At 42.1% G+C, this 57,671-nt stretch carries 46 protein-coding genes (1 of these 46 running past the window's edge); 15 read left to right on the plus strand and 31 right to left on the minus strand.

The annotated features are described in order from the left end of the window. Nucleotides 1-276: 276 nt before the first annotated feature. From P2G54_RS07210 to P2G54_RS07225, 4 genes are all read right to left on the minus strand, one after another. Nucleotides 277-1,788: a DUF4301 family protein gene (locus P2G54_RS07210; protein WP_275869680.1), complete on the minus strand. Its 1,512-nt coding sequence runs from the start codon at nucleotides 1,786-1,788 to the stop codon at nucleotides 277-279. A 91-nt stretch (nucleotides 1,789-1,879) separates the two neighbouring features. Then, nucleotides 1,880-2,749 carry a biotin-dependent carboxyltransferase family protein gene (locus P2G54_RS07215; protein ID WP_275869682.1) on the minus strand — a complete coding sequence of 290 codons (870 nt, stop codon included), beginning with the start codon at nucleotides 2,747-2,749 and terminating at the stop codon, nucleotides 1,880-1,882. Then, a complete protein-coding gene (locus P2G54_RS07220; protein ID WP_275869683.1) occupies nucleotides 2,746-3,435 on the minus strand; it encodes an allophanate hydrolase subunit 1 in 690 nt (229 codons plus the stop codon). Before P2G54_RS07220 ends, P2G54_RS07215 begins: the two co-directional genes overlap by 4 nt. Further along, nucleotides 3,432-4,160 carry a LamB/YcsF family protein gene (locus P2G54_RS07225; protein WP_275869685.1) on the minus strand — a complete coding sequence of 243 codons (729 nt, stop codon included), beginning with the start codon at nucleotides 4,158-4,160 and terminating at the stop codon, nucleotides 3,432-3,434. The genes P2G54_RS07220 and P2G54_RS07225 overlap by 4 nt, the downstream gene beginning before the upstream one ends. A gap of 139 nt (nucleotides 4,161-4,299) precedes the next feature. Here P2G54_RS07225 and P2G54_RS07230 point away from each other — a divergent pair, with 139 nt between their 5' ends. Further along, the gene (locus tag P2G54_RS07230; RefSeq protein ID WP_275869686.1) at nucleotides 4,300-4,425 is read left to right on the plus strand and encodes a 30S ribosomal protein THX; all 126 of its coding nucleotides are present in this window, start codon (nucleotides 4,300-4,302) and stop codon (nucleotides 4,423-4,425) included. Between the two features lie 40 nt (nucleotides 4,426-4,465). Here P2G54_RS07230 and P2G54_RS07235 read toward each other — a convergent pair whose 3' ends face one another. Beyond that, nucleotides 4,466-4,975 carry a YdeI/OmpD-associated family protein gene (locus P2G54_RS07235; RefSeq protein WP_275869688.1) on the minus strand — a complete coding sequence of 170 codons (510 nt, stop codon included), beginning with the start codon at nucleotides 4,973-4,975 and terminating at the stop codon, nucleotides 4,466-4,468. 139 nt (nucleotides 4,976-5,114) lie between these two features. Here P2G54_RS07235 and P2G54_RS07240 point away from each other — a divergent pair, with 139 nt between their 5' ends. Further along, a complete protein-coding gene (locus P2G54_RS07240) occupies nucleotides 5,115-6,269 on the plus strand; it encodes a methionine aminotransferase (protein WP_275869690.1) in 1,155 nt (384 codons plus the stop codon). A gap of 50 nt (nucleotides 6,270-6,319) precedes the next feature. Here P2G54_RS07240 and P2G54_RS07245 read toward each other — a convergent pair whose 3' ends face one another. Further along, a complete protein-coding gene (locus P2G54_RS07245; protein WP_275869692.1) occupies nucleotides 6,320-7,348 on the minus strand; it encodes a TIM barrel protein in 1,029 nt (342 codons plus the stop codon). A 188-nt stretch (nucleotides 7,349-7,536) separates the two neighbouring features. Here P2G54_RS07245 and arfB point away from each other — a divergent pair, with 188 nt between their 5' ends. Then, nucleotides 7,537-7,965 (plus strand): alternative ribosome rescue aminoacyl-tRNA hydrolase ArfB, encoded by a 429-nt coding sequence (gene arfB / locus P2G54_RS07250; RefSeq protein ID WP_275869693.1) that lies wholly within the window; start codon nucleotides 7,537-7,539, stop codon nucleotides 7,963-7,965. 19 nt (nucleotides 7,966-7,984) lie between these two features. Here arfB and P2G54_RS07255 read toward each other — a convergent pair whose 3' ends face one another. Beyond that, on the minus strand, nucleotides 7,985-8,644 hold the full coding sequence (locus tag P2G54_RS07255) for a metal-dependent transcriptional regulator (RefSeq protein ID WP_275869695.1): 660 nt from the start codon (nucleotides 8,642-8,644) through the stop codon (nucleotides 7,985-7,987). 108 nt (nucleotides 8,645-8,752) lie between these two features. On the opposite strand from P2G54_RS07255, the gene P2G54_RS07260 reads away from it, so the two are divergent. Beyond that, nucleotides 8,753-11,026, plus strand: coding sequence for a TonB-dependent receptor (locus P2G54_RS07260; protein ID WP_275869697.1), 2,274 nt, complete (start codon nucleotides 8,753-8,755; stop codon nucleotides 11,024-11,026). Here the strand turns inward: P2G54_RS07260 and P2G54_RS07265 are convergent. Genes P2G54_RS07265 through P2G54_RS07285 form a run of 5 tightly spaced genes read right to left on the minus strand, consistent with a single transcriptional unit; the run spans nucleotide 11,023 to nucleotide 19,200 of the window. Then, on the minus strand, nucleotides 11,023-11,718 hold the full coding sequence (locus P2G54_RS07265; RefSeq protein WP_275869699.1) for a PepSY domain-containing protein: 696 nt from the start codon (nucleotides 11,716-11,718) through the stop codon (nucleotides 11,023-11,025). The two genes, P2G54_RS07260 and P2G54_RS07265, sit on opposite strands and share 4 nt — an antisense overlap. A 40-nt stretch (nucleotides 11,719-11,758) precedes the next feature. Further along, nucleotides 11,759-12,334 carry a DUF3347 domain-containing protein gene (locus tag P2G54_RS07270; RefSeq protein WP_275869700.1) on the minus strand — a complete coding sequence of 192 codons (576 nt, stop codon included), beginning with the start codon at nucleotides 12,332-12,334 and terminating at the stop codon, nucleotides 11,759-11,761. 52 nt (nucleotides 12,335-12,386) lie between these two features. Continuing rightward, complete coding sequence (locus tag P2G54_RS07275) at nucleotides 12,387-14,144, minus strand: efflux RND transporter periplasmic adaptor subunit (protein ID WP_275869702.1); 1,758 nt, start codon at nucleotides 14,142-14,144, stop codon at nucleotides 12,387-12,389. Next, nucleotides 14,141-15,379 carry a TolC family protein gene (locus P2G54_RS07280; protein ID WP_275869704.1) on the minus strand — a complete coding sequence of 413 codons (1,239 nt, stop codon included), beginning with the start codon at nucleotides 15,377-15,379 and terminating at the stop codon, nucleotides 14,141-14,143. Before P2G54_RS07280 ends, P2G54_RS07275 begins: the two co-directional genes overlap by 4 nt. Further along, the gene (locus P2G54_RS07285) at nucleotides 15,376-19,200 is read right to left on the minus strand and encodes an efflux RND transporter permease subunit (protein ID WP_275869706.1); all 3,825 of its coding nucleotides are present in this window, start codon (nucleotides 19,198-19,200) and stop codon (nucleotides 15,376-15,378) included. The genes P2G54_RS07280 and P2G54_RS07285 overlap by 4 nt, the downstream gene beginning before the upstream one ends. 56 nt (nucleotides 19,201-19,256) lie before the next feature. Between P2G54_RS07285 and P2G54_RS07290 the strand changes: the two genes are divergently transcribed. Both P2G54_RS07290 and tnpA read left to right on the plus strand, forming a co-directional pair. Then, complete coding sequence (locus P2G54_RS07290; RefSeq protein WP_275869707.1) at nucleotides 19,257-19,652, plus strand: hypothetical protein; 396 nt, start codon at nucleotides 19,257-19,259, stop codon at nucleotides 19,650-19,652. A 148-nt stretch (nucleotides 19,653-19,800) separates the two neighbouring features. Further along, entirely contained in the window at nucleotides 19,801-20,262 is a 462-nt protein-coding gene (tnpA, locus tag P2G54_RS07295) for an IS200/IS605 family transposase (protein ID WP_275869709.1), read from the plus strand. 1,013 nt (nucleotides 20,263-21,275) lie between these two features. On the opposite strand, the gene P2G54_RS07300 is transcribed toward tnpA, so the two are convergent. Together P2G54_RS07300 and P2G54_RS07305 are read right to left on the minus strand one after the other, a co-directional pair. Continuing rightward, nucleotides 21,276-21,485 (minus strand): heavy-metal-associated domain-containing protein, encoded by a 210-nt coding sequence (locus tag P2G54_RS07300; RefSeq protein WP_275869711.1) that lies wholly within the window; start codon nucleotides 21,483-21,485, stop codon nucleotides 21,276-21,278. A gap of 32 nt (nucleotides 21,486-21,517) precedes the next feature. Beyond that, nucleotides 21,518-23,785, minus strand: coding sequence for a heavy metal translocating P-type ATPase (locus P2G54_RS07305; protein ID WP_275869712.1), 2,268 nt, complete (start codon nucleotides 23,783-23,785; stop codon nucleotides 21,518-21,520). An 877-nt stretch (nucleotides 23,786-24,662) separates the two neighbouring features. Between P2G54_RS07305 and P2G54_RS07310 the strand changes: the two genes are divergently transcribed. After that, on the plus strand, nucleotides 24,663-26,132 hold the full coding sequence (locus P2G54_RS07310) for a sulfatase (protein ID WP_275869714.1): 1,470 nt from the start codon (nucleotides 24,663-24,665) through the stop codon (nucleotides 26,130-26,132). 198 nt (nucleotides 26,133-26,330) lie between these two features. Here P2G54_RS07310 and P2G54_RS07315 read toward each other — a convergent pair whose 3' ends face one another. The 14 genes from P2G54_RS07315 to sdaAB all read right to left on the minus strand — a co-directional run bounded on the left by P2G54_RS07315 (nucleotide 26,331) and on the right by sdaAB (nucleotide 46,304). Beyond that, nucleotides 26,331-27,260 carry a carboxypeptidase-like regulatory domain-containing protein gene (locus P2G54_RS07315; protein WP_275869715.1) on the minus strand — a complete coding sequence of 310 codons (930 nt, stop codon included), beginning with the start codon at nucleotides 27,258-27,260 and terminating at the stop codon, nucleotides 26,331-26,333. 345 nt (nucleotides 27,261-27,605) lie between these two features. Further along, complete coding sequence (locus tag P2G54_RS07320) at nucleotides 27,606-28,811, minus strand: DNA cytosine methyltransferase (RefSeq protein WP_275869717.1); 1,206 nt, start codon at nucleotides 28,809-28,811, stop codon at nucleotides 27,606-27,608. Further along, on the minus strand, nucleotides 28,808-31,558 hold the full coding sequence (locus P2G54_RS07325; protein WP_275869718.1) for a BpuSI family type II restriction endonuclease: 2,751 nt from the start codon (nucleotides 31,556-31,558) through the stop codon (nucleotides 28,808-28,810). The genes P2G54_RS07320 and P2G54_RS07325 overlap by 4 nt, the downstream gene beginning before the upstream one ends. A 1-nt stretch (nucleotide 31,559) precedes the next feature. Then, on the minus strand, nucleotides 31,560-33,215 hold the full coding sequence (locus P2G54_RS07330) for an Eco57I restriction-modification methylase domain-containing protein (protein ID WP_275869720.1): 1,656 nt from the start codon (nucleotides 33,213-33,215) through the stop codon (nucleotides 31,560-31,562). After that, nucleotides 33,208-33,630, minus strand: coding sequence for a helix-turn-helix transcriptional regulator (locus tag P2G54_RS07335; RefSeq protein WP_275869722.1), 423 nt, complete (start codon nucleotides 33,628-33,630; stop codon nucleotides 33,208-33,210). Before P2G54_RS07335 ends, P2G54_RS07330 begins: the two co-directional genes overlap by 8 nt. A gap of 287 nt (nucleotides 33,631-33,917) precedes the next feature. Beyond that, the gene (locus tag P2G54_RS07340) at nucleotides 33,918-37,136 is read right to left on the minus strand and encodes a hypothetical protein (RefSeq protein WP_275869723.1); all 3,219 of its coding nucleotides are present in this window, start codon (nucleotides 37,134-37,136) and stop codon (nucleotides 33,918-33,920) included. Nucleotides 37,137-37,468: 332 nt separating this feature from the next. Beyond that, nucleotides 37,469-38,035, minus strand: a complete 567-nt coding sequence (locus tag P2G54_RS07345) for an AraC family transcriptional regulator (RefSeq protein WP_275869725.1) — start codon at nucleotides 38,033-38,035, stop codon at nucleotides 37,469-37,471. Between the two features lie 79 nt (nucleotides 38,036-38,114). Further along, nucleotides 38,115-39,035, minus strand: coding sequence for an EamA family transporter (locus P2G54_RS07350; protein ID WP_275869727.1), 921 nt, complete (start codon nucleotides 39,033-39,035; stop codon nucleotides 38,115-38,117). 1,159 nt (nucleotides 39,036-40,194) lie between these two features. Continuing rightward, entirely contained in the window at nucleotides 40,195-40,953 is a 759-nt protein-coding gene (gene madM / locus P2G54_RS07355) for a malonate transporter subunit MadM (protein WP_275869728.1), read from the minus strand. A 1-nt stretch (nucleotide 40,954) separates the two neighbouring features. After that, nucleotides 40,955-41,311: a malonate transporter subunit MadL gene (locus P2G54_RS07360; protein ID WP_275869730.1), complete on the minus strand. Its 357-nt coding sequence runs from the start codon at nucleotides 41,309-41,311 to the stop codon at nucleotides 40,955-40,957. 1 nt (nucleotide 41,312) lies between these two features. Continuing rightward, nucleotides 41,313-42,788, minus strand: a complete 1,476-nt coding sequence (locus tag P2G54_RS07365; RefSeq protein ID WP_275869732.1) for an acyl-CoA synthetase — start codon at nucleotides 42,786-42,788, stop codon at nucleotides 41,313-41,315. 176 nt (nucleotides 42,789-42,964) lie between these two features. Then, the gene (locus P2G54_RS07370; RefSeq protein WP_275869734.1) at nucleotides 42,965-44,272 is read right to left on the minus strand and encodes an efflux RND transporter periplasmic adaptor subunit; all 1,308 of its coding nucleotides are present in this window, start codon (nucleotides 44,270-44,272) and stop codon (nucleotides 42,965-42,967) included. A 3-nt stretch (nucleotides 44,273-44,275) separates the two neighbouring features. Then, nucleotides 44,276-45,619 carry a TolC family protein gene (locus P2G54_RS07375; protein WP_275869735.1) on the minus strand — a complete coding sequence of 448 codons (1,344 nt, stop codon included), beginning with the start codon at nucleotides 45,617-45,619 and terminating at the stop codon, nucleotides 44,276-44,278. Nucleotides 45,620-45,626: 7 nt separating this feature from the next. Next, complete coding sequence (sdaAB, locus tag P2G54_RS07380; RefSeq protein ID WP_275869737.1) at nucleotides 45,627-46,304, minus strand: L-serine ammonia-lyase, iron-sulfur-dependent subunit beta; 678 nt, start codon at nucleotides 46,302-46,304, stop codon at nucleotides 45,627-45,629. Nucleotides 46,305-46,468: 164 nt separating this feature from the next. On the opposite strand from sdaAB, the gene P2G54_RS07385 reads away from it, so the two are divergent. From P2G54_RS07385 to P2G54_RS07405, 5 genes are all read left to right on the plus strand, one after another. After that, nucleotides 46,469-47,281: an aminotransferase class IV gene (locus tag P2G54_RS07385; RefSeq protein WP_275869739.1), complete on the plus strand. Its 813-nt coding sequence runs from the start codon at nucleotides 46,469-46,471 to the stop codon at nucleotides 47,279-47,281. Between the two features lie 122 nt (nucleotides 47,282-47,403). Then, nucleotides 47,404-49,047 (plus strand): sodium/sugar symporter, encoded by a 1,644-nt coding sequence (locus P2G54_RS07390; RefSeq protein ID WP_275869741.1) that lies wholly within the window; start codon nucleotides 47,404-47,406, stop codon nucleotides 49,045-49,047. Nucleotides 49,048-49,053: 6 nt separating this feature from the next. Further along, on the plus strand, nucleotides 49,054-50,556 hold the full coding sequence (locus P2G54_RS07395; RefSeq protein WP_275869742.1) for an FGGY family carbohydrate kinase: 1,503 nt from the start codon (nucleotides 49,054-49,056) through the stop codon (nucleotides 50,554-50,556). Between the two features lie 41 nt (nucleotides 50,557-50,597). Next, on the plus strand, nucleotides 50,598-51,911 hold the full coding sequence (gene xylA, locus P2G54_RS07400) for a xylose isomerase (protein WP_275869744.1): 1,314 nt from the start codon (nucleotides 50,598-50,600) through the stop codon (nucleotides 51,909-51,911). A gap of 35 nt (nucleotides 51,912-51,946) precedes the next feature. Further along, complete coding sequence (locus tag P2G54_RS07405; RefSeq protein ID WP_275869746.1) at nucleotides 51,947-53,848, plus strand: sialate O-acetylesterase; 1,902 nt, start codon at nucleotides 51,947-51,949, stop codon at nucleotides 53,846-53,848. 27 nt (nucleotides 53,849-53,875) lie between these two features. Here the strand turns inward: P2G54_RS07405 and P2G54_RS07410 are convergent, their stop codons facing one another. Next, nucleotides 53,876-54,943 (minus strand): alpha/beta fold hydrolase, encoded by a 1,068-nt coding sequence (locus P2G54_RS07410; protein WP_275869748.1) that lies wholly within the window; start codon nucleotides 54,941-54,943, stop codon nucleotides 53,876-53,878. A gap of 5 nt (nucleotides 54,944-54,948) precedes the next feature. Then, the gene (locus P2G54_RS07415) at nucleotides 54,949-55,539 is read right to left on the minus strand and encodes a hypothetical protein (protein ID WP_275869750.1); all 591 of its coding nucleotides are present in this window, start codon (nucleotides 55,537-55,539) and stop codon (nucleotides 54,949-54,951) included. A 146-nt stretch (nucleotides 55,540-55,685) separates the two neighbouring features. Between P2G54_RS07415 and P2G54_RS07420 the strand changes: the two genes are divergently transcribed. After that, nucleotides 55,686-56,255 (plus strand): hypothetical protein, encoded by a 570-nt coding sequence (locus P2G54_RS07420; RefSeq protein WP_275869752.1) that lies wholly within the window; start codon nucleotides 55,686-55,688, stop codon nucleotides 56,253-56,255. Here the strand turns inward: P2G54_RS07420 and P2G54_RS07425 are convergent. Next, nucleotides 56,252-56,578, minus strand: coding sequence for an antibiotic biosynthesis monooxygenase (locus P2G54_RS07425; RefSeq protein ID WP_275869753.1), 327 nt, complete (start codon nucleotides 56,576-56,578; stop codon nucleotides 56,252-56,254). The genes P2G54_RS07420 and P2G54_RS07425 overlap by 4 nt on opposite strands. A 361-nt stretch (nucleotides 56,579-56,939) precedes the next feature. Between P2G54_RS07425 and P2G54_RS07430 the strand changes: the two genes are divergently transcribed. Together P2G54_RS07430 and P2G54_RS07435 are read left to right on the plus strand one after the other, a co-directional pair. Continuing rightward, nucleotides 56,940-57,380 carry a Rieske 2Fe-2S domain-containing protein gene (locus P2G54_RS07430; RefSeq protein WP_275869755.1) on the plus strand — a complete coding sequence of 147 codons (441 nt, stop codon included), beginning with the start codon at nucleotides 56,940-56,942 and terminating at the stop codon, nucleotides 57,378-57,380. Continuing rightward, nucleotides 57,380-57,671 carry the 5' end (the start) of a DUF5777 family beta-barrel protein gene (locus P2G54_RS07435; RefSeq protein ID WP_275869757.1) on the plus strand. Its footprint extends 671 nt past the window's final position, so the window shows 292 of its 963 coding nt (coding positions 1-292); it begins with the start codon at nucleotides 57,380-57,382; the stop codon falls past the right edge of the window. Before P2G54_RS07430 ends, P2G54_RS07435 begins: the two co-directional genes overlap by 1 nt.

The raw sequence follows: 57,671 nt of genomic DNA on the forward strand, positions 1-57,671 counted from the left end.
GAAATTGTCACTGAATCTGCGAACTCTACGCTCCGATTCACTCATCGTAAATTGTTCTCGTCTTGCCATTTTTTATCTAAGTTTTTTCAGACAAAAACGGTCAACTTATTTCAGGCACCGACAAGTAAGAAGTGATCAGTCGGTAGAAAATAGGAAATAGTTATTAGTCCATATCTTGGAACTAAAAGACAAGATTCTAAAGCTTAGAAACAGAAAAAAATAAAAGCTGAAACCGACATCATAGTCAATTTCAGCTTTTTTTTCAGTTTTTACCATTTACTGGTGTTCGTCTCTCAATAGATCATTGACGGTTTTGACCGGGTTGAAGGTGATCAGTGGAACTTCCACAAAGAGCGTGTTCCATCCGGACATGGATCCGTTCCAAAGTCCGGGGAGTTCCAAAGCCTTGAGCTCTCTTCCGCTTTTTGATTTTTCTGTGATAAAGCCCGTGTTCATGTCCCGAAACTGCATCAGGTCAAATTCCCTGCCCTTATAATCTCTGGTACCACAAACCAAATCCACTGGGTTGAAATGGGTGGCTGCCTGAAAATGCTTTTTGGACTCTGGATTGTCCAAATCGATTTGGGCAGTTTCCAAAATTTGAAGAGACTGAGAACCGTCATTTTCCTTGACCCAAAACGGACCTCCTCCAGGTTCTCCGGTGTTTTTGACCATTCCACAGACGCGAATGGGTCTGTTTAGTTTTCCTTTGAGAAAAGCAGCTTGGTCATTGATGGATTTGCTGTGAAAATCGGAGGGAAGTTTAGCTCCCAAATCCTTGGTGAAAACTTCTTCAGCTGCCTTGACAGTTTCAGCTTGTATATGAGTGTCTAGGGCATGAAGTGCCTGAAAGACTTTTTCCTGGATTTCAAGCAATAGACCTCCTATGGCCATTTTATAGTTTTTGGTTTCCTCTTTTAACCGATCGGGAACCACGTTATCGATGTTTTTGATGAAAATCAGATCCGCAGAGATATCGTTCAGGTTTTCCAGCAAAGCACCATGTCCGGCAGGTCGGAAAAGGAGAGTCCCATCCTCTTCTTTGAAAGGTTCATTGTCCATAGTCACTGCAATGGTGTCTGTGGATTTTTTCTGAGTGGAGTAGGAGCTTTGGAAGCTCAATCCATATTTTTTGCTCAGATCAGGCAGGATACTGTCAATTTCTTCTTTGAACTTTTGCTCGTGTTCGGGTGATACGGTAAAGTGGATTTTCACAGTATTTCCTTTTCCCACGGCATATTGAACTCCTTCTATTAAATGCTCATAGGCTGGGGTTCTACGCTCGTCAGGATATCGGTGAAACTTGAGTAGGCCTTTGGGTAAATTCCCATAGCCCAATCCATCGTCCAAAAGTAAGGCTGCCAATATGGATTTGTAGTCTTTTCTGTCAAGACAGTCATGAACACTACTTCCCTGTTTTTTCAGGGTTTCATTTAAATCCTCATAGAAGGCAAACTTTTCGATCTTGTCCATAAACTTCTGGACAAAAGGACTTTTGGAAATATCGCCGTCCCCATCTAAAAAAGAAAAAAGGTCCTTGAACATCCGTGATGCCGCACCACTTGCTGGCACAAACTTGACCACGTCAATCTCAGCGGCTTTTAGAGGATAAGTGTGGATGTAATTTCGCAATTCCCTATCGCTCATTACCTTGATCCCGTCACTTGGAGTGGCAGGTCCGGTTATATGTAAAAATGGAAATCCGGTTTTAAAATTCTGAATTTGTTGCTCAACGGTATTCGGATCCATGCCTTGGTCCAATATCTGTTGCTTCAAACTGCTATCCATAATAAAATTTGTTAGTGGTACAGAAACTAAGATAACAGCCAGAATGACTTAACTCAATAGAAGCTCTGAATTTTTTAACTAGTGCGAAGGTTTAGCACATCAGTTCAAATTTTACGATGGCTCCGGGTTTCTTTTGGGCCAAATTGCCCAAGGAATTTTCAGTCACTTGAAGTACTCTGGGATAGCCCCCGGTGACTTGTGCGTCTTGCATCAGGCACAAAAGTTTCCCTCCTGAGGTCAGTTGTACCGTGCCTGGATAAACAGGGGCAGTACTGATTTCTGGGAGTTGATTGGGAAGGAGTTCCTCGAGCTGGATTGCCATTGCATTTTTCATGCTTGAAACCGTAAGCGGCTTTCCAATCAATTGTTCCTTTTCCCATTCGGTAAGCAAATGCCATTCTGGCCCCGGATATACCTCTATACTTTCAGAAGCGTATCGATTAACATCCCATTTGACATTGGAAAAAGTGGTTTTTTTGTTTTCGATCATCAAGGGTTTGACAGGAATTTGGTCTCCTTTTTTGAAAAAGGAAAGGGGAGTAATTCCGGGATAAAAACTTCTGGATCCCAAAACGACTTCGGTTTGTATTCCACCATGAATTCCCAGATATAGAAGACTTCCTGCCGAGAAAGCTCCGATTTCTAGGATGTCATCTCTCTGGATTTGATGCAAACCGAAACTTGCCACTGTATGGTTATTAATATTGATTTTTGCCTTTGCACCTGCCAAAGCAATTTGAGTTGGCTGCTGAAACCTTAAACTTAAGCCTGGTTGAGAGATTTCTATCACAGCCGAGTTTGGGTCGTTTTTCAAAAGATGATTTACCCATTCAAAAGCCAGGGAATCTGCTGGGCCGGACATGGGGACTCCGTATAGGGCAAATCCCAGTCTGCCTTTGTCTCTGACGGTTGTGCCGGGGCCACATTTTAGAATTTCCACAAAAGCGCTCCCTGTTATCATAATCTTCTGGCAGCTTTGGGGTGACGGATCAGCAGGTCAAATTCTTTTTCCGAAATGGGAGTGAATTTTAGTCGTTCTCCTGGTTTTGCCCAGACGGGGGGATTGGATTGGACATTAAAAAACAACAAGGGACTTCTCCCAATCAAATGCCATCCTCCGGGACTTTCCATAGGGTAAATCCCCGTTTGGGAAGCTCCAATAGCCACAGATCCTGGAGGGATACTACGATCAGGGATTTTTTTCCTTGGTGTAATGAGCTTTTTGGGTAGACCGTTGAGGTACATAAACCCCGGTAAGAAGCCGTAGAAATGAATTCTATACAGGGGATTGGAGTGTAGGGCTATAAACTCATCCTCAGATATGTTTTTGGATGCAGCCAGTCCCTTTAGATCCCGTCCATGGGAATGGGAATAGGATACCGGAACTTCCCATAGAGTCTCGGGAAGGGAAAAATGACCTGGCTGAAATTCATTCGTTAATTTTTCTATTTCATCTTGCTCCATGGCTTTTTTCCAGAGAACGGAAAGGGTTTTAAAGCCCAAGCGGGTTTCTTGAATTTGAGCATTGAATTCCTGGGTCAACAAGGAATCAAAGGCCAATTGATCCATCAGGAGTTGGTCTGAAACTTCCTGATCCCAGTAAAACTCAGAGATAGTCGGTGTTATAAAAGTTAGGGTAGGGCTCATGTCCACCACTTTTTTCGGATTTCGGGAAGGAAGGTAAGGATTCCGGGATTGTCCCCATGAAAACAGATGGTATCAGCTTGGACAGGAAGTTTGTTTCCTTCAGTAGAAATCAGGACTGAAGATTCAAACAAAGGGCTGAGCTGGTTTTGGACTTCCTCCAAGGTGGTCAATAAAGAGCCGGGTTCAGATCTGGCCAAGAGCCGAAAATCATCAGTATAGGCTCGGTCTCCGAAAATCTCAAGCCTGGTTTTCAAGCCTTGGTTTTTGGCCGCTTTTTCCATTTCCGAATGCGGCGGAACCAATACCGGTACATTTGGATAATTAAGCCTTAGGAATTGACAAAGAGTTTCTGCCAAACCAGGATTGGCTGCGGCATCATTGTAAAGCGCGCCATGGAATTTGATATGATCAATAGCTAGTCCCAATTTTTCAGCCTCTTCCATAAAAAGCGCTATTTGTTCTTGAATGGAATTTAATAAAAGCGCTGTAGGAAGTTCGAGGGATTTTCTTCCAAAATTTTCCCGGTCCGGATAGGAAGGGTGGGCTCCGGCATTTATATGGTATTCATCACAAAGACTCAGGGTTTGGTGCACGCTATCCCGATCACCAAAATGTCCCCCACAGGCTACACTTGCAGCATCGATAAAAGGGAGAATATTTTCCTCATGGGCAATGCCTTCACCTAGGTCACAATTGATTTGGAGATTAGTTTCCGAATTAACCATGCCCGAATTTAAATAAAGTATTGGGAGAAACTTCTTTTTGCCTGGGAGTGCAAGTTAGGATTGTGGAAGTAAGGGAGGATTTGACTGAAAATTCCTCATTTTTTAAATTTGGGTATCGTTAACTTAAACCTAACTAATTATGGGAAAAGGAGATTTGAAATCCAGAAGAGGCAAAATCAATCGAGGAACTTTCGGAGCAAGCAGACCCAAAAAAGAGGCAAACAGAAAGACGAAAAGTGAAAAAATGGGATTGGTCAAAAAGTAAATCGATTGGATATAGCACAGGGGCTTCGGCCCCTTCCTTTTTATAGATTGTTGTAGAATTTGATCCATTCATTTAGTTGTTTGAAGTCCAATCTTCCCTTGGAGACTTTTAGATGATGGAGAATAGCCAGGGATTTTTTCATCCTGCTTTCCGGGTTTTTCACTTTGGAAACTAGGTAAATCAGGCTTCTTTGTTTTCCTGGAGTTAAAGTCCGGAAAAAGTCATTTCCCTCTTTGTCCTGATCCAATAATACCTCAAATTCCTCTGGGACTTCATGGCCAAATTCACTGTTGTCTTTTTCAAGTTTTACCTGAATTGATATTCCTTGTTCCAAATGGAGGCTTTTGATCAAATCCTGATTGATCAATAGGTACCAATAGTCTTTTGCTTTCATCAGGGCCATGTGAAAAGGCCCTCGGTCCTGGAGGTAAACCAAGACCCTTCTGTGGTTTCCATCCATCATTTCCGCTGCAATAGGATCGGGGACAGGGATGTGATTCTGCCAATGATTGAAATCAAAACGGCTCAGTTTGGCCTCAAAAGTCTTCATGGAATAAAAAAAGATTAACTGCTGATCTGTGAATTTAAAGAATTCATTCAGATCAGAGAGAAGGAATTTAAAGGATTATATATTTCTGGGAATTGATAAAAATTGGGTTACTTGAAGTTTCAACGGATTTGAACAGATCATGAGTATTCCATCAAAACTTCCACAGGTAGGAACCACCATTTTTACGGTCATGTCAAAAATGGCCCAGGATTTTGGGGCAATCAATTTATCGCAGGGGTTTCCCGGTTTTGGGTCTGATCCTGTACTACTCGAATTGGTGGCAAAATATACCCTGGAGGGTTTTAACCAATATGCCCCCATGAGCGGTATCCCTCATTTGAGGGAAATCATGGTAGAAAAGACGGAGCGATGTTATGGGGTAAAAGTTGATTCGGAAACAGAGGTTACGATTGTTTCCGGAGCAACCGAGGCTATTTTTTCGGCAGTTACTTCAATAATTAAGCCCGGTGATGAAGTGATTGTCCTGGAGCCAGCTTATGACAGTTATGAGCCGTCAATCTTGCTCAGTGGAGGGATTCCCATTCATATTCCCTTGAAACTTCCTGATTTTTCGGTGGATTGGGACAGGGTAAGGTCAGCTGTCAACTACAAGACCAAGCTGATCATGGTCAATTCCCCTCATAATCCTACTGGATACCTTTGGACTCAGGAAGACTTGAACCAACTGGCCGCGCTGATTTCCGACCGGGATATTTTTGTGGTCAGTGATGAAGTATATGAACACATTACATTTGATGGAAGGCCCCATCTTTCTTTGCTTACCCATCCGGTTCTTCGGGAAAAAACCTTCGTCTGTGGTTCCTATGGAAAGACCTTCCATGTCACGGGATGGAAAATCGGTTTTTGCATTGCTCCTGAGGCATTGACCAAGGAGTTCAGGAAAATACATCAGTTTGTCACCTTTAGTACAGTCACTCCACTTCAGCATGCCTTGGCTGATTACTTGAAAACACCGGAGCATTACGAACAAATCCCAGCGTTTTATCAAAAAAAGCGGGATCTTTTTGTGGATGGATTAAAGGAAAGTGGATTGAGTTTTACTCCCGCAGAAGGAAGTTTTTTTCAGATGGCATCCTATGCGCACCTTTCGGATATGTCTGATAGGGAATTGGCAGAGCGAATGACCAAAGAACTAAAAGTAGCCTGTATTCCTGTTTCGGCCTTTTATCATGATCACAAAGACGATAAACTGATTCGTTTTTGTTTTGCCAAGGAAGAGTCAGAACTTCAGGAAGCATTGGGAAGGCTTACCAACTTAGCCTCCCTGTTTTAAAAAACCAAAGCCCGAATAACTCGGGCTTTGGAGGGGGGGCGATGGGCAACTTATCCCAGTGCTTTCTGGCAAAATTCCAGACATTTTTGAACTTCCGTTATTGGGCTTGAGCCTTCAGGAACTTGATATTCCAATTCTATGGTAGCCGGGAAGGAGTATTTATTTTTCTGCATCATTTTGAGCACATCTCCTATTGGAGTGTCTCCTGATCCCCAAACTACATTTCCTTTTCCATTTTCAGGAGTTTGACGGTCTTTGGTGTGCATACTCATGATATGCTTGCTTTGCTTTTGAATCAAAGTCATCAAATCTTTGTGGCCTGCGGCAATATAGTGTCCCATGTCAAGATTCAGGGCATTTTTAGGACTTTGTGCCAAAGCGGTATCCCAAAAATCGAAGGTTTGCTGCTCATGTCCATGGTATGCCACGGTCATTCCGTTTTGTTCCCCCAACTTGCCTAGTTTCAAAGTGTGGGCATCGTCAGATGGATGCTCCAAAGTGACATGACTTGCTCCCAGGGCTTTGGCAGCTCTCATTCCATAAGTGATTTCCAGTTCGCTGTTATTTTTTCCAAAAGCACTTGGTTTGAACGCATAGATGCTGACTCCGGCATCCTTGTACATTTTGCGGATTTGCTCAAATTTCTTCATGTCGGCTTTTGCTCTCCAAGCGGCAACCTCTTTGCCATAGGAGTCAGCTTGGGCGCGCATATCAGCCATTTTTGCTTTTTCGTCCTCGGAGAGTTCCTCTCCACGTCTTTGTTTCCCCATCAGTTGAAACATAGCCATACGGTCGATTGGGTTGGCGGGCATGCCTGCAAAGCTTTCCGCTGGATCTCCCATCAGCTCGATGGCAGAAATACCGCATTCTTTCACATAACTGAGCGTGGCTTCCGCACTTTGGTCAGGTAAGGATCTAAAAGAATAAGTAATGCATCCGATTTGTACTCCGTTAATAAGGGAATTGGGCTTGTTCAGGGATTTGATGATGGCTGGAGCTCCCTGAAGCCAGGAAGGAGCTAAAGCCAGGCCAGTAGCACCAAGTGCGGATTTGATCAGAAACTCTCTTCTGTTTTTCATGGTCTTAGGGTTTATTGAATAGGTTGAGCTATTTTATGCGATTTAAAATACTCAATATGTTTTCATGGAAATCAAGAATTGATCCTGATTTTTAAAATTTAAGGTTGAGAGGCGAATAATGTGTTTAAATGAAACATTAATTGGCATTTGGGGCCTACTTCTAGAGTTTTGTTTGTTAATTTTCGCCAATGTCAACATCCATTCAAAATAGGATATTAAACGGAGTATTTCTTCCGGAACTGGAATTCAGGACTTCCAGAAGCAGTGGACCCGGTGGTCAGAATGTCAATAAGGTTGAAACCAGAGTTCAGCTTTTTTTCAATATTGATACTTCGCTTGTTTTGACCGAGGAAGAGAAAGCTACTCTTCACCAAAAAGCTAAATCCAAAATCTCGGAGGGAGGGATTCTACAGTTGCAAGCCCAGGAGAAAAGATCCCAGTTGCAGAACAGGGAATTGGTTTTGGAGAAGTTTTATGAGTTGCTCAGGAAGGCTTTTGAAAGAAGGAAGGCCCGAAAAGCTACAAAACCCGGGAAAGCCGCTGTAGAAAAGCGCTTAAAAGCCAAAAAATCCCAAGCTCAGAAAAAAGCCAACCGATCCTGGAAGAGGGAAGATTAAAGATTTGAATAGTATTTTCTCAGTCCAATATTCGAACCAGGAGTTTTTCGCAGACTTTTTCACTCAGTGTTTCGGCACTTTTTCCTTCATAGCTCACCACCATGCTTTGGTCAAAGGGTTCCTTGGACACCACCTTCAACTCCATTCCCAATGAAAGATTTCGGCTGTTGAGGAACTGTAAAAATTCCGTGGATGAATCTGCCAATGCAGCCAGCAACACTTCCTGACCTGCTTTTGCCTGGGAAAGGTTTTTGTAATGGATTTCCTGCATACGTCCCAACTTGTCGGGAATAGGGGAGCCATGTGGATCTACCGTTGGATAGCCCATCATTTCATCCATGCGCTCAAATAATTTTTGTGCATGGATATGCTCCACTTGCTCAGCTATTTCATGAACTTCTTCCCAACCAAAGCCCATTTTGGTCACCAGGAACATTTCTGTCAATCTATGCTTTCGGATGACCAAAGCAGCAGTCTTTTTTCCTTCGGGGGTAAGTAAGACCGGTTTGTATTTTTCATAAATCACCCATCCCTGTTTCTGAAGGTTTTTGACCATACTGTTTACAGTAGGCATGCTGACCTGCATTTGATGCGCCAATTCAGAAATATTCACCTCCCCTTGGGGATTGGCCAGATTGAACAGGGCTTTCAGGTAGTTTTCTTCCGTGGTTGATGCCATAGCTTCTAGTTTGGAATCTCAAATATGATTTATTTTTTCTAAAAAAGAATTTTGTTAGAATAATCTAACAATATAACTTTGATCATTCGATTAGGTTGAATTTGATTTATGAGAGGAATTATACTGGGATTGATAAGCTTGATTTTTTTGGTGGCTCAAGTAAATGGACAGGAGAATGAAATTCACGGAGAAGTGCTTTCAGGCTCGGAGCCGGTCGCATTCGCCACTATTTTTATCAAAGAATTGTCGGCTGGAACCTCTTCAGATGAGGAAGGAAAGTTCACTTTGAAATTAACCGGTAAGGGTCCCTTCACTGTTCAGGTGTCCAGCATTGGTTACAAGACTTTTCAGGGTTTTATCCAAGGTTCTGAGAGATCTTTGACTTTTCAACTGGAAGCAATTGATTCCGGACTGGAGGAAGTGGTAGTCAGTGGAACGCTTCAGGAGGTATCTAAACTCTCCAGTCCTGTTCCTGTTGAGGTTTACAAATCGGGATTTTTCAAAGCCAATCCGGCACCCTCTTTATTTGAATCCCTTCAAAATGTCAACGGTATTCGACCTCAGGTCAACTGTAATATCTGCAATACCGGAGATATTCATATTAATGGGCTTGAGGGACCTTATACCATGGTTTTGATAGATGGCATGCCTATAGTCAGTGGTTTGGCGACTGTTTATGGATTGACCGGAATCCCTCAGGCTTTGATAGAAAGGATAGAGGTGGTCAAAGGACCTGCTTCTACCTTGTATGGTTCCGAGGCTGTGGGAGGGCTGATTAATGTGATTACCAAAAGCCCCGAAAATGCCCCTTATTTTTCGGCTGATTATTTTGGGAGTAGCTGGGGAGAACAAACCTTGGATTTAGGTCTGAAAAGTAAATGGGGGAAAAATATTCAATCACTAACCGGAATCAATGCTTTTCATTATGCTCATCCAATTGACAAAAACGGGGATGGTTTTACCGATCTGACCTTATCGGAAAGGATTTCGGTTTTTCAAAAATTGCACATCTCACGTCCTGGGAATAAATCCCTGAATATGGCGGGTCGTTGGGTTTATGAAGATCGCTGGGGAGGAGAAATGAACTGGAACAGCAAATTCCGTGGAGGGGATGAAGTGTATGGTGAAAGTATTTATACCAACCGCTGGGAGGTATTTGGGAATTATGATCTTCCTGGGAAGGAAAATTTTACTTTTCAATATTCTGCAAATGGACATAAACAGAACTCTGTATATGGGGAAACCTTCTACAAAGCCAATCAGTCCATTGCCTTCGGCCAATTGACCTGGAGAAAAGAATTTTCCAAGAATCAGTTTTTGGCAGGCTTGGCTTATCGCTACACCTACTATGACGACAATACCCCAGCGACTTATAGTGGGGTGGAGGAAAGGAACAAAGCTTCCCAAATTCATTTGCCAGGAATATTTATTCAGGATGAGATTAGCCTCGGAGATAAACAAAGCCTCTTGATCGGGGGCAGACTTGACTATAATTCAATCCATGGTTCCATCTTTTCTCCCCGACTCAATTACAAATTCAATTCTATTGATAAAAGTCTGGTAATGAGGATTTCTGTGGGTAATGGTTTTCGGGTAGCCAATGTGTTTACGGAAGATCATGCAGCTTTGACTGGAGCCAGGGAAGTAGTCTTTGAGGAGGAACTCAAGCCTGAGAAAAGCTGGAACGTCAATGGAAACCTGGTGAAGAAGATTTATACCCTCGGTGGAAATTTTATCAGTTTGGATGCTACGTTGTTTTACACCCATTTCAGCAACCGCATTATTCCGGACTATGAGAGCAATCCCAATCAGATTATTTATGCCAACCTGGACGGAAAAGCGATTTCCAAGGGCATTTCCCTCAATTCTACCCTTGCTTTGGCAAATGGTTTGGAAGGGAGTCTGGGTGCCACTGTTATGGATGTAAGTCTGGAAGAAAATGGAGTTTCACGAAGGCAATTGCTCACGGAGCGCATCTCGGGAGTTTGGTCTTTGAGTTATAAGGTTTGGCAATGGGGACTAACGTTGGATTATACGGGAAATATCTATAGTCCCATGCGATTACCACTTTTGGGGCCTTTGGATGACAGAGCGGAGTTTTCTCCTTGGTGGAGCATTCAGAATATTCAGATTACGAAAAATATTGGGAAGAAGTGGGAAATTTATGGAGGTGTGAAAAACCTGTTGAATTTCACACCTCCGGCAAACAGTATTGCCCGGGCTTTTGACCCTTTTGACAGAGGAGTTGAATTTGCTGAGGATGGCTCGGTTTTGCCAACTCCAGAAAACCCCAATGCGCTGACCTTTGACCCCACCTATGTGTTTGCACCCAATCAGGGAATCCGGGGTTTTCTGGGATTTCGCTTTACGATTTCTGATTAATAAAGGCCTTTTCTCTTTCTTTTTCGGGACATAAAGAAAAGAGTGAATCCGGAGAAAACGGTAGCCAAACCAAATAAGGAAAAAGCTCTCAGCAATAGGTTGTTGAAATCATCCCTTCCTGCATAATCCATGGTATGGAACATCCAGAGAAAGTCAAACCATCGCCAGCTTCTGTGTCGTACCCGCTCAAAATTTCCGGATTTGGCATCGATATAAGCGACTAGATTTTCGGGATGGTCATAATGAATTGCCCAAGCAGGGAGAGGCCTCCCTCTGTATTCGTGGTGGGGTCCAGCCTGCGTGAGGTATTCAGCCTCTTTGATTCCAAAATTCCCTTTGATATAAATCTTGGCAATTTCCTTGGCTTCCTCTTCGGTGATTTCACCTTTCAGTTCTGCGGTTTGGGCATTGTAAAGATTCTTTCCGTTTACCCAGTAATGAGGCTGATGTAAGACAAAACGAAGCTCCAGGGAAGAAATTTCCAGGGTTGAATCCAAGGATCCCGGATCAACCAAATTGGAAGCAGTCATATGCATCATGTGCTCATTGTGAAAATGATCCCCATGGATTTCATCAATATCAGTCCAACTGAAGTATAATCCACTGATTGTCCAAAGAAGGAACTGTATTCCTATAAAAACTCCCAGAAAACGATGGATCTTCCGGACGTAATATTGGTTGTTTTTTCTCATTTATGATTTAGGTTGGGTATCGGAATACAAATGCTTGCACTTAATCTACAGTGGAAATAAGGCTGTCCTCTACGACACCACAAGTGAGCATGGAACTTCCAAATAGCGGGTTTTTAATTTCCTTTTCTGCACTGAGCCACATTCCACCTGTATTGTTTTTATACATTGGGCAATATTGATGATACAGCGTACGGTCAGTTCCTGCAATTTTCAGAAGATCCTTCATCAGCATGCTCAGCGCCTGGAAGCTTTCCCTTTGATCTGCTATTTGGGAACCTTGGATGTTTTTAGCCAAATCAATCGCATCCAACTGAAGTCTTTCCAATTCTTCGATTTCGTTTCCTGCCACTGTAGCGATATCAAATTGCTCTAAAGATGTAACCAAGGCCTGACTTTTTTCTGAAGCCAATGATTCATTGTCTTCCACCAAGGCATTTTTCACTTCCAAATAGGAGTTGATGATTTCAGAGGTCCCTTTTGATTCGGGCACAGAAACGGACTGCATTGCAGATTCCTCTTGTGCTTGATGATCTTCATGGGATTCGGTGCTTTTCTCTCCACTGCATGAATAAAAAGCAAGACTGATTGCAAAGGCAAGGATGGTTGACTTTTTCATATTGTTTAAAGGGTTGGTTGAAAACTCCATGTTTTTTGGGTTTATAATTTGATTAATTGAATGATTTGGTGACTTCTCCACAGGTCAGCATGGAAGCTCCGAAATAGGGGTTGATAATGGCCGAATCCAGGCTTAGCCAATCTGCTCCCTTGAAGGAATCCGCCATTGGGCAGTGTTGTACATAAATCTTCCCCTCATAGGCTTGGAATTGCTCAGTAAGACTGACCATTTCTATGGAAATCAGTTGAAAAGCTTTTCGTAAAACTTCAATCTTTTGGGATTTATCGGCTTGGGCCAATCCCAAATTGATTCCGGATTCATATTCCATCCAAGAGGTATGGGCCTCTCCGGTAAACAGTTTCATATCTACTTGATCAATAGCTTTCTTCATTTGATTTGCCGCATCTTTTGACTTTTGGAAATCATCCTGAGCCAAAGCGTTTTTAAAAGAAAGATAGGCTTCGAAAAGTGGTTTGAGAGCATTTTTAGCTTCTCCAGATATTTCTACTGGAGTAGAGGAGCTATCATTGGCCTGATCACTGTGATTGTGTCCAACTCCCATTTTTCCTCCTTCAGGATTCATCATACTTGGTTTTCCGGCAAGCTGGGCAGCTGCGTCAATACTGAAGGCTCCATTGATAACCACTTCTTCACCGGGTTCCAATCCATCTTCTACGAGATAGCTTTCTCCCAAAGCCGGGCCCAAAGTCACTTCCCGAAGACTAAAACTGCTTTGCTGATCAAATGGAGACTTGACATAGACCACAGACCTTTTTCCGGTCCACAAAACAGCTGATTTTGGAATTGTCAAGCCAGTAGTGTTGGTGTCCAAAATGCTGTTGAGGGTTCCCGAAACAAACATTTCAGGCTTGAGTTTTTGCTTGGGGTTCGCCATTTCCACCCTAGCCTTTGCTACTCTAGTGGCAGGATCAATGACGGGATCCAGGAAGGTGATCTTACCTTTGAAAGTCTCGCCCGGAAGAGAGGAGATCCGGTATTCGATTTCATCTCCTTTTTTGATCCAGGCTAAATCCGACTCATACACATCGAAAAGTACCCATACTCGGGAAAGGTCGGAAACCTTGTAGATGGGCTGACCTATACCGAGGTGATCACCCAGGTTTGCAAGTTTTTCGGTTACAAAACCGGATACATTTGCCTTGATTGGGAATTGCTGAATAGGTTTTCCAGTTGAGAGGATTTCTGAAATTTGATCTTCGGTTATTTTCCAGTTTTTCAGCTTTTTAACTGCTGCCTCATAAAGTTGAGGTTGTGTGGATTTGATCTTCGCTGCCTGCAATAGTTCCTCTTGTGCGACAGATAGTTCAGGGGAATAAACCAAGGCTATGGTTTGTCCTTTGTTGATGTATTCTCCCGTAAAATTGACCATGAGTTGCTCAATTCTTCCCGGGATGTGCGTGGCCTGTGTATATAACAATCGTTCATCAACCTGGATTTTTCCGTTGAGGTTGAGTTGCTTTTTAGCCTCTGAACTTCCGACTATCTGTGTCTGCACATTGGAAAGTTGCATCGCCGTAGGGGACATGGAGATTGCATTTGGATCCAGTGAGGAATTTGTGCTAGTCTCCAAAGGAATCAGGTCCATACCACAAATCGGGCATTTTCCGGGTTCATTTTGCTGGATTTGTGGATGCATGGAACAGGTCCATATTCCTTCTATTCCGGCATCATGACTGTGTAGTTCAGCTTCATCCGATCCTGAATTTCCGAAGATCAGATAGCCTCCCAATAAGCCCACTACCAACATGGAAAGGGCTATAATGAATGTCTTTTTTTGAGTCGTATTCATAGCTCAAATGATTTTGCAGTGATGTAATCCAGTTCAGCTTTGGTCACTTCAAGTTTTACCAGGGCTTCTACTTTCATTTTTTGATACTTCAGTAATTCCTGTTGCATGAGCAGCACTTCTTCAAAGTCATTTCCTGAATTGGAAAAGGAAGAGAAAAGCAGATCCAGGGATTGTTGGGATTGTAAGGTTTGGGTTTCATATAACTGGATCAGAGTGGCCTGTTTTTCCAGTTCGTATGCCTTCATTTCAAAGTTGCTCAGAAGTTGGTTTTCCAATTCCTGATATTGATAGGAATAGGCTTCCTGCATCAATTGGGCTTCTTTTTCGGCGGCTTTGTACTTGCCTGAGAAAATGGGCAAACTCATCGAAACCATAGGCATTAGCGCGTTTTTTCCATTGTCATCCACGCTCATATCCTCACGCTTTCCGATCAGGACGTAGTCCAGACCAACACCGATTTTTGGCAAGGCCTGATTGGCAGCTACCCGCTCATTGGATTCAGCTGCTTTGATTTTCATGGAAATTGCCTCCAATTGGGGATGTCCCAAAAGCAGAGAGTCGTAGCGATAAACCCCTGAATTTGGATCGAATGTCAGCGACTCTTCCAAATGGATGGGCTCATCTTCATTTCTGTTGAGGAGATTGTTGAAGGAAGTTTGAAGTGTTTTACGCTTCATTTTCAGGATGTCCAGATTGGAGATGGCATCTTTTAATCGAATGTCTACTCTAAGGACATTTACCATGCTTCCACTTCCATTCGCAAACTTGTCTGTCGCCAGGCTTTTATAAGTTTCCAAAATGTGGATATTCTCCTCTTCCAAATGAATCAGTTGTTCAAGCTCGACCATTGGATAGTAGGCCGCTTTAACCCTGTAAAACAATTCGTTTCGGGCATTTAGGAAGGTTTGGTAGTTTGCCTCTGCCAAAGCTTCAGCTCCATTTCCATAATATTTCAGCGTACCAAACCAAGGGAACATCTGGTTGATGGAAAATCGTGCGCGCTGTGGACCCACTCGGGTTTCGACAGGGGAGATAAAGTAGCCAAATGACAACGTTGGATCCGGCAGACTTCGAATCTGGGCAGCCTTTTGTAGGGATGCCTCAAACTCCTTGAATTTTGCCTGCACACCCGGGTTGTTCTCTGCGGCGATTTTCAGGTAATCTTCCAGACCCTGACCAATTGCATGAAATCCCACCAAAAAGCTTATGAGTAGTAAGAATAGCTGCTTTTTCATTTGTTGTTCTTTTTGAATTGGTACTCCTCACGGATGCAATAGAGCACAGGGACAATGAAATAGGTAATGGAAGCCACGAGCATTCCTCCAAATGCCGGAATTGCCATAGGGATCATGATATCCGAACCCCTTCCCGTGGAACTCAAAATGGGCAATAAGGCGATGATGGTAGTCGCAGAAGTCATGATGGCGGGCTTTATTCTTCGCATTCCCGCTTCAATCACTGCGGTTTTGATGCCTTGGAGATTATCGGTTTTGTTCTTTTTAAAACTTTGATCCAAGTAGGTTGCCATCAATACTCCATCATCGGTAGCGATTCCAAACAAGGCAATAAAGCCTACCCAAACGGCCACACTGAGATTGATGGTTTTCATGGAAAACAAGTCCCTGAGGTTGGTTCCAAAGAGGCTGAAGTCAGCAAACCAGCTTTGGCCGTAAAGCCATAGCATCAGGAATCCCCCTGCAAAGGCCATGGCAATTCCTGAAAAAACCATCAGGGAGGTGCTGACTGACCTGAATTGGAAATAGAGGATCAGAAAGACCAAAGCCAAAACAAGCGGAACGATGATGGAAAGCCGCTTTTCTGCCCGGATTTGATTTTCATAGGAACCGGAGAATTTAAAGTTGATGCCGGCCGGAACTGTGAGTTCGCCGGAATCGATTTTGGATTGGATAGTATTTCTTGCGTCCTCAACCACTCGTACTTCGGAGTAGCCCTCTCTTTTGTCAAAAAGCACATAGCCCACCAAAAAGGTGTCTTCGCTTTTGATTGCCTGAGGACCTCTCACATAGTCGAATTCCACCAGTTGGGAAAGGGGAATCTGTGTCCCAGATGCAGTGCTGACCAGAATTTCTCCCAGTGATTCCGGGTCATCCCTCAATTCTCTGGGATAGCGAACCCGCACAGGATAGCGTTCCCTTCCTTCCACAGTGGTCGTGATGTTCATTCCACCGATGGCAGTTTCAATGACCTGCTGTACATCCTCTATACTCAATCCATAACGGGCTATTTCCCTTCTGTTGATGTTTAGCTGCAGATAGGGTTTCCCTACAATTCGGTCCGCAAAGGCTGCTTCCGCTTTGACAGAGGGTACCTCTTTGAGGATTTCTTCCAGTTGAAGTCCAAATTCTTCAATGGTATTCAAATCCGGACCATAAACTTTGATCCCCATGGGAGCTCTCATGCCGGTTTGAAGCATCACCAATCGGGTTTCTATAGGCTGGAGTTTGGGTGCTGAGGTCACTCCTGGGATCTGGGTTACCTGAACGATTTCATCCCAGATATCATCTGGGGAATGGATGGTATTTCTCCAGTTCCGGAAATAACTCCCTCCATCATCCGGAAGGAGATCGGCTTTCGTAATTCCCTTTTGCAAAGCCTCTTCCTGACTGATGCTGGAACCTGACTTCAGTACTAAATTCCCTTCTTTATCTGTTTTGAACCGCATCCTGTGTCCTTTCTCATTCAGGATGTATTCGGACTTGTAGTTGATGACATTTTCAAACATGGAAATAGGAGCGGGGTCCAAGGCAGACTCGGCTCTTCCAAGTTTCCCAACCGTCAGTTCTACTTCCGGAATGCTGGTCAGGAGCATATCCAGTTTGGCCAGGGTTTCCCTGTTGAATTCCATTCCGGAATGCGGCATGGAAGTAGGCATTAGGAGAAAGCTTCCTTCATCCAATGGAGGCATAAACTCTTCACCCATTCCGGGAAAAGTATGGCTGAGACCGGACCAGACTTTGGTCGTCCGGATGTTCCAACCCAGCAGATCAAATCCTTTGGGGATAAAACCAAACACGGTGCTGAATCCAAACCAGATAAATGTGGCCACCAAAATGAGGAAGGTAGGAATACTCAAAAAGGTCTTTTTATGTTCCAGACACCAATGCAGGATCCATTTGTAGTATTTCTCTAGAAAGAGAAATGCCCCAAGAATGATCCCGATCATCAAGGCAACAAAAAGGAAATTGGAAATTAGACTTCTGGAAGGACCCAAAGGAAGCCAGTATTCTGCCAAAAGCCAGGTGGTTCCGGCCAGAATAAGGATTAATTCGGCATTGTCCAGTACCCATTTCTGAGGACCCTTGGGCTCAAAGCTTTTCTTCTGCAGATATATTTTCAAGACTGAAATCCCTGCCAATACTACAAGCATTGCCCCAGCCCATTGATATCCATTCAACAAACTCAACAGACCGAGGACAATCAATCCTAAATTCCCCAGGATTCTGGTTTTCTCATTTTTGATTTTGAAACCAAAAAACCAATGGGCCAGAGTAGGGAGAATAAACAGGCTGACGATCAGTGCCGCAACAAGGGCAAAGGTTTTGGTGAAGGCCAATGGACCAAACAATTTTCCTTCGGCAGCTTGAAGGGTGAATACCGGGATGAAACTCACAATGGTCGTGGAAACCGCTGTTAAAATGGCCGAGGAAACTTCCGATGAGGCTTTGTAAATAGTGTCCAGAAGCTTTTGACCCGGAGGAGCCTCGTCCAGGCTTTTGATGATGTTTTCGGAAAGTATAATTCCCAAATCCACCATGGTGCCTATGGCAATGGCAATTCCCGAAAGCGCTACAATATTGGCATCCACCCCAAAGTTCCGCATGGCAATAAATACCATCAAAACAGCGATTGGTAAAAGACTGGAAATCAGTATTGAAGCACGAATATTGTAAACCATCACAATAACCACCAAAATGGTGATCAGAATCTCCAGAGAAAGCGCTTCCTCCAAGGTTCCCAAGGTTTCCTGGATCAGGATTGAGCGGTCGTAGAAGGGCACCAAGGTAAGTTTGCTGACCCTACCATCCGCCAAAGTCTTGCTAGGAAGCCCAGGTGATATTTCATTGATTTTTTCCTTGACCTGATTGATGACCTGCATGGGGTTGGATCCATAGCGGGCTACGACTACGCCTCCGACTACTTCAGCGCCATCCTTATCCAAGGCACCTCTCCGGTTGGCAGGTCCAAGATTGACCCGGGCGATGTCCTTGATTCGAATCGGAACATTGTCTGTAACCGTAACCACAGCTTCTTCCAGATCCTGCAGGCTTTTGATGTACCCCAAACCACGAACCAGGTATTCAGCTTGATTGATCTCTACCGTTTTTGCACCTACGTCCCGGTTGGATTGCTGCACTGCCATCATGACCATCTTGAGAGGGATGTTGTAGGATTTGAGGGCATCTGGATCCACATCGATCTGATATTCCTGAACAAAGCCTCCAATGGATGCCACTTCCGAAACTCCTTCCACCGCATTTAGGGCATATTTGATGTAGAAATCCTGGACAGAGCGGATTTCATGCAAATCCCAGCCTCCGGTTGGATTGCCGTCTTGGTCCCTGCCTTCCACGGTATACCAAAATACCTGACCCAAGGCTGTGGCATCCGGACCCAGGGAAGGTTTTACTTCCTGGGGAAGGAGTCCCGAAGGAATGGAATTGATCTTTTCCAGAATTCTGGATCGGGACCAATAAAATTCAACATCCTCATCGAAGATGATGTAAATGCTGGAAAAGCCGAAAATAGAAGTGCTTCTAATGGATTTTACTCCGGGAATTCCAAGCAAATAGGTGGTCAGAGGATAGGAAATCTGATCCTCAATGTCCTGAGGCGAACGCCCAGGCCAGGGAGTGAATACAATCTGCTGGTTTTCCCCGATGTCAGGAATAGCATCCACGGGAACGGGGTCGGAGGGAAGTGCGGATATTTTCCATCCAAAGGGAGCAGTTATGACTCCCCATGAGACCAATCCCAGGAGAAGAATAACAGTGACCAGTTTGTTTTCTAAGAAATACTTAATGATTCGATTGAGCATAAATCAAAGGGTTAAGTGCAATGAGTTGTGCCAAAGGATTTTGGCAAAAGGAATGCATGCAGGTCAAACCTGCCACCCGGGATTTAGATCAAGAAAGATTGATACAGCACCTGAAGGTTCTGCTCAATAGGGGGAGGGGAATAAGTGGGGAATTGGGTTTTTTCGGAAAAAATAGGTTTGATTCCGAAAACAAATACCTGTACGAAGGCAACTGCGAAATCCAGAGAGAAGTTGATGTCTATCTTTTTCAGTTGGACTTCGTCATCCACCTGCAAATGGGTGGTGACGTTTTCGCAGCAGGATTTGGGGTCTTGTTGATTATCGTCTTGGTTTTCACTGTGGTCCATGGGCATTTCCATTCCACAGTCCACGTGTTTTTCCCCAAAACCGATTTCGGATTTCATTTCCATACCCATGCAAAAATGGGTCGTCTTCGCCATCCCGACGGATGAGAAGAAAACCAACAGGGCTAGTATTATAGAAACTGATGCCTTCATCGATTCGAAAATACGGAATTTAATTTGGGAAGTTCAAATTTTAATGTTTCAGGACTTGATTTACAGTTCGTTGTATTTAAATTTTGGAAATGATTTTTTGTTTATGGCTAATACTTTTACTCAAATTCATATTCAAGTTGTATTTGCAACTCAATTCCGAAAAGCTCAAATCAGTCCACTTTGGGAATCCCGCTTGTACGAGTATATCATTGGTATTTTTAATTTCTATGGACATAGAGTTTTGTCAATAAATGGAATGCCAGATCATATTCATATTCTATTCGGGTTTAATCCGGATCAATCGCTTAGTGACTTGATTCAAAAGGTGAAAGCATCAAGTTCAAAATGGATCAATGAAGAAAAGCTTTCTCCTAGCAAATTTTCCTGGCAAGCAGGATTTGGAGCATTTTCCTACACCAAATCGGATGTGCCCAAGGTGATTCAATACATTCAAAATCAAAAAGAACATCATCAGAAGAAGACTTTTTTGGAAGAGTACAAGAAGATTTTGAAGGACCTGGAGATTGAATTTGACCCTAGATACATTTTTAAGGATTTGATTTAGGTATCGTCCCTACGGGACTTCCTCAACATCATTATTTTTTTCTATCGTCTCTCTGGTACTACCAAGCTTACGTCCCTACGGGACTACTGCCAATTTTACGTTCCTCTTGGATTTTCAGAGGACCAAAGTGCCTTTAGGCACGATAGTTCTGTAGCTCGTTAGGCACGGTAGTTCAGTAGCCCTTTGGGCAAGGGGGTTGAAAATATGATTGAAGGTTTCCGGAAAATGCCGTAGGCATGATACCGTTTTATTTAATCTTCGCTATAAACCCAGGCCCTATGGATTTGCAAATCATTTGCCCTACGGATTCCTAATCTAACGTCCTTCTGGGACTACCAAGCTTACGTCCCTACGGGACTACTGCCAATTTTACGTTCCTCTTGGATTTTCAGAGGACCAAAGTGCCTTTAGGCACGATAGTTTTGTAGCCTTTTAGGCAAAAGGGTTGAAAATATGATTGAAGGTTTCCGGAAAATGCCGTAGGCATGATACCGTTTTATTTAATCTTCGCTATAAATCCAGGCCCTATGGATCTGCAAATCATTTGCCCTACGGATTCCTAACCTAACGTCCCTCTGGGACTACCAAACTGGTGTCCCTCTGGGACTACCAAGCTTACGTCCCTACGGGACTGCCAATTTTACGTTCCTCTTGGATTTTCAGGGGACCAAAGTGCCTTTAGGCACGTTAGTTCTGTAGCCTTTTAGGCAAAAGGGTTGAAAATATGATTGAAGGTTTCCGGAAAATGCCGTAGGCATGATACCGTTTTATTTAATCTTCGCTATAAACCCAGGCTCTATGGATCTGCAAATCATTTGCCCTACGGATTCCTAACCTAACGTCCCTCTGGGACTACCAAGCTTACGTCCCTACGGGACTGCCAATTTTACGTTCCTCTTGGATTTTCAGGGGGCCAAAGTGCCTTTAGGCACGTTAGTTCTGTAGCCTTTTAGGCAAAAGGGTTGAAAATATGATTGAAGGTTTCCGGAAAATGCCGTAGGCATGATACCGTTTTATTTCGGATTCGCGATAAATCCGGCCTTGAGCACCGCTTTTTTGATGTCTTCTGGTTCCAGGTTTTCGGTGTTTACAGTAAGGGTTCTGTCCGGATCCTGAAGATCCACCTCCCAGGATTCAATATCCGATTGCTCATTGAGCTTGGGAGTGACCTTGGCCAGGCAGTTGCCGCAGTTGATGTTGGTTTTGAATTTTAGCGTTTTCATTGTGTTAAATTAATATTTGGAAGGTTCTGTTTTTATAGTTTTCGTGATTTAAGTCTAAGGCTGTTCATGACCACAGAGACCGAACTGAATGCCATTGCCGCACCTGCAATCATGGGATCCAGGAGGAACCCATTGATTGGATAAAGTATCCCTGCTGCAATGGGAATCCCGATCAAATTGTAAATAAAGGCCCAAAACAGGTTTTGTTTGATCCCATTTACCGTCAGGTGGGACAAATGGAAAGCCTGGGGGATTTTCTCCAAATCGGAAGTGATCAGGGTGATTTTTGCCACATCCATGGCGATATCCGATCCATGCCCCATGGCAATGCTGACATCCGCCTGAGCCAAAGCTTCAGAATCGTTGATTCCGTCCCCAACCATGGCGACTACTTTGCCTTTTTCCTGAAGCTTTTTGACAAACTCGGACTTATCGGAAGGCATCACTTCTGCCTGAAATTCCTTGACTCCAACTTCCTTGGCTACGGCTGAGGCTGTTTGCTGATTGTCTCCCGTCAACATATACACTTCCACCCCGGATTTTTGGAGTTTGGAAATCGCAGACTTTGAACTGGGTTTAATCTGATCCTGAATGCCCAAGATAGCCAAGGCTTGGTTCTGATCGGCAAACCAAATCACCGTCTGTGCCTGTTCTGTCCAGGTTTTTGCAGTGTCTTTCAAATCAGCAGGAATGGAAATCCCGTTCTCCTGAAGCAATTTGAGATTCCCTGCAAAATAACTTTTACCCTCTTTTTCTCCTTTCACCCCTCGGGCCGTGATGCTTTCGAAATGATCCAGGCCAGCTGCTTCCACCTGTTCCTTTTTCAAATACTTCACAACCGCCTCAGCCAGTGGATGTTCGGATTTGCTTTCCAAAGCCAGTAATATTTTTTCGAAATCAGAAAGATTGCCACGCTCCTCCGTCGCTCGCAATGACGACTCAACATTGCCCACTGCCCACTGTATACTGCTCACAGTCGGCTTTCCTTCGGTAATCGTCCCCGTTTTATCCAGAATGATGGCATTGACCTTGTGTCCCAATTCCAGACTTTCTGCATCCCGGATCAGGATGTTGTTCTCAGCCCCTTTGCCCACGCCCACCATAATGGCTGTAGGCGTAGCCAAACCCAGGGCACAGGGGCAGGCGATGACCAAAACCGAAACGGCAGCCAATAAGGCATGAGAAAACGCATTTTCACCTCCATACATCATCCAAATGCCAAAAGTCACTATGGCTATACCCATCACGACCGGAACAAAAATCCCGGCAATTTTATCCACCAGCTTCTGCACGGGTGCCTTGCTTCCCTGAGCTTCCTGCACCCGTTGGATGATCTGGGAAAGTAGGGTAGAAGCTCCCACTTTTTCAGCTTGGATTTCCAGACTGCCTTTTTGATTGATGGTTCCTGCAAAAACCGCATCCCCGGATTTCTTTTCCACAGGGACAGGCTCTCCGCTGATCATGCTCTCGTCCAGATAGGAACTGCCTTCCAGGACTTTTCCGTCCACCGGAATTTTCTCTCCCGGTTTGATCCGGATTCTATCCCCAACCTGTACTTCTTCGATTTTGATCTCCCGGTCTTTGCCGTCTTCGATCCTGGTCAGGGTCTTGGGTTGCAAACCCATTAGTTTTTTCAGGGCAGTACCGGTTTGCGATTTGGCTTTTTCTTCCAGCATTTTTCCGAAGGAAATAAAGACAATAATCACTGTGGCTGCCTCAAAGTACACATGGGGGTGAATGCCCCGCTGATGCCAAAACTCCGGGAAAACCGTATTGAAAACCGAGAAAATAAAGGCAATTCCGGTGCTCAGTGCCACCAGCGTATCCATATTGGCTTTGCCGTGCCGGGCCTGCTTCCAGGCATGGATGTAGAAGTTCCTTCCAAAGAAGAACAAAACCGGAAGGGCGAGTCCCATGCTGATCCATTTTCCGGGTTCCCAGTCCATCAGGAACATGCCCAAAATGAAAACCGGCAAGGTCAACAAAGCTGCCCCAATGGTCTGTCTCTTTACGGCCTGGTATTTCTTTTCCTGTTCCTCCTGAACGCTTTCCTGGACATTTTTGGCACTGATCACCAATCCATAGCCTATATCCGTCAGGGCTTCGTTGAGCTTTTCGGGGCTGGTGGTCTCATCGTATTCCACCTGTACGGTATTGGTGGCAAAATTCACCGCAGCGGATTTCACCCCATCCGTGTACTGCAAAATAGTCTCCACGCTGGAGGCACAGGCGGCACAGGTCATTCCGGTTACCGGGAAGGTTTCTTTATGGGTTTTGAGAACTTGATCAGCTGTTTCCATGGGATAAAAGATTACGTTACAAAATTGGGAAGTAATCAGCTGGAAAGTCTTATAGAATTATGGGTAAGATTTATAAGATTTTGGATTCGGTAGACTCGGTCCAAGACTTCGTAAGGGATTTTTTTCAACGCAAAGGCGCAGAGTACGCAAAGCTTGCTCAAAGGGGAATTGCAAATCCTTCAAAAGTAAAGCCTAGCTACTCCCGACAATTGTTGGATACTGCGCTTAGTCACTCCAGTTTTATAAATCAAACATATACTACACTTATTAGGGGAAGAGGCAGGGATTCCAGTCAGTAAATGTGCAGTGGCTGCTGATTTTATATAAGTTTTCTATAGCCTTTATATAATAATAAAATAAGTAAAACCCTAATATACCCTAAATAAACCCTATAAAAACCCTAAGTAAGCATATGCTTTTGACTGTGAGGAAATTATCCAAGGGACATTTTAGGGGAGCTCCGGAATGTAGGGGAGAATTGGGGTAAGATTTTAAAGATTTTGTGGATCGACATGTTTCGACAAGCTCAGCACAAGGGCTCATTAAGCAGAATTTTTCTAACCGCAAAGGCGCAGAGAACGCAAAGCTTGCGCAAAGGGAGGAATTGCAAATTCCTTTAAAAAGAAAGACGTAGCTACTTCCGGAATTTGGCTAGGACTACGCTAAGTGGGAGAGGGGAATCGTAGTGTCAACCCCCATAGTGCAGGACGGAATATGGCGGAGTAAAACGAAAATTAAATGGCTCGGAATAGACCGTTTTTCCAAAATGATGGATTTGACTAGAGCTCCATTTTTTCGGTTAAGAACCACTGTCTCAACCGGCTTCTTATCACTAAATGAACCAGGTATCAATTCAAGTCCTACCATGTTAAAAAATATGTCTAAAGATTTTAAGCTTCCACTTCTGATAGGACTAGTACTCTCAATTTGGGGATTTAAATCTATAAAGTCAGAGAACCCGTCGAGCGAGTCGACACCTCCCAACCTTATTTTCGTACTTGCCGATCAATGGAGGTCGGATGCGGTGGGTTATATGGGAAACCAAGATGTCATCACTCCAAATTTGGACAGGTTGGCACAAGAGAGCCTGGTTTTTGAAAATGCCGTGACGGTCATGGCGGTGTGTGCACCCTGGAGGGCCAGCTTTTTAACAGGACAGTATCCCCTGACAAACGGGGTGTTTTACAATGACAAACCTCTTCCCAATGAAGCCCTGACGCTTGCTGAGATATATAAGGAAAAGGGTTACAAGACCGGATATATCGGGAAGTGGCATTTGAATGGACATGGAAGAGAAGAGCATCCATTCAGTGCAAGGGACAAGCCGGTTCCAAAAGATCGCAGACAGGGATTTGACTATTGGAAGGTAAGGGAAGTAACCCACGATTATAACAACTCCTTTTATTTTGACGAGAATGATCAGAAACAGGTTTGGACAGGGTATGACGCCTTTTCCCAGACAGACAGTGCCATCTCCTACATCAGAAAAAACAGGGAAAATCCATTTTTGATCATGTTGTCATGGGGACCGCCCCATAATCCTTACCATACCGCCCCTGAGGAATACAGGAAGCTCTATGACCCCGCAAAGATTACACTCAGGGAAAACGTACCGGAAGAATTCCAGGATAGTGCCAGGCAAATCATCGCCGATTATTATGCCCATATCACCGCATTGGACAAGGCTATGGGCGATCTTTTGGCAGCGGTAGAAAAGGAAGGCCTATCGGATCACACGATTATCGTTTTTACTTCAGAGCATGGGGATATGCTGTTTTCCAAGGGGGTCTTGAGAAAACAGCGTCCTTACGATGAGTCTATCAAAGTTCCGATGCTGATTCGATATCCGGAAAAACTGGCCAAGCCCCGAAAGATCAAGGGCCCCATCAACACACCGGATCTATTGCCAACTTTGCTTGGACTCAGTGGGATCAAAGTACCGAAAACCGTTGAAGGAACGGACTTTTCAAAGCCTTTGGTCGAAGGCAAGGACATTTCCAGTGAGGGAGCCCTGATCATGTTACCCGTTCCATTTCATGAATGGCAGTTTATGAATGGAGGGAGGGAATTCCGGGGTATCAGAACAGATAGATACACCTATGTCAAAGATTTGAAGGGGCCTTGGCTTTTATATGACAATCAGGAAGATCCTTTCCAACAACAGAATCTAGTGGGTAGAGCCCAGTTCAAAAATCTTCAGGACAGGATGGAAAAGGTGCTAAAAGCCAAGCTGAGGCAAACAAAGGATGAATTTCTGCCGGCCGATGATTATATGACACAGTGGAACTACCTCTATGATAATCGAGACAGCTTAAGGAATGAGAACTATCTCCTGATCAATAGGTGATTCTTGGAAAAATCTCTGGAAAGGAAGGAATTGCAGATTGCTCAGTACAGGAGCTCAGCAAGTGTGTTTTTTTCAACGCAAAGACGCAGAGGACGCAAAGCTTGCGCAAAGGGGAATTGCAAATTCCTTTAGCAAAGCGTAGCTACTCCCGACACTTGTTGAGGATTAGGCTTAGTCACATTTATGTTTCTGCTACGTTCAGCTGGGGGATTTAAGATTGTTCTGTTGCTGTCTAAATTGTTTTTGAGATTTATTCAAATACCCAAATGTCTTTCCTATTCCAATTGTAAGTTGGGAGAAGGAGTCTAGATCGTAGTAATTCACAAAGAGCTCAAAATACTTGGTGTAAAATGTAGCCTGTGTTATAACTTCTTTTCGAGTTCCATAGAGTGCTACTTTTCCACTTATTAATGTTCTCACAGGTTTGGTGTTTATCCAAGTTCCAACACCCACAACTGGAGCTGAGAAATTTTGAGTTGCATCAGATACCAGGTTACTAAAGTTAAGATTGCTGTATCCAGCTGTCAATCTAAAATTCCCATAGTTGAAACTGGTTTCGAATGAATTGGTGACCGAATTGAAATCGTTAAAATTCACTCTTCTGTGATACCAATTCAGGTCAAGATCAAAATCACAATTAAAAATGAAATGCTTGTATTCAAGCTTCCCATTAAGGAAGTGGTTGCCCTTAAGGTTAGATTGAAAAGCAATACCAGGTATCAATGTTCCTTTGCTGAAGTTAGGGAAAGCAAAATCAATCTGCCCTCCAATTGGATTGTAGTTGATTCCAACTAATGAGTAAATACTGATGCTCTGTGAATCAAAGAAATCAATGTTACAATCTGGTTTTAAAGTAACTGAAATTGAGTTTTGACCTTTTAATTCAATTTTTTTTGTGATGAAGCCAATAAAGGAGATTTCAAGTGTAGCATTTGGATTACTTACTGTTAAATGGAAGTTTCCTTCCAAGTCGGAAAGTGTTTCATTTTTGGTTCCCAGTTCAAGAATTTTTGCACTGGGTATTCCTAAACCATCTTCATTGGATATTATCGTTCCCTTGACTTCAACTTGAGCAATACAAATTGATGCTGATAGTAGAAAAAACAGGAGGCTTATTGTTCTTTTCAAGGGGAAGCGGAAATGCATATTTCAAAAATAGAAAGGGGAAGAGGTTCCCGAAAATTGTCGAGGACTACGCTTAGTCACATTTATGTTTCTACTACGCTCAGCTGGGGGATTAACGTTTCCGATTATCAGCGTTTCTGTTTTTGGGTTTATTTGGTGGACTAAAAATCTATGCTGAACTGTAATCATATCGTTTCTTTAAAGGGATTACGGTGGCGTGTATGAGCAGTAGCGGATTTTAACCCACTAAACTATCAGATAGTACCGACCTTTGATTTATAGTTTTATGTTTCAAAGTAGCACTTAACCCGCTATTGCTTATACACAATGTTGTGCCTTCGTTGTTTTTCATTCAGTATCGTTTTCTGCGTTGGAAAAGACATACTCTTTGACAAGTTTTGGCTTGTGCGGTTGGCTTTCTAGCGACTTGGCAATGTGTATGGCTTTAGGTGAAGGGATATCTTCTAAATACGTTAATAAATGTTCAGCCCAAGCTTTTGATAGTAATGGAGGAACTGCATTTCCAACTTGTACATAATAATTTCTTTGTGTTTTTGAAACCAGTTGAAAATCATCAGGGAATGATTGAAATCTTAATCCCTCTCGAATAGTAATCATTCTATCTTCTTCGTAATGGATGTTACAACCAATATTTGGACGATTGAAGTGAGTGTTAATAGTGTAATTTGGCATTTCAGGATCAAGTCTTCCATAAGTTGTAGTTCTTCCTCCTGTGCTCTTGAAATACATAATTCTTTTTGTTGAAACACTATCAGGAATATCCATATAATTACCACCTGGTTTAACGTGGCTAATAATTTCTTTGTCTGTTGGGCTAGAATAAGGTACTATATGTAAAGTTGTTTTGTCAGCATTTTTTCGCATCAACTTTTGATATTCATTTTTTGGGTAGTGTTTATATTTTGTTTCTCCATTTTCTGACGGAGAATCCAAATCAGATATTGCTTCAAAAGAAGAAATCCATTTTCTTTTTCCTTCTTTCTTCTCAAAATGGGTTTGCGGTGGAGCTGAAATATCAACTCCTATTTTGTTACCAATAATAAATACTCTTTTTCTTCTTTGTGGAACACCGTAATCAGCAGCATTTAGTGTGTAAATATTTATGTGATACCCAATGTCCTCAAATGCTTTTTTCAAGTTGTCAATTACCTTTGAGCCATCAACTGCTTTAGAGGATTTAATTCCTGTAACATTCTCGAAAAGAAATATTTTTGGTTGAACTTTATTAACAACATCTAAGTAAGAATACACTAAGGCTGATCTATTATCATTAGGGTCTCGTTTGCCAATTCCTGAAAAGCCTTGACAAGGTGGGCCACCAATTATAATGTCAGCATTTGGGATTGTATCTAAATTAATTTTTGTAATATCTTCATTTATTATATGGTCTCCAATGTTCAATCTGTAAGTATCACAGGCATCTTTCAAAATGTCATTTGCCCATATTAATTCATAGCCAGCCTGTTTAAATCCTAAATCTAAACCGCCACATCCTGAGAATAAGCCTATTACTTTAATCTTGTTCTTTTTCATATTCTTCTGTCTTCTACTAGGTCTGCTAAAAAGAGTTCAAAGAAGTTTGTCAGCTCAATGCTTGAATTGAATCCTAAATTATTCTTGGAAAAAATAATTTTCGAAATCTCTTCATCCAATAATCTTCTTGGTGTTGTTAATCCTTCGTCTCCGCTTACTGCTACACTTAAATTGTTAAGATTTTCAAAAGCAGAAACAACAGAATCTATTTCAGCTTTTGAAAGCAGTCTTATGTTAGGTACTTTGAGTTCATTAATGTGAAAACCTTCCAATTTCCTTAAACCCTCTTGATTATTTGAATGAATTTCAAATTGAATTTGACCAAAGCAAGAATTAAGGTATGCAGTTATAAATTTGATTTGACTCGAACTCGAGATTGATGGATTGATACTGCCATTTTGAAATCCAGAGAGATAAAAGAAATTAGTAGAAAGTACTACAGGTGCAGAAAAGGGATTGTAATAACAAGTATGTTTAGTTCTTTCGGCTCTAGGAATTAGAATATCAAAAGAAATCTTATTTCTAAATGCTGCATTTACAATTTGCCTCCATTTGTCTGAATCTGTTGCATTATTTGTGCTAAATATTGAGTTAAGCGAAGCATCTGCTTGATGACTAGGATTTAACCCATTTGGCGAATTGTCGTCATATTGACTTGGAAAATGTATTGCAGGCTCTTCTTCTAAATTTGCTTGTTCTAAGATTAATTTTCTAACACTTCTACTGTTTTTAATACCAAAACCCTTATTTGAATTTAAAATTCCCGAATAAGGCGATTTTGTAAAATCAGGAAAAATAATTTTTGAACCACCACTATTTTCTGCTCCTCCACGTCTTTTGTTAACAAAAAAGGTGTCTAGTGGTTCTAAGAACGAAAGAGAATCCAAAGTCTGAAATTTTTCTTCTGGGTCATTGAAAAACATTTTCCAATTTGCAGAAGGGTCTATATTCCTATCTGTTACCTTTAATGTGTAATTTGCTGTAACTAAAGAATTATTTGAAGAGGAAAGAATTGATTTAATATCATTTGGTCTAGCTAATAGGTCGGAATCAATAATCCTTAAAAATTTAATTTGGGTTGACGGCTGTTTACTTAAAACAGTAATTACAGTTGTTACCTTGAAGTCCTCGAAGTAATTCCTTGGATACAAAATTATAGATTCAACTTTGTCTAAAATGAATTGCTTTAAATGTTCACCTTCTTCATTGTTTAAGAATTTAGCCATTAAAATTAATCCTGCTCTACCTTGAGGGTTTAAGTAGTGCCAAGAATAATTTGCGAAGTAAAAATATAAATTCGGCTGTGATGCAAGAGTCACGAAATTTGTTTGTCCGTTGTTTGTTATTGCATTGTTCATCAAAGCCTTATCAGCAATGGTTATTGGTGCGTCAGGATTGTCATTTCTTAAAAAAGGAGGATTCATCAATAAAACATCATAGCTAGCGATATTTGGATTATCAAAAGTATTCCCTGTGATAATATTTGCATTGGTGGAACTGTCTACACCAGAAAGATTTTTGGAAACAAGCCGAAAAGTAGCTAATTGAGCTAAAAATGGGTCAATTTCAATTCCATTAACTTGATTCAGTAATTGATTATGAGATTTAGTTATTGTATTAGAAAGGCTCAAAATATTTAAGTAGTCGTATGCAGCATCTAATAAAGCTCCATCACCTGAACAAGGATCAATTACAGTTGAGTTTTCATTTTCGATTGTAACTGTTGCCAATAAAATGGATAACTCCGTATCAGACATAATTTTACCTTTCTTATGAAGTGTATTTTTGTCATAAACTTTTGAAGTCAATAGGTTAAAAATATACTCAGGCAAGGGGTTGTCGGAAACCGCTTGAGAACTATAGCTATTTAAAGCTTGGATAGTATTTTTGAAGTATTGAATAATCGATGAACTGAAATTTTCAGGAAATATTCTATCTGTTGAATTCGGGTGATTCGAAAAAACTTGATTGAAATCTAACTGTATTACTCGGTTGTAATTATTGGTTAGTTTTGTAACGAATGTTTGAAGATTGTCATTAGCTAGTGGAAAAGTTCTGAAATAGCTTTGATTTGGATTACTCGTTTGATTATAATAATCTTTTAGGTAAGCAAATGCCAACAATCTGAAAAACTCATAAAGTGAAATTTCATCAGCTAAGTCTTTGTTTAGTTGTAAACTATTACTAACACTCTGATAATTTTGAACAAACGTGTCAATTATCGGCTGCCAATTATTATCCCAGTCAGGCTGAGTACGATTATATATAATTGGTAATATTTGTTCAAATGTTGCCTGAAACTCAATGCTTGTTTGCGTTGCATCTCGATTTTGAGGGTTAAATGGAGTATGAGATTTTGGGTTTCCCTTTAGGATGCAAGTTGAAATAGGTCCTTGCCTGTCTGCAAATAAGATTAACTCCTCAATATTCGTCAGACAAAAATACTTTGGATAATTTGGTTCCCAGTATGGCGAGAAATCAGAAACATAAGACCTTGATTGGTTTTGAAATCTTTGGGACGTAACGTCACGAGCTGTTTTTTTGACTTCTATTACAAAAATGTATCTATTTGAAGATTTCAGCTTAATAGCAAAGTCAGGAATGATTGTACTATTTGGAATAGACGGATGATGAACTAATTCCATCACCGAATCATAGCCACAATTTACGATAGCACTATTAATAGCATTTTCAACGACAGGATGAAATCCAGTAACTTCATCAGAGTTATACCAAAGGTTTATCATTTTAATTCAAGTATTCTTTTATCTCATTATTTAAATCATCAATTGTTAATGATGAACTGGTTTTTTCATTGTATGCGTCAATCAACACTAAATCAATTTGTTCAATTATCTGCTTTTGTTCGTTTTCATACCTGCTCACGTACATCAATTCTGTTCCTAGTAATTCTAATTTTTTAATGCTGTGTTCTGAAAGCTTATTAAAGTCAATAATTTTTACTTCTTTAAACTCGTAAAGCTGTATTTTTCTTAAACCATTTCCCTGACTTCTTGATTTACCAAGTGTATTTAATCTCGTAAAAGATGAGTTTAAAATTGAAAAATTAGCTAATTCATTATCCTTGATATTGAGAATATAAAAGTTATCAGAAGCCAAAAACTTATTTGGATTATAAATGAAATCAATATTTTTTCGTAAATAATAATTGAAGATAAAATTGCCTGTTGCTTTCAAATTGATTTTATACCAATCTCTTTTAGTTTGAATATCTCTTTTTACAGCTATAAACTTTTTGGCAGGGGTTTTTAAAATTTCATTTTTGACTGATTCTAAATATTGTCTAGTTTCATTAGAGATTGACCCATTAACTGCTAGGATATAAGCGTTTTCTTGGTTTACAGTGTAGGTTTTAATCTGTGAAACATCTTTGACAATCGGTTTTAGCTCAGGAAGTTCATTTTTTGAGAAAATAAAATGGCTATTTACTACTGCCGATGTTCCTCTTTGGATTGGTTGAGAAACAATTGTTTTAAGTTCTTTAAATAAGCTGGATTTGAAATTGATTATACTGTTATTGTTGAAGCTATAAGTCAATAATTCTTGCTGCTTAAGTTTTAAACAATTTGTATTTAAGCCATTATAAGCTTTTAAATCGTTCAAATCAGTCAGTGGATAATATGATATAGATTTCTTATGACTCTTATCTTTTATAAATTTTATTACAGTAGCACCTATTTCTACATTTTCAAAAGCACTTTTCTTGAAATGATAAATACTTTCTAAACGTCCTAGTTTAAGGAGTGATTCTTTTAAAAATTTCCCAAAACTACTGTAAAGCCAACTGTCATATATAACGGCAACCATTACTCCGTCTTCCTTTAAATGTAAAATTGACTTCAATAAAAAATAGATATATAAATTTGATTTTGAAGGAATAGTTGATAACAAAGAAGATTCGTTGTATCTGATTCTATCTTTTGAATTAGCACCGTCTGATAATAGTTCTTGCCTTACATAAGGCGGGTTTTGGATAACTAGGTCGAACTTTTCGCTAACCGGTAAGTCAAAGAAACTACCCTTAATTAAATTTCTATTTGGCCTTTCGTAAAACCTGTTTATTTCTTCAGTGATTAGGTTAAGGTCAATTTCAATTCCTTTTAAATGACAATATGCAAAGTCTTCAGTCATTGCACTAAAAAAAGTGTTTGGGCCAATACAAGGATCAAGTATGGAAGAATTTGACTTTAAAGCATCTCGTAGTAAACCAACCATAAACTTGGCTAGAATTGCAGACGTAAAAACCTGTCCTAAATTTTCATCTTGTTTAGGTTTATTAGTTTTAGTCTCAAAATCCTGGGAAAAGAATAGTTCCAACTGCTCCTCAAAGGTTTGTGCACCCTCTTCTAATTCTTTATATGGTTCACAGACTTGATTAAGCATTTTTAAAGTTTTTATATTTCAATTGTTCCTCAGCAACTTTCAAAGCTGTTAAAGCCGATTCTTCGTCTCTGACAATTGAATAGACTTTATTAGCTAACCATAAAGAATCAAGCTCGTCAATAGGTGTTTTGAAAAGTTTGCTCAGCTTTGATAAGTCGTCTCTTTTCAGTGGCTTTTGGTCATTTTCTACTTTGCTCAAAAATCCTTCACCAATTCCAAGTTGATATGCAAGTTCTCGTTGCTTAAGTCCTGCATTTTCTCTCAGTTCTCTTATTTTTTGCCCAAGCGTCATTGTCTTAATTTGTACTTGTCCTAATTTGGTCAAAAATAATAAATTATTCGATAATATTCTTGTCGAGCGAGGGTGAAATTCAAGCTCTTTTGGTTTTTTAGTTCGGGCTTTGCGTGTTGGCAAAAACCAAATGTGCTTGAATGTGGGTTGGCTTTTTTACAATGAGGCACAACGGTCCCGTGTATGAGCAGTAGCGGATTTTAACCCACTAAACTGTCAGATAGCACTGATCTTTGACTTATAGTTTTACGTTTCAAATTAGCACTTAACCCGCTATTGCTTATACACAATGTTGTATGCCCGTGCTTTTTCATTTTCTTTCTGTCAGCGTTGGGACAGCCATACTCTTTGGCAAGTTTTAGCTTGCGCGGCTGTTTTGAGCGACTTGCCAATGTGTATGGTTGGCGGCGTTAGGAATTATATTTATCATAAATATCTCTCAAAAAGTGAAACCCTTTCTCCCCGTGTAAAAGGCATATTTTATCTGCAATGTCCTTTAACCCCTTGTCATACAGACCTTCTACGATTTCTTGAAGTTTTCCTCTTGAAATATCATAGCTCACCTCTTTTTTGAATATTTCTATTAAAATGTTTCCGACTTTTTCAGAGCAATTCTTTATGTGCTTTGATAGCGACTCTATTATTGAATATCGATCTCGCTGATTTATGTAAACAGCAGAATTCAGTAATACTTCATACAATTCATCATCTATTTCTTCAACACTATTTAACCACTTGCAACAACCTGAAAGAATATATGAGTCAAGTTCTTTATCCTCCATTTTGATTGCTTTGTGGTAAAGTGCAACCCAAAACGGTTTGATTTTGGATGTGACGCTTTTCTCAAACGGAAACCGAGGACTCCAGAAGAAATAAATTAAACTTGATAAAACATTTTCGCTTTTTGAGTTTATCAATGCTTGAATAATATCATTGTCGATAACAATAGATTCAAATTCGTATAAATAAGCTGTACAAATCTGCTGTATCAAGCTGTTCTTTGCTTCACCAACTATAAGGTCATTTGATAAGGCCTCCTGAAGATGAGAGCCTTCTATGAATAATTTGAAGTGTATTCTGTTTGGCCGTCTATGATGAAAGAAATAGCCACTAATAGATGCCGACCAATTGGTTTTAGAGTCCAAAGGAAATAGTTTGTTAAAATTTTGGATCATCCAATTTTCGTCTAGGTAGTGGATATTTGGTAAAAATTGTCCGATTACATAAAAGAGTAGGGGATTATCATCTTTTGATTCAATTTTTTGTGTTATCAACTCCTGTACATCATTATCCCAACGATTACTCTCTTTTCCTTCTAAGCGAGCCAATCTTAATGAATATTGAAATAGGGCCATAAAGATCTTTCCTTTCGAGTTATTGAGCACAGTCATTGATAGATCTGAATGATCAAAAACAGGGTAATTATCATTTTTGAGAATATTGAACAAAATCTCTTTGACTATCGGAAGATCCTCAGGATTAAATGCATGATTATCGTTTTGAAGACCATTTTCAATAAAGGAAATTAGGCTTGAAACAAACCAGCGACAATAGTTGTCATCAGAGTTATGCGATGCCCAAAACTCTTCTTTCTGAATTATTTCTAATACGACATTAAATACTTTCGCACATTCAAACTTCTTTTTTTCATCTCTCCAACTTTCACCAAGTCCTCTTATCCAAGAATATTGTATTTGTGAAGGAGCCTCAACTATTGGCGTACAGTCAACGATATACTTCTCTGGATTTTTCCGAACTGTCATAGTAAGCATATCAATTAGCCCATCCACTGATGGCCCCACGAAATCATGATGTTGTTGATTGAAATCATGATAGTAACTGATTATTTCTTCCATGTTCATTTCATCAATCTCATTCATTGTGAGAGGCGAAATGGTTCCAGTAAGACTTGAATGCCATGAATCAAATCCAGGATGTTCAACGTCAGCATCATTGATCTTATCGAGTTCCTTTATTAAGTCTGTAACTTTTTTTGAGCCATTTGGTATTAAGGAGGTTAGCCACTCTTTTTTTCGATATGCTATCGACCGGTCAATTTTATCTTGATCATCCTTAAACTCTTCAGGTATATAATATTCCTTTGAATTGATCCAATCAATTATTTGGTCTATCTCTTTAGCAGAAAAACTTGAGCAATGCTCTTTGAGTAATTCATAAACCTCATGTTTGGTAAGTGTTAGGTCTAGTGGGTTATCTAGGTCCCAGAAAAGCTCTTTAAACTCATTATATCTAATGCGAATAGTGTGAATTGAAATCCGACTAAAAATTGGATGTTCTTTGAGAAGGAGTTCCTTTAATGTATTGGCTACTTCCTTTGAATCTAATTTCTCAAGTGTGTCTCTTAAAAGATAGACTAATTGACAATCATACTTGTCGGTGAATGAAGTTTGTTCATGGTTTTCAATTGCAGGAATTGAAATATTGTTGAAAGAAGATTTATCAATCTCTATAACTTCAATAATTTTTTGCAAGCTGATGTTCAAAATATCTATTCCGAGAATAGGAATTAACTTCTCCTTGTAATCAGATAGTATTCTTTGAAATTCATAGCTACTAAATATTGAATGTACTTTTTCGAATGTGTCGCTAGTAACTCTATGAGTTAGCAGTACTTCAATACTTTTCAACAATAGGTCCTTATTTCCTATTGATATCAATCTTTCTAAAAGGTCATTAAAACTATGCCCTATTAAACCGTCCCATTTACCCGTGAGGCCAATTTTTATATATTCAAAATGTCTGTCATCTAGATATTCTTCAGGCAGTGTACAAATAAGCTTGAACACAGCATAGTCAGTTTTATAATTCTCAACTCTTTGCCCATCCTCAGCTCTAAATTGAGATATGTTATCAATAATTCTAACAAGTGACTCTGTTGTATCCTTATCTGGTTTCTCTAAGTTTTGTCTTGCAACTTCTTCAAGATAGGTCAATACAGCCCAATAAGGCATAGAATAAAATCCAGGATTATCTTCTGCCTCTAGTGGTTCCGGATTTTTCGAACCAACAAAATATTCTTCCTTTTCAAGAAATAACAGCCATTGTCGATGTTTTAAGCCATTGAAAAAATATAAAAACCTAGAATCCTCTTTAAGCAAATTTGGCAAAGCATTTAAAACCTCTCTCGAAGGCTCAGTCATTCTGAGGATACCATCTAAACGATCCGCAATTGCATAGTAATTGCCAACCAAGAATGCCAGAATATCTTCAAATTGGCGCCATAAATTGTCAAAAGCTTCTTTTTCCCTAGGATCTTTCCATACACCATGTCGATGGGCATATTTTGGGAATTGCTTTGCAACTTTATACCATTGCTTAACAAACTCGGTTTCGTCATCTAAGCCTAATGAATGGATGATAGACTCCTTGTGACCTATCTTCCTATTTAATGGTCTTGAGCACGCTTCGCAAAGTTCCATATCTTCAAGACTTTTGGGTGTCAGCACATCACGCAATCCACTTTCAATTTCCCTTGATAGATGGCCAAGTAAGTATGGTTTAGTATCCAAATCCATTTCGGACAATGTCACGCCATCATGGTAGAAAGCAGCAATCTCTGTTCCTATTGAACTTAGGCCTTTATGAATTTCCAATTGACGGTCCGTCATTTCAATATCTTGTTAGCGTTGGCAAAAAATAGCTCTTTTGGTTTTTCAGCTTGTGCCAGTGTGTTGGCAAAAACCAAATGTGCTATTTGTGTAGTCGGCTTTTTTAGCATGGCATACAACTTATTTATTTGTCCAGGTTTTCCGTACCTATATTCCAAATATGGATGGCTATGTACGGTTTTTATGCTTTTTATTTTTTTTCAAAAATCAGGGAGGTGTCCCTGCTCAGTTTTAAAACTGACTGAAAATAGTCTTTAGTTTTTAATTAGCCAAGGATTTAGGAGTGGAAAGAAAAAAACTTTGTCTGCTCTGCGCCTTGGCAGGAGGGAAACTTAAATCCCGTCCAGGCTTCTTCGCTTGTCCTGTCCGTTCTTCTTGAATTCGCTGGGAGTCATGCCGGTTTCTTTCTTGAACTGGGCACTCAGATAGGCCACGGAACTATAGCCCATGCGGAAGGCGATCTCGGAAAGACTGAGTTCGTCGTAAAAAAGGTATTCCTTTACCTTCTCGATCTTTTGCCGGGTATAATAGCGCTCGATGGTGATACCCTCTACTCCCGAAAACAACTTGCTCAGTCCTGTATATTCCTGATTCAGCTTCTCGGACAAAAAAGTGGATAGGTTCTCATGAATGGAGTTTTCCTGATGATGCACCAGCTCAATGATCAGGGTTTTGATCTGGGAGATCAGGGCAGATTTTCCGGATTCCAGGAGTTCGAAGCCTCTTTGCCTGAGCAGTTGGCCTAGTTTCTCCTTTTCTGCATCAGAAATGGAAAGTGTCAGGCTGACTTTTCCCAATTCCACTTGGGCTTCCAGATGTTCATGGACAAAAATCTCCGCCACTGCTTCTATGCAGCGGGGACAGACCATGTTTTTGATATACAATTCCCTGGATTCCATACCTGCCTTTATCTAGGATTAAAAGTGCTGGATACTAAATTAAGTTCCTGTATTCCCAAAACCCAATCAAGACCCGGGCTCAGAGGAGGGATTTTTTCTTTTTGGTCCCCAAAGTGAGCAAAATGATGGTGATCAAAATGAACAGGGTACCCAGCCAGTCCATGGCCTGAAAGGAAACGCCCAACCAAAAAACGGCTACCAGAGCAGCGGCAAGGGGTTCTACAGAGCACATCAAGCTGGCCGTGGTCGCTCCGATGATGGTAATGGAGGTCAGGAAAATGTAAAAGGCCAGGATGCTTCCGATCAAGATGATGTAGGCAAAAGCAAGCCAGGTTTCCATATCCCAGGTTCCGCTGATCTGTAGGGGTTTGCTATAAAATGAAAAAGCCAAACCACCGATGAGCATGGCCCAACCGGTCACGCTTCCGGGGGAATATTTTTTGAGCAGTTGAACCGGGTGAATGGTGTAAAAAGCCAGTGAAATGGCAGACAAAATCCCCCATAAAAGTGCCTGTTGGGAAATGACCAGTTCTTCGAAACTTCCATGCGTGACCAACAGAAAGGTGCCGGAAAGCGCCAGTCCAAGGGAGGCATATTCCAAAACCAAAGGCCATCTTCTGTGTTTGATGGCATAGAAGGCCACGACAAACAAAGGCCCAATGTACTGGAGCACGGTGGCAGTAGCCGCATTGGATAGGTTGATGCTGTAGAAATAGGTGAACTGTACCGCCACCATTCCGAGAATACTGAAAATCAGCAACTGGATCAGGTCTTTTCGGTTTTTCCAGATTCGGACGACATCCGGGTCTCTTTTGGCGATGGAAAATAGAATGAGTAGAATTCCTGCAATCAGCAACCTGCATCCAACCAGCCAGGCCGGATCTATGCCTTTTTGTTCAAAAAGAAACTGGGCGCAGGTTCCCGAAACTCCCCAAAATATGGCAGCAGATAAGGCCATAGCCAAGGCAGAAAATGTTTTGGGATGTGCGAGCGCTGTCATGGGTGGTGGGTGTTAGAATCCGCGAATTTAATCGCCTTTCCCATAGCTTGGTTTGCCCGGGGAAAAAATAATAGCTGAGTTCGGAATTCGAAGGGGAAACTTGGCTTCTGTTTTTAGAAAATAGGATGGTTCACAATCCTGCCATTAGTCAAATTTCGTATGCTAAAACTGACCTAGTACTAGCCATGGTATATCATTTTTACCGCAAAGCCGCCAAGGACACAAAGAAGTCCGCAAGGGTTGATTTTTGGTTTTTCAAGTTTCGTTGTCTTTAATTTTTCCAGTATGGCCTAGAGCCTGAAAAGAGAGGCAAATAACCTATAGGAGACAATAGAGCCATTTTCTTTGCGCTATACTTTGCGCCTTTGCGGTAAGAAAAAAGACACAGGTATGTATCCTGTTTTTTCCTTTTACCTAGCCATGGCATATCATTTTTACCGCCAAGCCGCCAAGGACACAAAGAAGTCCGCAAGGGGTTGGTTTTTCAAGTTTCGTTGTAATAATTTCCCCAGTATATCCTAGAGCCTGAAAAGAAGGATAAATAACCTATAGGAGATAATAGAGCCATTTTCTTTGCGATATACTTTGCGCTTTTTGCGCCTTTGCGGTAAGAAAAAAGACTCATGGATGTATCCTGTTTTTTCTTTTTACCTAGCCATGGCATATCATTTTTACCGCCAAGCCGCCAAGGACACAAAGAAGTCCGAAAGGGTTGGTTTTTGGTTTTTCAAGTTTCGTTATAATAATTTTCCCAGTATGGCCTAGAGCCTGAAAAGAAGGATAAATAACCTATAGGAGACAATAGGGCCATTTTCTTTGTGCCATACTTTGCGATTTTTGCGCCTTTGCGTTAAGAAAAAAGACTCATGGATGTATCCTGTTTTTTCCTTTTACCTAGCCATGGCATATCATTTTTACCGCAAAGCCGCCAAGGACACAAAGAAGTCCGCAAGGGTTGGTTTTTGGTTTTTCAAGTTTCGTAGTAATAATTTCCCCAGTATGGCCTAGAGCCTGAAAAGAAGTATAAATAACCAATAGAGCCATTTTCTTTGCGCCATACTTTGCGCTTTTTGCGCCTTTGCGGTAAGAAAAAAGACACAGGTATGTATCCTGTTTTTTTCTATTCAACTAGAAACTGGCAAGAAAGCGGATACCCCTATTAGAAAAAAAGCTGAAGTACCAGGAAAAACAGGGAAGGGCAGAGGAGGCAGCCCAGACCGGTGTAAAATGTAGCGGTCACTGCTCCATAAGGCACCAATTTGGGATCGGTTGCTGCCAGTCCGGCAGCCACTCCGCTGGAGGTTCCCATTACTCCGCCATAAGCCATGGCAGCAGCAGGATTGTCCAGACCTATCTTTTTGGCAAGCATGGGCGTGAAAATGGTGACGGCAATGGTTTTCACTACGCCCGTTCCAATGCTCAAGGCAATTACTTCCGAAGAAGCTCCCAAAGCTCCTCCGGTGATGGGTCCCACGATGTAGGTACAGGCTCCTGCTCCGATGGTGCATAAGCTGACCGCATCCGTATAGCCCCAAGCCAGTGCAAGGAGTACTCCGGAAACAAAAAACACGACAATTCCCATGAGTAGGGAAACAAATCCCAGCAAGCCGCTTCTCTGGATCAAGAGAAAACTGGCTCCGGCTGCCGTAGCGACTATCGCAAAGTCCCGAAACATGGAACCCCCTAAGGTGGCAAGCCCATTTAAAACCGGGATATCTGCCAGACCTTTCGTGCCTCCAGTGAAAACTCCTCCCATATAGCCCAACGCCAAGGCCAGGAAAATGGCGATTGCCGAACCGGGAATCCTTCCCCGAAAGAGCAGTTTGGAGATGCGGTCTGAAAAAAGTGCCAGGGCGCCAACTACCAGAAAGGCTACAATCAGTCCGTTTTTATTGATGATTTTGAGCAGTTCTTCCATGTCAGTCTTTTTTAAAAGTTCGGATCAGATAAGGAAAAACCGCAAAACCCAGAAAAACAGGGAGTACCCCGGCAACCAAGGCCAAGCTTCCCGAGCTGAGGGCTGATTTTACGTTCAGAACTGAAGCCATGGCAATGACTACGGGAATGTAAAGCCGGTTCCAGAAATCAATCCCGATTTTCATATCGGCCCGCATCCAGCCTTTCCGCTCCAACTTATCCTGAATCAGCATCAGAATAATCATGGCGAATCCCACACCTCCTACGTTGGCATTGATGCCCAGCCAGGAACCCACCAATTCTCCCAACCATTGTCCGGCCAGAAAGGAGAGGGCTAAAACTGCGAGTCCATAGATCATTTTAAAACAGCTTTTTCAATTCGTTTTTGGTGACTTTTCCCATGGCATTTCGGGGAAGATCTTCCAGGAAGATGTATTTTCTAGGGGTTTTGTACGCAGGCATTCTTTCCCGTAGCCAAGCATTCAATTTACTGCTGTCCAAAGACGAATCAGCTACCAAAGCTGCCACGACGATTTCTCCCCATTCTTCATCAGGAACCCCAACTACGCCACAATCCTTGATTTCCGGGTATTTTCTGAGAATTTCCTCAATCTCCAAAGCAGAGATTTTGTAGCCTCCGGATTTGATGATGTCGATTGAGTCTCGACCCAAAATCCGGTAATAACCCTCATCGACCTGGGCGATGTCTCCGGTTTTGAACCAGCCATCCTCTGTAAAAGCCTTGGCAGTGGCTTCTTCCTTGCCCCAATATTCCTTGAATACCGAAGGGCCTTTGATCTGGATTTCCCCGGGTTCACCGGCGGCTACTTCCTGGTTGTTTTCATCCACCAGTCGTACCTCAACTCCGGGCAAAGGCTGGCCGATATGCCCTGCTTTTCTTTCTCCGGAATAGGGATTGGATATGGCCATTCCGATCTCGGTCATTCCGTACCGTTCCAGCAAATAATGCCCGGAAATGGTTTTCCATTTTTCCATCACTGAAACCGGCAAGGCAGCAGATCCGGAAACCATCAGCCTAAATCGCTGCATTCTTTCCGTTAGGGCCTTTCTATGTGCTTCAGGATAGGATTCAAACTGGGAAATCAATTTGAAATAAATGGTGGGAACGGCCATAAATACATTGACCTTGCCCTCTTCGAAAATCTCAAAAACCCGGGAAGCGCTAAAAGGATGGAGGAATTCTATGGTAGCTCCTGCCCACAGGGCACAGGACATGACATTGATGATTCCATGTACATGATGGAGTGGGAGAATACCCAGGGTATAATCCTCAGAAGACCATTGCCAGGCTTTTACCAAGGTGCTCACCTGATTTTGGATATTGTCATGGGTAGTCAATACGCCCTTGGGTAGGGAAGTGGTCCCGGAAGTATATAGGATCATGGCGCCCCGGTCTGTTTTAATAGCAGGCAGGGTGCTGGAGTCTGTTGCTTTAATTTCTTCCAGTGAAATCAGCTTTTTGGAAGAATGGTTTTTATAGGGGCTTAAGACTTCTCCGTATTCAGGACCGGTTAGAATGAATTCCGCTCCGGTATCCTCAATGACATATTCCAAGGAAGGAAAAGGGTAGGTGATACAGAGGGGAACTGCAATTCCTCCAGCTCTCCAGATTCCCCATTGAACAGCTGTATAATTGAAACCCGGGGAAACCATGAAGGCAACCCGGCTTTGCTTGAGATCAGTTTGTCCCTGTAATAAAAAAGCGGCGACTTCTTGGCTTTTGTCAAGAAGCTGCTGAAAGGTATAGGATCCGGAACCGTCTACTATGGCTATTTTCTCAGCATACTGTTGGGCTTTGTTAACTAATTGGAGCATGGTGGTTTGAGAATTTTTGGAAAGATAAACTACCGAAGTCTAAAATACTTTCCATTGATCAATTGTAGACAAATAAATTCGGTTAAGCGGGTTTAAATGAATAGACCAAAAATAGGGGGAATAAAAAATGCCCTGAATTTTTGGTTCAGGGCATTCCAATTTTTGAATTCTCGAAATTAGTTGGTCTTGGCTTTTGGGGCTTCCGTTTTCTTCACTTTGTCCCCGTCTTTCAATTCTTTACTCACGATGAAGTAAGGTCCGGAAATGATTTCTTCCCCTTCGGTCAAGCCTTCCAAGACCTCGATGTTTTGGAAGTCAGAGATACCGGTCTTGATTTTTTTAAGTTTGGCTGTGCCGTTGTCCATGACAAAAACCAACTCCTGTGCCCGCGTAGTTCCTCCCTCCAATGTATCCAATTTATTATCACGGGTGGTAACTGCTGAAAGTGGAACAGAAAGCACGTTGTTTTTGGCATCCGTCATGATTTCCACGGATGCGGTCATTCCAGGTCGGAACGGGTAGCGGTTGCCCTCAGCGACCAAATCCTGATAAGAGCTGTTCAAAATCCTGATTTTCACTTCAAATTCCGTCACTGCGTCAGCAGAGGCTTTGGCATTTGCTGTATTAGCGATACTGGTCACGACTCCTTTGAATTTTTTTCCGGAGAAAGAATAGGCATCCACATCGATGATGGTGGTGTCTCCCTTGCTCAGTCTTACAATATCATTTTCGTTGACATCCACCCGAACTTCCATCAGAGAAAGATCCGCGATCGTCATCATTTCGGTACCGGCCATTTGTTGGGTACCTACCACACGCTCTCCTTTTTCAACCAACAGGTTGGAAACAATTCCGTTTACCGGGGAATAAACATTGGTGAGTCTGAGGTTTTCAGCCGCCTCGTTGACGGTAGCCTGGGAACTCTTGACGATGAATTCTGAGGCCACTACGTTTTGCTTGGCTGCTTCCAGATCTTTCTGTGCGGTGACATAATTGGCTTGGGCCTGCTCATAGTCCGCATCAGAAATTGCCTTTTGCTCATAGAGTTTTTTCTGTCTGTTGAATTCCAGTTCACTTCTGGTAAACTGCGCCTCGGCACGCTGTAAGCTTGCTTTTGCCTGAGCAAGATTGGCTTGTTGCTGATTGAGGTTGGCCCGGCTTCGGTCCAGGGCAGAAATGAAGTTGTCAGGTCTGATTTTCACCAAAAGTTTTCCGACTTCCACGGAGTCTCCTTCCTCTACATTGAGTTCGATAATCTCCCCGGCAACGTCAGGGCTCAGTTTTACTTCAATTTCCGGTTGGATTTCACCGGAAGCACTGACTTTTTCAATGATCTGGTTTCTTCCAACTTTTGCAATCTCGACAGGAGTTTCTTTTTCTCCACCGATCCAACCTGCAGATCGACCGATCACTGCAAAAAGTATCACTGCCCCAACAATTCCGAGCAGGTAATAAAGAATTTTGTTTGATTTCGTATTGGCCATGGTTTAGTTAAGGTTAATGGGGTTGCCTAAGTAAAAATCAAGGACTTTTACTCTGAATATATAGGTGTATTTGGCATTCAATAGGTCTGCTTGGGCATTGTAAAAGTTGTTTTGCGCTACCTGAAAATCCACGGAATTGATTGCTCCCAGATCAAATCTCTGCTGGGCAATTCGGAAGGATTCTTCCAGGCTCTGAACTCGCTTTTGGGAGGCCTGATAGGACTGTTCTGCTGCCAGAGCTGAATTGTATGCGGATTCTATATCCTGTCTCAGTTGGTTTTTAGCCTCTAGTTCAGCTACTTCAGCGATTTGTCTTTGAACCCGGGCTCTTTGCAAGCTTGCTTTATTATTGAACTGGGAAAAGATCGGGATACTCAACTGAAGGTTGACAGATTGGGAAAGGTTGTTTTCAATTTGGCTTGAAAAACTTGCCGGTTCCATTCCCGGAGCGGCTCGGTCTACGTAGTTGGAAAACAGATTGGCTCCGACACCCAAGGAAGGGAGAAAAGCTCCTCTGGCTACTTTTTCACCATATTCAGCACTTTCCACATTCTTTTCTGCGGCTTTGATTTCGGGCATGACCTCTACGGCGGTATTGTAAATAGCCGAAGGGGTTTCACTGGCCATCAGGGCTTCATTGACCTCCAATTCAGGTTCCACTACATCAAATTCCTCAGTAAAGGGAACCTGCATGGCTTGAGCCAGTTGGAGTTTGGATATTCTCAAGCTGTTTTTAGCATTGATCACTTCCAGTTCATTCGTTGCGTTTTGGGCCTGAAGGTCCAATTTATCAGAAAGAGGGAGGGAACCTGCATCCACCAGTTTGCTTGTTCTTTCCAATTGCTCCCGAGTGGTTTCCAACTGATTTTGGGCGATTTTGACCTGCTCTCTGTTGAATATCACATTGATAAAGAGGTTGATGATATTCAGGGTGATTGAATTCTTGGTAGCCTCGATATTGTACAATCCGGATTGCAGATTGGCCTGTGCCTGATTGATGGAGTTATTCACTCTCATTCCTGCAAACAGGGTGGCATTTGAAGAGGCTGAAACGTTGACGTTTCCGATTCGCTGGGTTTCAAACAAGTTGGTAACCGGGTTGATGGATCTACCCCAACGGTATCCCGTACTAGCTCCTGTGGAGAGGGATGGAAGACGGGATCCTTGATTTTGAAGAAGGGTTGCCTCGTTGGTCAACTGGTTGAGTTCACTTCGCTTGAGAGTCAAATTGTTTTCAAGAGCAATTTCAACAGCCGTTCTCAAGTCAAGGGGTTCTACACTTCCCTGAGAATTGGCCTTGAAAATTAACCCCGAAAACAGGATCAAGCAGAAAAAAAGCTTTTTCATGTGGTTGTTATCGGTCTATATCTGGTATGTATTTTAATTCTTTGACCCATGGTAAGGATCTAAGGTAATCTATTGTAATCTGATTGATTCCCGAATCCATTTCAATTACATGGCAGGCAAGGTCATTTTTGCCTTTCCTGGAAACGGACATGGTTGCAATATTGGCTTTTTCCTGGGCAATGACACTGGAAATAAAAGCAATTGCTCCTGAAATATCCTCAGCTTTGATAATCAAGGTATGTGCCTGAGCAGAGAAATTTGCAACAAAACCATCTATCTCTGCGATATTGATGATACCGCCACCCAAGCTCTCACCCCAAACCTCAATCTTTTGATCTCCTTTTTTGAGGACCAATTTGATGGTATTAGGATGATGGACGGAAGAGTTGCCTATGGATTTAAACTCGAACTTTAGCCCTTTTTCTTTAGCCAGACTCAGTGAATTCTTGATCCGTGCATCATCGGTTTTGAAATCCAATAATCCTCCAATAATTGCCCGGTCGCTCCCATGACCTTCATAAGTTCGGGCGAAGGAATTGTAAAAGGTAATACTTGCTTCGTCCGGGATTCCACCCAAAACTCGAATAGCGGCTCTTGCAATTCGTACAACTCCGGCCGTATGGGAAGAAGAGGGGCCGATCATGACTGGCCCGATCATATCAAAAACACTACTTTTTGAAGGCATAAGGATGATTCACCAATTTTAGTGCTAAGGTAAAAATGTATTTTCAACAGTTCCCAAAATTGGGGATAATTGTAGATTTTGAAAGATTTATTGAGCATTTGATTGAAAAATTAACATCTTTTGAATCAGACAATATTTCGATTTGAACGATAGTGAACACTTTTATGAGCGATTTTGAAACAGTCTTTTATAAACCGGAAAGAAATGGTGCTTGGGAAGAAACCCAAATTCTGAAAGTTCCGAATCGAGGGATGAATTTCGGTGATGGTATTTTTGAGACGATGGTTTTGGATCAGGGAAGAATCCGCTTTTCTGAGCAGCATAAAAATCGCCTTTTCAGGGGGCTTGATATTTTACAGATTCATCGGGAAGGGGTAGACTTTGAATCTTTGGAGGATTTTCTTCTGGAGAGCTATCCTTCCGGTACTTTTCGTGTACGCTGGAATTTGTACAGAGCTGGTTCCGGAAAATACACGGCTGAATCCAATGACTGTGAGGAAATGCTCCAAGTTTCGGCTTTTCGCCCGGCCCCTCAAATTAAGGAGCGTTGTGAAATCTCCGATAGGGTAAGACTTTCCTTTTCTCCATGGAGTGAGTGCAAGACCCTGAATGCTTTGCCCTATGTGATGGCCGCTTTGGAAAGGGAGTCCAGAAATTTGGATGAATTAATTCTGTTGGATCAAAGAGGATATTTGTCCGAAGCCACAGCCTCTAATCTCTTTTGGCAAATAGGGGATGAGGTGTTTACACCTTCCTTGTCCTGTGGCTGTATCAGTGGAACAGGAAGAAGGGTGATTTTGGATGCCCTCCGGGAAGCGGGTGTCAACTGCAGGGAAGGGGAGTTTCTTCCTCAGGAACTGAAAAAAGCGGACTGTGTTTGGGTCAGTAACGTCACGGGAATCAGTTCCATAGTCCAATTGGGAAGTAAAATATATTCTGCTGAGATACATCCGGTTTTGACTTCGCTTTTTTTGTAATTCGGGATTAGTAATAAATTTCATTCTGAGGTTTCTTTGAAAACCTTATATTTATCGGCTTATCTTCCACAGATTTGTATCATAAGAAAAACTATTTACGCAATAAACCAACCTAATAAAACATGCTCTTAGAACCCTTAGACCTTGCAGTATTTATAGGATACTGTTTGCTGATTATCGGGATGGGCCTTTTTGTTTCTCAGGAGAAAAAAGGTCACGTCAAAAATTCCTCTGATTATTTCCTTGCTTCCAAAGCCTTGCCTTGGTGGGCAGTAGGTGCTTCTTTAATTGCCTCCAATATTTCTGCTGAGCAGTTTATAGGAATGTCAGGATCGGGCTTTGCGCTTGGACTGGCGATTTCCACCTATGAATGGATGGCTGCAGCTACCTTGTTGGTGGTGGCAATTTTCTTTCTTCCCGTCTATATCAAAAAGGGGATTTATACTATGCCAGGCTTTCTTTTGGACCGCTATGATACGAGAGTTCGTACGACCATGGCGATATTCTGGCTTTTGTTGTATGTATTTGTCAATCTGACTTCTGTATTGTATTTGGGGGCATTGAGTTTGAACACCATCCTGGGTGTACCGATGTTTACGGGTATAGTAGGTTTGGCCTTGTTTGCCATGCTTTATTCCATTTACGGAGGATTGAAAGCGGTGGCCTGGACCGATGTAGTACAGGTGGTTTTCCTAATTGCAGGTGGTTTGGCCACCACGTATATAGCCCTTCAAATGGTAGGTGGCGGCGATGTCTGGGATGGCTTGAGCCTTTTGAGAAAAGAAGTTCCGGGACATTTCTCCATGATTCTTTCCAAAGGTGAAATGATGATCCCTGATGGAAAGGGAGGAACAAAGGATGCTTATTTGGACCTTCCCGGTATCAGTGTTTTGGTAGGGGGTATGTGGATTACCAATTTGAGTTATTGGGGTTTCAATCAATACATCACCCAGCGTGCCTTGGCGGCAAAGAGTCTTGATGAAGCCCAAAAAGGGATGATTTTCGCCGGTTTCCTGAAATTGTTGATGCCATTGATCGTGGTAATCCCTGGAATTGCAGCTTGGGTAATTGTGAAAAACGGAGTCGATGTTGGTTTCATGGAGTCCATGAAGGATCCGCTTACAGGTTTGGTGAAATCTGACCGAGCTTATCCAACCTTACTTCAGCTATTGCCGGTTGGTTTGAAAGGACTTGCATTCGCAGCCTTGACAGCGGCGATTGTGTCTTCGCTGGCTTCTATGGCAAACAGTACCTCAACCATCTTTACGATGGATATTTACAAGAAATATTTTGGTCAGAACGCCTCTGAATCTAAGCAGGTGAAAGTAGGTAGAATCACAGCTCTTGCGGCGTTTGTAATCGCAGCCATTGTGGCGCCGGCTTTGGGACAATTGGACCAGGCATTCCAGTTTATTCAGGAATATACCGGATTTATCAGCCCTGGAGTCTTTGCTATTTTCTTCTTTGGTGTCTTCTGGAAGAAAACTACTTCCAATGCAGCTCTTGTTGGTGCGGCATTGAGTATTCCTTTGTCAGTGGTGTTGAAATTGGGAGTTCCTTCTCTTCCCTTCATTGACCGAATGGGCTATGTATTTCTTATCCTCGCTGCATTGATGATCGTCATCAGTTTGGTGGAAGGAAAAGGAAAAGATCATCCAAACAGTATAGAAATCAACAAGGAATTGTTCCGGACCAGTACACAATTCAAGATTGGCGCCTTCATTATTTCCGGTATCATTGCAGCGCTATACATTATTTTCTGGTAATAGACGATGAGAAAATTATTATTGGGCCTTGACATAGGGAGTTCCTCTGTCAAGGCTTCCCTTTTAGATGCCGATTCAGGGAAGGCAGTAGTTTCAAAGGCTTTTCCTGAAGTGGAAATGCCTATTGCTTCCCCTGAAAAAGGCTGGGCAGAGCAGGACCCGGAGATGTGGTGGAAATATGTGCGGCAGGCCAGTAACTATGTATTGGATAAGGCTGAAGTGAAGAGTGGAGAGTTGAAGGGAATCGGGATAGCTTACCAAATGCACGGTTTGGTTTTGGTTGACAAAGACCAAAATGTACTGAGATCTTCCATCATTTGGTGTGATAGCAGGGCAGTTGGGATAGGTGAAAAAGCCTTCAAAGAACTCGGTGAAGATTATTGCCTCAATAACCTTTTGAATTCACCGGGAAATTTCACGGCCTCCAAGCTCAGATGGGTGATCGAAAATGAACCTGAAGTAGCCGCCAAAATCCACAAGATGATGTTGCCGGGAGACTTTATTGCCATGAAGCTAACCGGGGAAATCCTGACTTCTGAAACAGGACTTTCAGAGGGCATTTTCTGGGATTTTCAGAAAAACGGCTTGAGTGAAGAGGTGTTGAAAAACTATAAGATCCAGAAATCCTGGATTCCGGAGCTTGTTTCTTCCTATTCCATTCAGGGTAAAGTCACTGAGGAAGCTTCCAAGTTGACAGGGATTGAAGCTGGAGTTCCGGTTTCCTATCGGGCTGGAGATCAGCCTAACAATGCTTTTTCCCTTCAGGTGCTTAAACCCGGGGAGTTGGCTACTACTGCCGGAACTTCCGGGACGGTCTACGGAGTTTGTGATACTCCGCTTCACGATCCTCTTTCTAGAGTAAATACCTTTGTCCATGTCAATCATTCCAAGGAAAAACCTTCTTATGGAGTTCTGCTTTGTGTCAACGGAACAGGAATCCTCAACAGTTGGCTGAAAAGAGTGATGGGAGCAAGCAAGATTGATTACGATGAGATGAACAACCTGGCTTCCTATGCAGGAATAGGTGCAGAAGGGCTTGTCTTTATTCCTTTTGGAAACGGGGCGGAGCGGATTATGCAAAACAAACCTGTGGGAGCGCATTTGTTGGGGTTGGACTTGTTGAAGCACGATAAAGGCCATGTGATCCGCGCGGCTCAGGAGGGAATTGTTTCAGCTTTGACCTTTGGGTTCAGAATCATGAAGGATATGGGCCTGGACCTCCAGACGGTCAAGGCCGGAAAGGCGAATATGTTCCTAAGTCCGATTTTCAGAAAGACATTTGTCCATATGAATAAAGTTGTACTTGAGCTTTATGATACGGATGGAGCCCAGGGAGCAGCAAGAGGGGCTGGTATTGGAGCCGGTGTTTTCTCAACTGAGCAGGAAGCTTTTGAAGGGCTGACCTTGCTTGAAAGCATAGAGCCCAATGAGAATTTCTACGAGCCATACGAAGAAGTTTATTCCCATTGGAAAAATCATTTGGAAAGTATTGTCAAAATGAACCTATAATTGCAGTAAACAACCTATTAACCTCAAAATAAACCGAAACTATGTCAAAGACTTATTTTTCCAACATTGGCAAAATCCCTTTCGAAGGAAAGGAAAGTGATAATCCATTGGCCTTTAGGTATTATGATGAAAATCGCATCATAGCCGGTAAAACTATGAAGGAACACTTCAAGTTTGCCATCGCCTACTGGCATTCCTTCTGCGGTACCGGTGGAGATCCATTCGGACCTGGAACCATCAATCACCCTTGGGATGCGAATCCTGATCCCATCCAGCGTGCAAAGGATAAAATGGATGCCGCATTTGAGTTCATCACCAAAATCGGAGCTCCTTATTATTGCTTCCATGACGTGGATTTGATCGATGAAGGACCTTCTCTTGCTGAGTATGAAAAGCGGATGGAAATCATTTCTGATTATGCTTTGCAGAAGCAAAAAGAAACCGGAATCAAACTTTTGTGGGGTACTGCAAACGTTTTCAGTAATCCGCGCTATATGAATGGTGCTTCCACTAACCCGGATTTCAACGTAGTGGCTTGGGCCGGAACACAGGTTAAAAACGCAATTGATGCCACCATTAAACTCGGAGGTGAAAACTACGTGTTCTGGGGAGGACGTGAAGGATATATGTCATTGCTCAACACGGACATGAAGCGTGAAACGGAGCACTTGGCGCAATTCCTGACCATTGCACGGGATTATGCAAGAAAGAATGGATTCAAAGGAACTTTCTTCATTGAGCCAAAACCAATGGAGCCAACCAAGCACCAGTATGATTATGATTCAGCAACGGTGATTGGATTTTTGAGACATTTTGGTTTGGACAAGGATTTCAAATTGAATATTGAAGTAAACCACGCTACCCTTGCAGGACATACTTTCCAGCATGAATTGCAGGTAGCAGCGGATGCAGGTATGTTGGGTAGTATAGATGCCAACCGAGGGGATTACCAGAATGGCTGGGATACAGATCAGTTTGCTTTGAACCTGCAAGAATTGACTGAGGCGATGCTGGTGATTCTAACTTCTGGAGGAATTCAAGGTGGGGGAGTCAACTTTGACGCCAAAGTGAGAAGAAACTCCACCGATCAGGAAGATCTCTTCTTGGCACATATCGGAAGTATGGATGCTTTTGCAAGAGGCATGTTGATTGCCAATGATATACTGGAAAAATCTGATTACCTGGAAAGAAGAAAGAATCGCTATGCAAGCTTTGATTCCGGCAAGGGGAAGGAATTCGAAGAAGGAAAACTGACATTGGGAGATCTTCGCAATTATGCAGCGGAGGTAGGTGAACCAGCACAAATTAGTGGAAAACAGGAGTACTTCGAGAATTTATTGAATCGATTTATTTAACTTAAAGAGACCGAAAGGTCTCTTTTTTTGTCCCTATGAAAAAGCTATCCTATTTCCTCGTCACCCTACTATTCCTTGGATCTTGTGATACCGACAAGTTTGAGTCTGATGTAGAACTGCCAAAATTGTTTTCTGATGGAATGGTCATTCAACGCGATATTCCTTTTTCGGTTTGGGGAAAAGGAATCCCCGGGCGAATGGTCCGTGTGAGTGTTGCCGGGGCAATTGCCAGCGGAGAGGTAGATGCAGATAGTACCTGGCATCTGAAAATGCCTGCCGCCAAAGCCGGAGGTCCTTTTAAATTGACTGTGAACCAAAGGGAAATCAAGGATGTGTTTTTTGGGGATGTTTGGCTTGCAGGTGGTCAGTCCAATATGGAATGGAAGTTAAAATCCCAGGTAATAGGGGCCAAAAAAGAATTTGAGGAAGGGGGATTCCCGGAAATCCGTTTTTTCAAAGTTCCTAATTCGTACGCTGCAGTCCCTTTGGAAGATGTGGTCGGAGGAAGCTGGAAAGTGGCAGATTCAGTAAACCTTCCTGATTTCTCAGCGGTAGCCTGGTTTTTTGCCAAGAGAAATCACCTAGAAAAGAAAGTCCCTGTTGGGGTCATTGAGTCCAATTGGGGAGGTACACCAGCAGAAGGATGGACTGATGCAGAAATTCTTGCTACTATGGATGCTTCCTACACCAAAGAGGCCAAAGATGTAGTAGAGAATGCCGATAAATGGCAGGCAGTTATTTTGGAAAACGAACAAAAGAAAATGCTGAGGGATAGTCTTGTAGAGAAGCCCGACTCTCTTTTGGCCCTGAAAGTGAGTAGTATAGAGTATTCAGATGCCAATTGGACTTCAATCCAACTTCCAAATGCCAATCCTTTGGCTCATATAGCTTGGCTGAGAAAGACTTTTGTATTGAATTCTACGGATGAAATCAGTTTCCATCTGCCAAATATGTCCCAAATGGCTTTTATCTATCTGAACGGTAAACAAATTCATCATAAGGATTGGAGCGGTTCCATACCGGATTTGAAGATAGCCAGTGATCTGCTAAACAAGGGCAGAAATGTGTTGAGCATACGAATCGTCAATACATGGAATAATCAGCCGGTTGTTGGTGAAAAAGGGGAGATGTATCTGACTCAAAATGGAAATAAAATCTCCCTTGAGGGCAGCTGGAAATATTCAAACAACATTGTTGAACCCAGACTACCCAAAGTGGAATACCTAAATTGGAAATCCGGATTCATGTACAATGCCATGATTTACCCACTTGCCCAATATCCCATCAAAGGGGCGATTTGGTATCAGGGTGAAAGTAATGCGGGAAGGCATGAAGAATATAAGGACCTTTTTTCGACCATGATTAGCAACTGGAGAGAGCTTTGGGAAATTGGGGATTTTCCGTTTTTGTTTGTGCAGCTGGCAAATTTCATGGAAAGGAAAGACTTACAACCCGAAAGTGACTGGGCTTATCTTCGAGAAGCTCAAAGGGAGACATTGAACCTGCCCAATACCGGGATGGCCGTGATCATTGATATTGGAGAAGCTGAGGATATTCATCCTCGAAACAAGAAAGATGTGGGAGAAAGATTGTGGTTACAGGCCCGAAAGGTAGCATATGGAGAAAAAATCATCGCCGGTGGCCCAGCTTTTAAAGAAGTGAAATGGGAGGAAGATGCTTTGTTTGTCTCTTTTACGGATGTTGGGAAAGGGCTAAAATTAAGTCATGGGAATCAGGTAAAAGGCTTTATTGTTCAAGATGCAGAGGGGCAGTTTGAAGTGGCAGAGGCGGAACTTGCTGGACCGGATTTGGTACGAGTGCAAATACCCAAGGGAGTGGTGCCTGTTGAGATCCGTTATGCTTGGGCAGATAATCCGGAGGTGAATTTGGTGAATGACCTCAACCTTCCTGCAATTCCTTTTCGGACTGATTTTTAATCAGTCCGAAAAGGTGTTTTTTTCAAATCAATTGATTTTTTCAATCACATCTTTGGCATCTATCATTTCCTGAACCATTTCCAGGTATTCCGGTCTGGGTGGGACATGAGCTACATTTTCCAAAAAATCAATGCTTGCAAAAAGTACCCCTTCCCAATCTTTGGAGGTAATTGAACTTGCTATGACATGGTCCCCACTTTTTGGAAAAGCCATTTCTCTTTTCCTGGATTCAAGAGTTCCTAATTGAGAATACATTTCCAGCATTTTTGGAACTGAAACAACCCGATCCTGCTCGTCGGCACTTTTGTAATAGTAGCCCATAAACAAGGGTTGAGTGACCTTTTGGAAAGTTTCCTTGTTCATCATGCTGTAAAGCAACACTGCAAGACTTTCGTAGCCATTGATGTGGTAATCTTCGGACCAAAAAGCGGCTTTTTCTCCCTCTCTCTTCTGGTGCAATACACCATTTTTCATGACGGTTTTTTCCATGAGGTATTTGGTCCATGGTTTAAAAAATGCCTCCAACCTTTCTCCATTTTCCCGGATAGCAGGAGAGTACAATAAAATCGAATGGATGTCCGATTGTTGGCTTGCCAGAAGCAAGCTCAATGCTCCGCCCATGGAGGTACCAACTACAATCACTGAGTCCCCAAGGCTTTTGCCGATTTGATAAGCTTCTCCTGCTGCATCTGCCAATTTTTGGGCAGTGAGGTATTCCATTCCATTTTCACGTTTGATCCCGTGTTCGGGAAGTCGGGTTACAAATAGATTTGCTCCAAAATGAGAGGCCAAAAACCGGTGTACCGGATCTCCTTCCATGGGGCTTGCACCAAATCCATGGATATAGATGATGGAGTAAGGGGTTTTTCTTTTGTTGAGCGAATCTGCCCAAAGGATATACGCTTCGTTTCCTGGTTTGAGGCCTATCACGGTATCTTCCCGCTGGTCGATGTATGCCTCGAGTTCGTTGATACGGGTGGGTACTTCTGGAAAATGGATGCTAAGCTGCTGGGGTTTTACTTTTGGTCCAAGCATGTAAAGGATCACCAGTACAATTGCAGCGGCAAATAGACCTAGAAATATTTTTCTTAACATGGAATTCAGTTAGTTTTCAAATGGGGGGAAGTGGAATCAACCCAAATTTGGGTTCCGTTTTTCAAAAAAAGATAAGTTCGGGTCTTTAATTGACTGAAATTTTCTTTTGGAACTGATTTAAAATAAAGTCCCAAGTAAGGTTCAAGGTTATTGAAATCACGGATTTTGGAAAGCATTTCCTTATTGTAATTTTCGAACAAATAGGAAATATCCGTGCCTGTTGGGAGATCCCCAAAAGGAGCTGTTAAGGTAACTGAAAGGTTTGAAATATTTCTGAAGTTATAAGACTCCAAGCAGCTGAGTGCATAAGCCTGGCCCGGCAAGGAATTTTTCAAAAAAGACTCCTTCAAAACCTCAGGAGTGATTTCCAAAACAAAAATGTAGTCCTCCAACAATACTGTATCTTCAAAAGTTGAATAGTGGTTGTCCGTGTAAGGAGCATGGAAAACGTTGAGCCCTTTGGCATCTGCCATCCTTGGACCCGGACATTGGTTGTAGGGATCAGGGTTAGTTTCGCTTAGACAGGATCCAAAAATCAGTAATCCCATGTAGCCAAAAACCAATGCCATAGTGGTATGTGCTTTTTTGTTGCTCACGCCGAAACTTATTTTTGCATTAAAATTAAAGTTTTGGACGAACTATTCCTTATTAATTTTCAGTACTTAACATTTCTTCAATATTCTGGGCAATTGTTGTATCATTTTTCGGGTGCTAAGCGTATCTAAATCAAATGATTTTGAATATGAAAAAATTAACTTTTGTATTGCTATTGTTTTTCGGGTTCGGACTAGGATTGCAGGCTCAGGAAGCCTTGCCCACTCAATCCGTTTTCATTGAATTGGGAGGCCCGGGACTTCCTTATAGTTTCAATTATGATTTCAGGTTTGATAAAACAAGAATGGATTCCTGGGGGATGCGGGTCGGTGCCGGTGGATATACGGTTTCAGGGGGAGAGTCCTTTTTTTCTATTCCCTTGATGGCCAATAAGCTTTATGGCAAAGGTCCCCATTATTTTGAGTTGGGCTTTGGCTTTACTTTTTTTACGTTTAATCAGGAAAATTATGATTACTGTTATGGGGGATATTATGACCCAAATACAGGGGAGTACATCTGTAATTCCTACGTGAGTGAACCCTATAATTTCATTCTGGATGTGGACGGGTCCCCAAGTGTGATGGGAACCATGAATTTTGGCTATAGAAAAGTACCAGTGGACGGAGGCTTTATGTGGAAGGTGAATATCAATCCGATTTTCAACAACAATGGATTTTGGCCCCTTTTCGCGGGAATTGGTTTTGGCTATGCCTTTTAGATAGATTCTGATTCGAATCCATAATCCCGCTCAACCAAACAAATCCGGGTTTTGTAGGCACTGTACCACTTTTCCCTCCCGTATTTCTGGGCCAATTGATGGTCTGTTTGAGCTTTCCAGTTTTTGATAGCCTCTTTGCTCGCCCAATAACTAATGGTAATTCCGAGGCCGTTTCTGACACTTTCATGCCCTAAGTAGCCCTCTTGGTTTTGTGCTAATTCCACCATTTTGTCTGCCATTTCCTCATATCCATCCTCAAGGTCTGTCCTTAGGTTTGAAAAAATAACTGCGTAGTACGGAGGAGAAGGAGTTTGAGCGATCATAGCTTCATTGGTTTTTTTCGAATTTAGTCAAATTTCGAGGCTGTTAACTCCTAAATCTAGCAGTAACCGTCTCTTTTTCCCTGCCTGTTTAATCTTCTTTTCCCAATAGCTTGAAGCTTCCTTTTTTATCAATTCCACAGTCTGAAATTCCTTCGGTTGAATGAAAGTTTTCGACGGAAGATCACATGATGATTTTTTCTAAAAAAATGAGAATTCGGGTTACAAAATTTGATTCAGCAAATACTAAAAGGAAATATCTCCGGTTCAATGAAATGTTCATTTAAGGCGAATTCAAGATTCAGCTAAGCCTTAATTAATAATCACACCAATACCTTTCACCCAATTATCATCCTATTAAATTATGAGCGAAAAAATGAATCGATTGGAGTTCCTGAAATCTCTGGGACTCAAAGGTGCCTCTTTATTAGCTGTCTATTGTGCCGGTTCTACCCTTACCGGATGTATCAATGAAAATGTTGATCCTGCCGCAGGAGGAAGTACGGCGGATTTAACTTTGGACCTGACTTCCTCAGCTTATTCTGCATTGAATACAGTGGGCGGCTATGTAGTGGTAAACAGGATAGTCATTGCCCGTATTTCCCAAACCCAATTTGCGGCAGTCACCCAGGTTTGTTCCCATGAGGGGAAAGTAAAAGTTTATTACCGCTCCGGAGAGTTTTATTGTCCTGAACATGGGGCAAGGTTTGCAACAGATGGTTCAGGTTTGAATTCAAAGGGCTCAATGGGTTTGAAAACCTATCAGACAGAGTTGAATGGTACCACTTTACGCGTTTTTGGCTGATGAAGACCTTTCGTGATTTTGGGAAAATCCCTTTGACCGTTTTTTTCCTCCTGATGGGACTTTTGATCTCAGAAGGTGTGCGAGCTCAAGATGACCTGATGGCTCTGCTTGATCAGGATTTGGCGAAGGAGCCCAGTTATACCCAGGCTACCTTTAAGGCTACCCGTCTAATCAATGGACAGACGATTGAGACTATTTCCAAAAAGCATTTAAACTTTTGGATTTCCCACCGATTTGGAGCTGTTAATAGTGGTTTTATAGCCAATTTCTTTGGTCTGGATGAAGCCAAGA

Source organism: Algoriphagus sp. CAU 1675, from assembly GCF_029222925.1.
GTDB lineage: Bacteria > Bacteroidota > Bacteroidia > Cytophagales > Cyclobacteriaceae > Algoriphagus.

Coding starts and splice junctions, on each gene's coding strand:
- P2G54_RS07215 (WP_275869682.1), bottom strand. CDS start 2,749: ATGATAACAGGGAGCGCTTTTGTGGAAATTCTAAAATGTGGCCCCGGC.
- P2G54_RS07375 (WP_275869735.1), bottom strand. CDS start 45,619: ATGAAAAAGCTTTTTTTCTGCTTGATCCTGTTTTCGGGGTTAATTTTC.
- P2G54_RS07420 (WP_275869752.1), top strand. CDS start 55,686: ATGAAAAAATTAACTTTTGTATTGCTATTGTTTTTCGGGTTCGGACTA.
- P2G54_RS07385 (WP_275869739.1), top strand. CDS start 46,469: ATGAGCGATTTTGAAACAGTCTTTTATAAACCGGAAAGAAATGGTGCT.
- P2G54_RS07230 (WP_275869686.1), top strand. CDS start 4,300: ATGGGAAAAGGAGATTTGAAATCCAGAAGAGGCAAAATCAATCGAGGA.
- P2G54_RS07430 (WP_275869755.1), top strand. CDS start 56,940: ATGAGCGAAAAAATGAATCGATTGGAGTTCCTGAAATCTCTGGGACTC.
- P2G54_RS07305 (WP_275869712.1), bottom strand. CDS start 23,785: ATGGAAACAGCTGATCAAGTTCTCAAAACCCATAAAGAAACCTTCCCG.
- P2G54_RS07410 (WP_275869748.1), bottom strand. CDS start 54,943: ATGTTAAGAAAAATATTTCTAGGTCTATTTGCCGCTGCAATTGTACTG.
- P2G54_RS07365 (WP_275869732.1), bottom strand. CDS start 42,788: ATGCTCCAATTAGTTAACAAAGCCCAACAGTATGCTGAGAAAATAGCC.
- P2G54_RS07350 (WP_275869727.1), bottom strand. CDS start 39,035: ATGACAGCGCTCGCACATCCCAAAACATTTTCTGCCTTGGCTATGGCC.
- P2G54_RS07370 (WP_275869734.1), bottom strand. CDS start 44,272: ATGGCCAATACGAAATCAAACAAAATTCTTTATTACCTGCTCGGAATT.
- P2G54_RS07345 (WP_275869725.1), bottom strand. CDS start 38,035: ATGGAATCCAGGGAATTGTATATCAAAAACATGGTCTGTCCCCGCTGC.
- sdaAB (WP_275869737.1), bottom strand. CDS start 46,304: ATGCCTTCAAAAAGTAGTGTTTTTGATATGATCGGGCCAGTCATGATC.
- P2G54_RS07425 (WP_275869753.1), bottom strand. CDS start 56,578: ATGATCGCTCAAACTCCTTCTCCTCCGTACTACGCAGTTATTTTTTCA.
- P2G54_RS07280 (WP_275869704.1), bottom strand. CDS start 15,379: ATGAAAAAGCAGCTATTCTTACTACTCATAAGCTTTTTGGTGGGATTT.
- P2G54_RS07265 (WP_275869699.1), bottom strand. CDS start 11,718: ATGAGAAAAAACAACCAATATTACGTCCGGAAGATCCATCGTTTTCTG.
- P2G54_RS07220 (WP_275869683.1), bottom strand. CDS start 3,435: ATGAGCCCTACCCTAACTTTTATAACACCGACTATCTCTGAGTTTTAC.
- P2G54_RS07390 (WP_275869741.1), top strand. CDS start 47,404: ATGCTCTTAGAACCCTTAGACCTTGCAGTATTTATAGGATACTGTTTG.
- P2G54_RS07240 (WP_275869690.1), top strand. CDS start 5,115: ATGAGTATTCCATCAAAACTTCCACAGGTAGGAACCACCATTTTTACG.
- madM (WP_275869728.1), bottom strand. CDS start 40,953: ATGGAAGAACTGCTCAAAATCATCAATAAAAACGGACTGATTGTAGCC.
- P2G54_RS07245 (WP_275869692.1), bottom strand. CDS start 7,348: ATGAAAAACAGAAGAGAGTTTCTGATCAAATCCGCACTTGGTGCTACT.
- P2G54_RS07405 (WP_275869746.1), top strand. CDS start 51,947: ATGAAAAAGCTATCCTATTTCCTCGTCACCCTACTATTCCTTGGATCT.
- xylA (WP_275869744.1), top strand. CDS start 50,598: ATGTCAAAGACTTATTTTTCCAACATTGGCAAAATCCCTTTCGAAGGA.
- P2G54_RS07320 (WP_275869717.1), bottom strand. CDS start 28,811: ATGAAAAAGAACAAGATTAAAGTAATAGGCTTATTCTCAGGATGTGGC.
- P2G54_RS07235 (WP_275869688.1), bottom strand. CDS start 4,975: ATGAAGACTTTTGAGGCCAAACTGAGCCGTTTTGATTTCAATCATTGG.
- P2G54_RS07395 (WP_275869742.1), top strand. CDS start 49,054: ATGAGAAAATTATTATTGGGCCTTGACATAGGGAGTTCCTCTGTCAAG.
- P2G54_RS07325 (WP_275869718.1), bottom strand. CDS start 31,558: ATGATAAACCTTTGGTATAACTCTGATGAAGTTACTGGATTTCATCCT.
- P2G54_RS07285 (WP_275869706.1), bottom strand. CDS start 19,200: ATGCTCAATCGAATCATTAAGTATTTCTTAGAAAACAAACTGGTCACT.
- P2G54_RS07300 (WP_275869711.1), bottom strand. CDS start 21,485: ATGAAAACGCTAAAATTCAAAACCAACATCAACTGCGGCAACTGCCTG.
- P2G54_RS07270 (WP_275869700.1), bottom strand. CDS start 12,334: ATGAAAAAGTCAACCATCCTTGCCTTTGCAATCAGTCTTGCTTTTTAT.
- P2G54_RS07210 (WP_275869680.1), bottom strand. CDS start 1,788: ATGGATAGCAGTTTGAAGCAACAGATATTGGACCAAGGCATGGATCCG.
- P2G54_RS07290 (WP_275869707.1), top strand. CDS start 19,257: ATGCAGGTCAAACCTGCCACCCGGGATTTAGATCAAGAAAGATTGATA.
- tnpA (WP_275869709.1), top strand. CDS start 19,801: ATGGCTAATACTTTTACTCAAATTCATATTCAAGTTGTATTTGCAACT.
- P2G54_RS07255 (WP_275869695.1), bottom strand. CDS start 8,644: ATGGCATCAACCACGGAAGAAAACTACCTGAAAGCCCTGTTCAATCTG.
- P2G54_RS07275 (WP_275869702.1), bottom strand. CDS start 14,144: ATGAATACGACTCAAAAAAAGACATTCATTATAGCCCTTTCCATGTTG.
- P2G54_RS07340 (WP_275869723.1), bottom strand. CDS start 37,136: ATGACGGACCGTCAATTGGAAATTCATAAAGGCCTAAGTTCAATAGGA.
- P2G54_RS07330 (WP_275869720.1), bottom strand. CDS start 33,215: ATGCTTAATCAAGTCTGTGAACCATATAAAGAATTAGAAGAGGGTGCA.
- P2G54_RS07310 (WP_275869714.1), top strand. CDS start 24,663: ATGTCTAAAGATTTTAAGCTTCCACTTCTGATAGGACTAGTACTCTCA.
- arfB (WP_275869693.1), top strand. CDS start 7,537: ATGTCAACATCCATTCAAAATAGGATATTAAACGGAGTATTTCTTCCG.
- P2G54_RS07260 (WP_275869697.1), top strand. CDS start 8,753: ATGAGAGGAATTATACTGGGATTGATAAGCTTGATTTTTTTGGTGGCT.
- P2G54_RS07360 (WP_275869730.1), bottom strand. CDS start 41,311: ATGATCTATGGACTCGCAGTTTTAGCCCTCTCCTTTCTGGCCGGACAA.
- P2G54_RS07225 (WP_275869685.1), bottom strand. CDS start 4,160: ATGGTTAATTCGGAAACTAATCTCCAAATCAATTGTGACCTAGGTGAA.